Genomic DNA, 57,671 nt, shown 5'->3' on the forward strand with positions numbered 1-57,671 from the left:
TCGCATTAATTCTGCTGGGTTGTAGAGACGCAAAATTTCGCGTCTCTATAGGGTTTTGGTAACAAACTAATCAATCAGAACTTATGAGACAAACCACTAGTAGTAATATGTCTTATTAATTTTGATGAGTTCATAGTAATCGTGGAACAGCTTACCCATCAATTGAAATTTGACAAATTATTAGGGTGTATGTTTTACTACACACCCTAATAATTAACCTGTATTTTTAGTCAATTACAAAGGACTGTAATCAATTTGTCGTGCTGGGTTGCGTTGGTACAATCGGTTGCGTTGGAATAACCGGTTGTGTTGGAACACTTGGTTGTATTGGAACACTCGGTTGTGTTGGAACACTCGGTTGCGTTGGAAATGGGGTAGTCTCTAAACTTGGACTTGAACCCGCAGGTATTATAGTTGACGGTGGAGAGGAAGATGAAGCACCGATAACACTATCATCAGCACTGATACAAGTATCTAACGCCTGTGTAACAGGAAAGTCGATTTGACTACGTAAGCCAACCACACACTGTCCAAAGCGCACAGGTAACAAACTACGTCCACAGTAATCTAGAACTGCCAGATTAGCTTCTTCCTTGGTACTTAAGCTGACGCCAACTACACAGGTAGCTAACTCCTCAGGACGCCGGGCCCTTCCACAAGTAGAAAGTGCATCTGTCGCGGCAATTTGGGTTTCCTTCTCAATTTTAACCACGCAAGCAGCCAAATCCCTTGGACGCAGTGCTGCTGAACAACCTTGTGATGCCGCTACTGCCGTTACACCCACTTTTAGGAGGCGACCCGCACAAACACTATAATCATTGTTGTACGAAGCAGCGATCGCTGTATTTGGTAAGATCGTTGCCAAACATCCAGCTATAGCCAAAATCGGTACTGTTAAAATCCTGGAGGTGGAACTGGCTTGTTTGTTCTTACCTCTATTAACCGCTTTATTGCTCATTGACGTTGCCATTCTCCAAACACCCAAAGTTATGCTAACTCAAATATCTTAAAAATCCTCTGTAATTAAAGAATTTCGGCGGTAGCAAGCTATAGACATAATTAATTATGCCGGAAATTATGTTAATATAGCTGTTTGAAAGATAAGTAGGCAACGTAAAAAGTATTTCAGAGTAAGAATACTGCGTAAACTAATCTGATGATTGAGTAGCCTACGAAACTAAATAAACACAAAAAACTTATTGGCACGAGTACGGCGGGGCACGTCGGAATTCAAGCTTGGAAGCTAGTCTGTCGGTACCGACTTAAAACAACTGGCGCAAAAGTTGATGCCTCTACTTTGGTAGGATACGTCATACCAAGGCAAGCAGCCTCACAAAACCAAGAATACCCTGATTTTTTATCAGGGGAATGTCAAAATGGAATGTTTGGGTAAAGTTTAAACAGGATTAGATTAAGGAAACTCATGTCCCGATATAGAGGGCCACGCCTCAGAATTGTACGCCGCTTGGGCGATTTACCAGGATTAACTCGTAAAAGCGCCAGACGCGCTTATCCGCCTGGTCAGCATGGTCAGAACCGTAAAAAACGCTCTGAGTATGCTATCCGTCTAGAAGAAAAGCAAAAGCTCCGCTTCAACTACGGTTTGACTGAAAAGCAATTGCTACGCTATGTACGGAAAGCCAGACGTGTTACTGGTTCTACCGGACAAGTGCTGTTGCAATTGCTAGAAATGCGCTTGGATAATACCGTTTTCCGCTTGGGTATAGCTCCGACTATCCCAGCAGCTCGTCAACTGGTAAATCACGGTCACGTAACTGTTAACGGTCGTGTGGTTAATATTGCCAGCTATCAATGCCGTCCTGGAGAAGAAATTGCCGTCAGGGATCGGGCACAATCACGGAAGTTGGTGGAAGCTAACTTGCAATATCCCGGTTTGGCAAACCTCCCCAGTCATTTGGAGTTTGACAAAAATAAGTTGGTTGGTAAAGTCAACGGCGTTGTTGAACGGGAATGGGTGGCACTACAAGTTAACGAACTACTTGTGGTGGAATACTACTCACGACAAGCGTAATAGTCATTTGTCCTTAGTTATTTGCAAAGGGCAAGTCCCAAAGTGTGAGCAGAAGAAACAAATCTCTGCTCACACTTTTTAATTGAGAATAATTAATATTAAATTTATTTAAACAATACTTCTGGCAATATTGCCAGAAATATCAATTGAAGAATTTTTCCTTCTTGTCCTGCTAAATATCCAATTATTTTCAATATTGAATCAAAACCACAGTTTTATGGAGAATTATCAGCTTCAGGAAGAACAATTGTAATTCCATATTCCGGAGCAGTTGCTAATATCCGGTCAATGACTTCTTGAGTTATGGGTAACGGTGGAACTGATGAATTTTCTACTTTAGTTCCGACTTGTGCAAAAAACTTTTCTATTCCACCTGGAGTAGCCCAAATCAGCATTTTGGCTGGTACAGAACCAATATTTTTAAAACTATGGAGTTGGCCTTTGGGAGAATGCAAGAATGTTCCCGGAGTTGCTACAACTGTTTGTTCATCAAGATGAAACTCAATCGAACCCTCTTGAATATAGAATGCTTCATCTTCTCTACTATGAATATGTGGCGGCGGGCCTAATTGAGGTGCAAGTACTACTTCAAACAGTGCATATTTGCCATCTGTTTGTTCGCTCGTAGCTTTAAAGGTGGCTACATCGCCTGCCACTGAATAACTATCACCTTCACCGGGTTGCGATAATATTCCATAATTAATTGTCATTTTCAATCATCTCCTGAGTTTTATGACAAACAGATTGCGCCGCTTGCACCAATCAACAAAACACAGCCTAGCTATGATTAAAAAGTCGAGTAATTAAGCTCCAATGGATTTCCTACGATTGTTGGTACCGAAAGGAAATAGGATACTTACTTTTAATGCTAAAAATGATTCAATTTAAAGCGTTCGTCGCAGACGTTGGCGTAGCCATCGCTCAACTTATTTCTTTATTTTTAATCTTTGCTGACTCAACGGCACTACAATATCTTGGGATAATAGATCGATAACACCATTAGTAGGCAGAGATTTAATAAAAGTTATTACCTCTTTTGTCCAAAGTCAAATTCTAACTGACGTTCGTTGAACTTTCAAGCTCAATTGCTTAGTGGAGCAAACGATTAATGACTTGGAAAACGGCATTCCTCTTTATGGTACTGGCAACTTTAGTAGTAATACTTGTGGGTTGGTTAACATCAATTGGAATATTACCAATTAGTCAAATGATTAACTATAGCGATGCTGGACTGAGATTTATTCGAGTCTGGATATTATTAGCGATCGCTATTGGGCTTATTGTTCCTACAATTACGTTTGTTATTTGGTTTAAGTATCCTGAAATTTGCAAAATTTTTGGCTTATACTTGCTAGTTCTTATTATCCAAATTGTCACTGAACAAATAGTCAGTAAAGTTTGGTTTCCAAGTTTAGTGGTAGTTATTGGTACACTTTACACTGCATTTCGAGTTTGGCAACTTTGGCATGAACAGCAATTCATCAAAAGTACTGATTTCGTCGTAGAGCGAGGGAACTTCAGGATAATTAGTAATGTCTTGTGGCTGCTGCTTTTGTTTTGGTCAAGTAATTTAATCATGCTACTGACTCTATCCTGGCCAAGTATTTTGTAGTTTTGCAGCAAATTGGAGATTTTTAACCTTTGATTCAGTATGACCAATAGCTATCCGCCAATTTGCGACATCGTGCGAGTGTATATACCCTTATTACCAGAATCGCGCCCTTTAAAGTTAATTTCTGCTTTGATTCCGAGTAAATGCCTCACCTGCTCTTGTAATTGAGCGGTGCTAGTGCCAGAACGCAAAGCAGTTTTTAAATCTATTTGACCAGTTTCATTTAATAAACAAGGACGCAGCCAGCCATCAGCACTCAGGCGCATCCGGTTACAACGATCGCAAAAACATTCTGACATCTGACTAATAAATCCCAGTGTCCCCTTCGCACCGGGAATTTGAAAAACATCAGCAGGCCCAGCACCACGAACTTGAGCTTCTGTCAAGCCCCAGCGATCGCGAATACGTTCTCGTAAATCGGCTGAAGATACCCAACCGCGATCGCCAAACAAATGCACATTACCAATGGGCATAAATTCAATAAATCGAACATGCCACTGTTTATCAATTGTCAGGGCGGCTAAATCGAGAACTTCGTGGTCATTGACACCAGGAATCACCACCACATTCAGCTTCAGGGGGTCGAATCCGACCTGATGGGCAGCTTGAATGCCCTGCCAAACTTGTTGCCAACGAGAACGCCCGTGATTACCAATAATTTGATCAAAAATGTCGGGATCAAGAGAATCCAGACTAATATTAATTCGTCGCAAACCAGCGTTGTAGAGGTTTTGTGCCATCGGAGCCAGCAAAAAACCGTTGGTGGTCATTGAGAGGTCTTGAGTTTGGGGGAGACTTGCGATCGCGCTGACTAAATCTACCACGCGCGGACGCAACAAGGGTTCACCCCCAGTCAACCGAAACTGCTTAAAGCCTACTGGAATAAATACTTCTTTAATTAAGGTGAGTAGTTCTTCATCAGTCAACAGCTGTTGCTTGAGAATATAGTCCAGTTCTACTCCCTCTGGCATACAGTATTGACAACGAAAATTGCAGCGATCGATTAAGCTTATGCGGAGGTAGTCTACCTGATTCATCGTTTTATTTTTATTGTCTCTAATTAATTAAAGACTTTACAAAGTTGGTTTACGGCTTTCTACTATATTTATTGGTTGTAACTCAAGATACCGTACTCCCCCTTAAGTGAGAGTCCACAGATTGTGGCATAATAAGCCGACCGCATCCACTAGTTAGTCATCAATCGTGCAAGACACCGACTCCATAAACGACCTTGCTGCTGCTTTACTACAGCCAGCAGATATCAGCTTTGAACTGCCCGATCCAGAAGATGAACAGATTCTAGAATCAGATTTTCAACAGCAGCTAGAAGTAGCGTGGCAGGTATGCGATCGCTTTGATTTGCAAACTGAAATTTGGCGGGGGCGAATTTTACGGGCTATCCGCGACAGAGAGAAAGTCGGTGGTGACGGACGCGGTACTGGCTTTCTGCGATGGCTAAAAGAACGGGAAATCAGCAAAAGTCAAGCATACTCATGGATTCAACTGGCGAATAGTGCCGATACTCTTATCGAAGACGGTAAACTCGATCCCGGAACTGTGAACAACTTTAGCAAACGAGCATTTGTTGAAACCTCCAAAGCAGTCCCAGAAGTTCAACAGATGGTGAGTGAAGCCGCCCAAAAAGGCGATCGGATCACCCGGCGAGAAGTGCGTCAACTCAGCGATGAATGGACAGCCATGTCCTCAGATTTATTACCCGAAGCAGTCAAAGAAAAAGCAGCAGATAACACCCTTCCCCCGCGCTACATTGCCCCACTGGTGAAGGAAATGGAAAAACTGCCAGAATCGCACCAAAAGTTTATCCAAAAGGAAATTGCTGCTAACCCTGATGTGGATACCCTGAAACAGGTAACTAACGAAGCGCGTAACTTGGCCAAGTATCTTAAAGGGGCGGCTCAAGTTCAGGCGCTGACGCAGGAAAATATTGATATTGAAACAGCCTTAGAAGAAGCGCAAAGAGTCGGCTGCTTGAGCATTGCTGCTGATTTGGTGAATCAAGCATCGCAAATTGAACAAACGATCGCTAAATTGTACATGACTTGGAAACGAATCAGTAATTTAGCAGATCGATTATATGTAGATACTGGTGCAAGTACACCCAACTTGCGATCACTCCTCACTTGCTTGGAACCTCTGGGTGGTGAAATCATGGAATTGCAACTTAGTGGTGCAACTGAACACACTATACGTCTGCAAATTCAAGAGACGAGTTAAAACAATTCGCGTGTGAAGATTACAGTGAAAAAGCGATCACACCACACCTGATTTGAATACAAAGGGCGATCGCTTACATCAAGGTTATATCAAATCAGCGATGTCTACGACGGGCTATGCCAACGCACCAACAGATGAGTTAAGTAGAAAGTGCGATCGCTTGCATCAAGGTAATTGCGAAATTAGCGATACTAATTCTTAATCCCCGTCGCAGCAATACCTTGAATAAACTGACGCTGACCGATGAGAAATAATACCATCACTGGAACAGTCGCTATTGTCACCGCCGCCATCATCAACGGCCAATTATTCGTAAATTGCTCTTGAAACTCAGCCAACGCCAATTGCACCGTCCTTAATTCTGGTCGTGTCGTAAATACTAAAGGCTTAAACACATCATTCCATTCACCGATGAAGGTGAACAAAAACAGCGTCACCAACGCCGGACGCGCTAAAGGTAACATCACCCGCCATAAAATTTGTAGTCGGTTCGCCCCATCTATGGCTGCGGCTTCCTCTAACTCCACGGGAATTGTCTGGAAATACTGACGTAACAAAAAAATTCCAAACCCGTTGACAGCAGTGGGTAAAATCAGCGCCCAGTATGTATTTATCAGGTGTCCCCACTTCAAAACCAAAAAGATGGGAATCACCAATAACTGAAAGGGAACCACCAAAGTTGCTAAAACGACCAAAAGCAGTGCTTGGCGTCCCCGAAACTTCAGCCGGGCTAGGGCGTAACCCGCTAAAGCAGAAGTGACAATCTGAAACGCCGTCACAGCGATCGCTACCAGGGTAGAATTAGCAAACGCCAGTAAAAATTTTCCCTGTTGCCATGCAACCCGGTAATTAGCTAAAGACCAGCTATTTTTGGCCAAATTTTCCGGGCTGGTGGCCGTCGGTGCAAAGGAGGTGAGAAAGACCACAAACAGAGGTAGTAGAACGATAAATGCCCCTAGCAGCAATACTAGTAGGCTCAAAAAATCACCAGATTTCACATTCGGGTTTGGTTTAGACATAACTTGAGCCGCAAAGCATTTATTTCGCTAGTACTAGAGCATTGCCCCCAGCAACCATTAATCTATAAAGATAGTCTACTTGTTAAGTTAAATTAAACCACAGTGATTATTACCCTCAGTTCATGGGGTAAATTGAATCCTGGTGTCAAATAATCAGGTTTACAGGAGTAAAGATACCATGCAGCAGCTTACAGACCAATCTAATTCCTTAGATTTCAAAAGCGAAACATACAAAGATGCTTATAGCCGGATTAATGCGATCGTGATTGAAGGGGAACAAGAAGCCCATGAAAATTACATCACACTAGCCCAATTGCTGCCAGAATCTCATGATGAATTGATTCGCCTATCCAAGATGGAAAGTCGGCACAAGAAAGGATTTGAAGCTTGCGGGCGCAATTTACAAGTAACCCCAGATTTGCAATTTGCTAAAGAATTTTTCTCTGGACTACACCAAAATTTCCAAACAGCTGCCGCAGAAGGAAAGGTTGTTACTTGCTTGTTGATTCAGTCTTTGATTATTGAATGTTTTGCGATCGCAGCATATAACATCTACATCCCCGTCGCCGACGATTTTGCCCGTAAAATTACTGAGGGAGTAGTAAAAGAGGAATATAGCCACCTCAACTTTGGAGAAGTTTGGTTAAAAGAACACTTTACAGAATCCAAGGCTGAACTTGAACTTGCAAATCGCCAAAACCTACCCATCGTCTGGAAAATGCTCAACCAAGTAGAAGGTGATGCCCACACAATGGCAATGGAAAAAGATGCTTTAGTAGAAGACTTTATGATTCAGTACGGTGAAGCATTAAGTAACATCGGTTTTACGACACGCGATATCATGCGCTTATCAGCCTACGGACTTATCGCCGCTTAAAAAAGTTAGGAGCAAAACCGGAGACGCTTTGCCCCCGGTGAGGAATGATCGCTAAAGAATTATGAGTTGTACTCCTAACTCCCAACTCCTGTACAGACGCGATTAATCGCGTCTCTCCCAACTTCCACCTCTACTAAATTCCACCCTTTCGAGACAGCATAAGCCTAATAATCACTACATGTTTGGTCTAATTGGACATCTGACTAGTTTGGAACACGCTCAATCGGTAGCCCAAGAATTGGGATACCCAGAATATGCCGATCAAGGGCTAGACTTTTGGTGTAGCGCCCCACCACAAATTGTTGATAGCATTATTGTCACCAGTGTAACTGGGCAACAAATTGAAGGACGGTATGTAGAATCTTGCTTTTTGCCAGAGATGCTAGCTAGTCGCCGCATCAAAGCCGCAACACGCAAAATCCTCAACGCTATGGCTCATGCACAAAAGCATGGCATTAACATCACAGCTTTAGGCGGATTTTCCTCAATTATTTTTGAAAACTTTAAGTTAGAGCAGTTTAGCCAGGTCCGCAACATTAAACTAGAGTTTGAACGCTTCACTACAGGAAACACTCATACTGCCTACATTATTTGTAAGCAGGTGGAAGAAGCCTCCAAACAACTGGGAATTGATTTATCAAAAGCAACTGTTGCTATATGTGGAGCAACTGGAGATATTGGTAGTGCAGTTACACGTTGGCTAGATGCAAAAACAGATGTTCAAGAACTTCTGCTCATAGCCCGCGATCAAGAACGTCTCAAAGAGTTGCAAGGCGAACTGGGACGGGGAAAAATTATGGGTTTGACAGAAGCACTACCCCTAGCTGATGTTGTAGTTTGGGTTGCCAGTATGCCCAAAGGCGTTGAAATTGAACCTACCACTTTGAAACAACCCTGTTTGTTGATTGATGGTGGTTATCCTAAAAACTTAGCAACAAAAATTCAGCATCCTGGTGTACATGTGTTAAATGGTGGAATTGTAGAGCATTCCCTGGATATTGACTGGAAAATTATGAAAATCGTCAATATGGACGTGCCAGCCCGCCAGTTGTTTGCTTGTTTTGCCGAATCAATGCTGTTGGAATTTGAGAAGTTATACACGAACTTTTCATGGGGACGGAATCAGATTACCGTAGAAAAAATGGAGCAGATTGGTCGAGTATCAGTAAAACATGGATTTAGACCACTGCTGGTTTAGTCATTAGTAGAGACGCGACGCCAGTCGCTACAACGGGGGGAACCCCCCTTCGGGTTCACCAGTCGCCTACGGCGGGAAACCCGCCTACAGCGCTGGATTCACCGCAACGCGCTGGCTCATTAATCGCGTCTGTACGATAGTCCTTAGTCATTAGTCATTTGTTATCTGCAAAGGATAAAGGACAAAGGACAAAAGATAAAAGACAAAGGATAGATAACTCATAACTCGTAATTGATAACCCCTACGATGGCAACTACCGAGCGTAAACCGCTACTGTTAGATTTTGAAAAGCCCCTAGCAGAACTAGCAACCCGAATCGATCAAATTCGGCAACTTGCAGAGGAAAATGGCGTCGATGTTTCTGGTCAAATTCGTCAGCTAGAAGCACGCGCCATGCAACTGCGTGAGGAAATTTTCAGTAGTCTATCCCCATCTCAACGGCTGCAAGTCGCTCGTCATCCGCGTCGCCCCAGTACTCTCGATTACATTCAGGCTATTAGTGATGAATGGATGGAATTACATGGCGATCGCTGTGGTGGTGACGATCCGGCTTTAGTTGGTGGTGTCGGTCGTCTGTGTGGGCAACCTGTGGTGATGTTGGGTCATCAAAAAGGCCGTGACACCAAAGACAATATTGCCCGTAACTTTGGAATGCCTTACCCTGGCGGCTACCGCAAAGCAATGCGGTTAATGGAACACGCCAACAAGTTTAGTATGCCAATACTAACTTTTATCGACACACCAGGAGCTTGGTCTGGAGTAGAAGCAGAACACCAAGGTCAAGGAGAAGCGATCGCCTACAACTTGCGAGAAATGTTCTGTTTAGATGTGCCAATTATCTGCACAGTAATTGGTGAAGGCGGTTCCGGTGGCGCACTTGGTATTGGTGTAGGCGATCGCCTACTCATGTTTGAACACTCAGTTTATACCGTCGCCACTCCCGAAGCCTGCGCCGCCATTCTCTGGAAAGATGCTGGTAAAGCTCCCCAAGCAGCTGTTGCTCTAAAAATTATTTCCCACGATCTGAAAAAGCTAGGAATTATTGACCAAATACTGCCTGAACCCACTGGCGGCGCTCATTCCGATCCTTTAAAAGCCGCTACCATCCTCAAGCAAGTGCTGTTGGAAAATTTGGACGAACTCAATCGTTTAACTGCTCCAGAACGCCGTCAACTGCGCTATGAAAAATTCCGCAAAATTGGCGTTTTTACAGAAGTTGCCCACTAAAAACCCTGCATAATAATTGATTAGCAGAGCATAAATGCTATAATTGCCTATGTGCTTAAAGATTTTTAACAATCTAGCCATAGGCATTTGCATGTTTGGTAAATCTACTCAATTTGATTGAGTAGCTTTTGTATTATCAAGTAATTTAATTTGAGTATACGGCGTGGTTTTCCAGGCGACGATTTGTTGTCTTCACTGGTAAAACCCACAATATACCTACTATTGCACTGCATCATAGCAGTTGCTTAATCGGAAATCATCAGATTTTTAGATTCCTTTAATCTATCTAGACCGAGAAGCGTGAATAATTGGGTGGTAATAGAGTTTGGGAACTGCCAAAAAATTGGGAGACACCATGAATGAGTGTTGAGCAAAAACGACGCGCCCTGATTACTGGGGCAAGCAGTGGAATTGGGAAAGCAACGGCTTTAGCTTTTGCAAAAGCAGGAATAGATGTCGCCTTAGTCAGCCGTTCTTCGGAGAAATTGGAGGCGGTAAAAGAAGCTGTACAGCATACTGGGGTAGAAGCGAAAGCTTACACTGTAGATTTAGCACGGATCTCCGAAGTAAAAGAAAAGATCCAAGCGATCGCCCTTGACTTTGGCGATATAGACATTCTGATAAACAATGCGGGCCTTGCCTACACAGGCACCTTAACCGAAACCCCCCTAGAGGACTGGCAGCAGGTAATTGACTTAAATCTTACCAGCGTGTTTCAGTGCATTGTAGGGATTTTGCCTTCAATGCGCGATCAAGGCACAGGCACAATTATCAACGTCGCCTCAATTGCCGCCAAGCAGCCGTTTCCCGGTTGGGGAGCATACAACGTCAGCAAAGCGGGTTTGATAGCCCTCTCTCAAACCCTGGCACAAGAAGAACGCACCCACGGCATTCGTGTCACTGCTATCTGTCCCGGCGCAGTCAATACCGAACTTTGGGATACAGAAACAGTTCGTGTCAACTTAGACCGTTCCAAAATGTTAACCCCGGAAATTGTTGCTCAGTCAATTCTCCACACAGTTTTGTTACCACAACAGGCAGTAATTGATGAATTGACCCTGATGCCCAGCGCCGGCGCACTCTAATTAGTCCTTCGTCCTTTGTCCTTTGTCCTTTGTATAAAGCAAATGACTAATGATTATTATACAGACGCGATTAATCGTGTCTCTACTGATGACAAAACCATAACCAAGACTTAATCATGACTATTGCTAGTTCCAACGGTTCCAATTCCTCTCAATTGCCTCTGATTCCCGATTTGTCTGAAGCCATAACTCCTAGACCCGATCGCAACACCCACAACGGGCAACAAGCGGATGTGTCCCCGCCAAAAGAGGAACATCTGGAGGAAATGAAGAACGCCGTGCGGACACTAATATTGGGAGTTGGGGAAGACCCCGAACGCGAAGGACTCCTCAAAACACCCAAGCGAGTGGCCGAAGCAATGCGGTTTCTTACCAGTGGCTACACCCAATCCCTTGAAGAACTCGTTAACGATGCCATCTTTGATGAAGGGCACAACGAGATGGTACTAGTTAGAGATATTAATTTCTTTAGTATGTGCGAACACCACATGCTGCCATTTATGGGTAGAGCACACGTTGCTTATATTCCCAACCAAAAAGTTGTGGGACTGAGTAAGCTAGCCCGCATTGTTGAGATGTATTCTCGGCGCTTACAAGTACAAGAGAGATTAACTCGCCAAATTGCCGAAGCAATCCAGACCATTCTAGAACCTCAAGGGGTAGCGGTTGTGATGGAAGCTAGCCACATGTGTATGGTGATGCGCGGTGTTCAAAAACCAGGCTCTTGGACTGTCACTAGCGCAATGGTTGGTGCGTTCCAAGAGGAACACAAAACCCGCGAAGAATTTTTTAATTTGATTCGCCATCAACCAGCGTTTATTTAAGGAATGGGGAATGGGGAATGGGGCATTGGGAAGAGGTAGAGTGGCAATAGATAGCTTTATATATTCTTCCCCTGCTTCCCCTGCTCCCTCATCCCCACTCCCTACTCCCTACTCCCCAATTTCCCAAACAACTTAGCTACTTTATCTAAATCTTTATCTCCAGGTGCGCGTTCTACACCACTAGATAAATCAACGCCGCTAGGATTAACCTGACTTAGGGCTTCCACAATATTATCTGCTGTTAGTCCCCCAGCTAAAAACCAAGGGCAATTGGGCTTAAATTGCTCTAGCATTGTCCAATCTAAGGTTTTGCCTGTACCACCAAGTTGTTCGGGATGGTAAGCATCAAGCAGTAAAGTATCTACGTAATTTGTGTAATCAGTCACTGTGTCAAGATGCTCAATACTCCGAACTCTCAGCGCCCTAATAATTTCGACATTGGGTAAAGCTTGACGTAATTGGTAGCAAAAATCTGGTAATTCATCTCCGTGTAACTGGACACCAGTCAACCCAGAATCAACAACTATCTGACTGATTTCGGGGATACTAGCGTTGGCAAAAACACCAATTGTGTCAATATTAGCCGGGAGTTCTGCTACTGCTGCCCGAATTTGGGATGTAGTCACGTAGCGAGGTGAGGTTGGCACACAAATAAATCCTAGTGCCGTTGCGCCCAGAGAGGCGATCGCTATAGACTGCTGTGGTTGAGTGATGCCGCAAATTTTAACGCGCATGAATATTTAACAAATTTACAATAATCATCAAGAAAGTCTAAACTATCCGAAAAATTTTTGTGCCTTGGTAATTTTATAATTTTGTAGGTCTACATTTTAGGAGACAAAAGCTTGATTTCATCTATTTTACTAGCAGCTCAGGCAACTGTTCCCGCAACACCTGCGTGGAATCCTACAGTCGGCATCATCATCAGCATCAGCAGCTTAGTAATTGTTTTACTAAGTACTAAAATTGAAAAACCCTTAGTTGGCCCCAAGTTCCCCATCCTGCCGATTAGTATTCCAACATTCGTTGCAGCAATGGCTTTTGGTCATATTATCGGCATTGGCATCGTTTTAGGACTGACTAACATCGGTCGTCTGTAGTTTTGCGATGATCGCGGCATTGCTTGTAACGCCGCGATCAATACAAAACTCCTAAAAGGGAGCAGGGGAAGAGGGGAAGAAGCAAGGGAGCAGGGGAGAAGAATTTTCCCTTCTGCACCCTGGTTCTCTTCCTCTTCATTGACCTCTGCTCCCTGCTCCCTGCCCCTCTGCCTCTTCCCAATGCCCCACTTCAGAGCTTTGCTCACACGCATTAATTGTCTATTCTAGAAATAAGAGCATTTCGTAACTCGGCACTATCGAATTGATGCTCAGAAATATATGTATAAGTATATACGCAAATATTGCAGTATAGAAACTGCTGGCGATATCTAGTTTTAGGACAATGTAATGCAAACAAATTGGAAAATTGGGTCTTTATTTGGAATTCCCCTGTTTTTAGATCCGTTATGGTTTGTGATTTTAGGGTTGGCAACTCTTAACTTTGGGGTAGCTTATCAGGAATGGGGGCCTGTTATAGCTTGGAGTGCTGGAATAGTGATGGCACTGTTGCTATTTGGTTCGGTCTTGCTACATGAATTGGGTCATAGCTTAGTAGCCCGATCGCAAGGCATTAAAGTTAATTCAATTACCCTATTTCTGTTTGGCGGGATTGCTGCTATTGAAGAAGAATCTAAAACTCCTTTCAAAGCCTTTCAAGTAGCGATCGCTGGCCCTTTGGTGAGTATCGGCCTATTTTTACTGCTCCGGGTGGGAGTTATTGTGATACCCGATACTAGTCCACTCAGTATTATGGTTGGAGATTTAGCGAGAATTAACTTGGTGGTGGCGCTATTTAACCTGATTCCCGGCTTACCTCTAGATGGAGGGCAAGTGTTAAAAGCGGCACTATGGCAAATGACAGGTAATCGTTTTCAAGCCGTACACTGGGCTGCAAGGGCTGGGCAAATTTTGGGTTACAGTGCGATCGCTTTAGGATTTGTTGTAGATTTTGTCACCAGAGAATTAGTACTTGGTTTGTGGATTGCACTGTTAGGTTGGTTTGCAGTCCGTAACGCCAGCAGTTATGACAATGTAACGACATTGCAAGAAAGCCTACTCAAAGTCGTGGCGGCTGATGCGATGACCCGTGACTTTCGGGTTGTCGATGCTGACCAGACATTGCGATCGTTTGCCGATTCATACCTGTTAGAAACCAATCCCTCACAGGTTTATTTTGCTGCTTCTGATGGACGTTACCGGGGTCTAGTTTCCATTGACGATTTTCGTTTAACCCAAAGGAGTGAATGGGAAACCCAAACCTTACATAGCATTGTGCATCCCTTGACAGAAATACCCACTGTTGCTGAAGCAACAACGATAGCTGAGGTAATTAACAAGCTAGAAAATGAGCAGTTACCTCGAATTACTGTGCTGTCTCCGGCTGGTGCTGTCGCTGGTGTAATTGACCGGGGAGATATTGTCCGGGCGTTGGGACAAAAATTAAATTTGCGGGTTACAGATGCTGAAATTAAACGGATCAAGGAAGAAGGAAGTTATTCGCCTGGATTGCAACTAGCAGCACTAGCGAAGTCAATTACAAATTAAATGTCATACCCTTGTCATAGTTTTGCAATAGATTCGCCAAAAGCTTGTGTGATATTTAATTTGGTATTTGGTTACAAAATGCTTTTTTTGGGTAAAAGGTAGGGTTTCCTACCTTTTTTATTATTTAAATTAATGTGAGTTTAATAAACCTCTCCCTGCCTTGAACTTTAGTTCAAGTCTTTCCCTCTCCGATTCGGAAAGGGACGGTTTTACGAAGTAAAACTAGGGAGAGGTTTCTTTGACATGGCTTCAGATTATTGGAAAATTATTAAAACTTCCAGTTTAAAGAAAGTAAAATGTAAGTACGTGATATACTACGTCTCTCACTTACCCTGGTTTTATGGCACTGCCAATTGTTGCAATTATCGGACGCCCAAATGTGGGCAAATCCACCCTGGTTAATCGACTCGCCGGGGAACAAACGGCGATTGTCCATGATGAACCGGGAGTGACACGCGATCGCACTTATCTACCAGCTTTCTGGAATGGTCGTGAGTTTTTAGTGGTAGATACTGGTGGTTTGGTTTTCAATGATGATACCGAATTTTTACCACTGATTCGTCAACAGGCAATGACAGCCCTTGCAGAAGCGTGTGCTGCTATTTTTGTAGTAGATGGTCAAACAGGCCCTACATCGGCAGATTTAGAAATTGCCGAATGGATGCGCCAACAAACTGTACCCGTTCTACTGGCTGTAAATAAATGTGAATCTCCAGAACAAGGCTTAATGCAAGCTGCTGAATTTTGGGAACTGGGATTAGGCGAACCTTACCCCATCTCCGCGATTCATGGAAGTGGCACAGGAGAATTACTCGACGAGTTAGTTAACCATATCCCTGATATTGAAGACATCCCAGAAACTAATGAAATCAAAGTAGCAATTGTGGGACGCCCGAATGTAGGCAAATCAAGCTTACTCAATGCTTTTGTTGGCGAAGAGAGGGCAATTGTCAGCCCAATTTCTGGCACAACCCGCGATGCTATTGATACTGTCATTGAACGAGAGGGGCAAACCTACCGTTTGATTGATACCGCCGGGATTCGTAAAAAGAAACACATCGAATACGGCACAGAATTCTTTAGTATTAACCGTGCTTTTAAAGCGATTCGCCGGGCTGACGTGGTTTTATTAGTAATAGATGCTGTTGATGGAGTTACTGAGCAAGACCAAAAATTAGCTGGGCGGATTATCGAAGAAGGTCGAGCTTGCATCATCGTCGTTAATAAATGGGATGCTGTCGAAAAAGACTCTTACACAATCTACGACTACGAAAAAACTCTGCAATCACGTTTACATTTTACCGAGTGGGCAGAAACAATTTTTGTAAGTGCCTTGTCAGGACAACGGGTAGAAAAGATTCTCGAATTGGTGAAAACTGCGGCTGAATCACACAAACGCCGTGTTAGCACATCAGTTATTAACGAAGTCTTAACAGACGCTGTTAGCTGGCATTCACCGCCAGCATCCCGTGGTGGGCGTCAGGGCAAGATTTATTATGGTACACAAGTAAGTAGCCAACCACCAACGATCGCACTATTTGTCAATGATTCCAAACGCTTCAACGACAACTACCGTCGCTACATTGAACGCCAATTCCGGCAACAGCTAGGATTTAAAGGCACGCCAATTATCTTACTGTGGCGGAGCAAAAGAGTCCGTGATGCTGAAATTGGTAATGTTAATCGAGCAACTCGCGTCAAAATAAGTTAGGAGATAAGAGAGACGCGATAAATCGCACATGTACAAGAGAGATGCGATGAATCTCGTCTGACAAGAGAGACGCGATGAATCGCGTCTGTACAAGAGAGATGCGATTCATCTCGTCTTTATAGGAGTTATGAGTTAAAGCTAAAATTGCTATTTTTAAGCCTATGTCAGCATAATAGGTTAACCCAGAAGTCAAAACTCCTAACTCCTAACTCGTAACTTTCAAATGGATTTATTACGATCGCTGCCACTTGGACTTTATTTAGAACAACCCCAAACTTGGCTGCATAAAATCGATCCGCGAGTCAAGTTCGCCTGGTTGATGAGCTTTTTAACAAGCTATGTTTTAGCTAACAACTTTTGGCGGGTGCTGCTGGTAGTAGTATTGATTCTTGCCACCTTAATTGCCAGAATTCCCCGCCGAGTATGGCAGCAGCAAATGGGTTGGCTGTTAATGCTATCGTTTTTTGTCTTAGTGATCGGAGCCATCAGCCCTGATGGAATGGGTGTAGATTATCAGCCACGCCTCCCAGCTAATGAACAAATATTAACCCAGCCAGTAAACTCCAAAAATATTGTTCAAGAGCCAGCAAGTAATAGCAAATACAGCTATGTACTATTTCACAAAGGCCCAGTTAAAGTAACTCGCCGCTCCTTGGATTTGGCTGTACGTCTGAGTACAATTATATTTACCGTAATTTACAGCACTAATCTGTATCTGCTGACAACCGCACCAGAAGAAATCACATCTGGCATAGAAAGCCTAATGCAACCCCTGCGACGCTTCAAGTGGCCTGTCACCGAAATTGCTTTAACTTTAACCTTATCCTTGCGCTTTATTCCCCTAGTTTTAGAAGAAGTGCAAAACTTATTTCGTTCCGTGATGACTAGAGCAATTAATTGGAAAAAGCTAGGATTGAAAGGAGGATTCAAAGTTTGGATGACAGTCGCAGAGAGACTGTTAGAAAATCTGCTCTTACGAGCCGATCAAATGGCGAATGCAATGATGGTACGGGGTTTTACTAGTCCCAACGAGCATCAAGTGCAGTGGCATGACTTACGATTTAAAGGGCGTGACTGGCTTGCGATCGCAACTTTAATTTTATTCTGGGGAATACGGCTAGCTATAGGAACTCAGGTCTAATTTTGCAACGCTTATAAACAGTATGATCAAGGCTTGGTATTGGCGATCGCTACCCTTAGAAAAGCGCACAGGTTCGGAAGTTTTTGCTGCTCTTTTTCACTCCACCTCCGCGCCGGGAATTGCTACCCTACTGGAAAGTCCCTACCCAACGCCAATCGATCATCCTCAACTTAGCCGATATTCTATCTGTGCAGGCGCTCCTCGCCTAGTCGATGGCATCCCCCAAATGTGGACACCAGAAGTAGGACAAATTTTTCCCTTCCTAGAAAAGTTGTTACAGCAAGGGATAGCAGGACATGAGAAGTATGAGAAGGATGATGTAGTATTTTCTTCCCCTGCTCCCTCTGCTTCCTCTGCCTCCCCTGCTTCTCCACCTCCCCATCTCCCCTTCACAGGCGGTTGGTTAGGTTGGCTAGGCTACGATGTAGCATGGGAAATTGAACAGTTACCATATCATAAAATTGATCCCCTACCATTTCCTATAGCGTTTTGGTATGAACCAGATTGTTTTGCCGTTTTAGATCACGCGCAACAAATTATTTGGCTAGCCGTTAGTGATGCAAGTAAACTCGATGAGTTTCAGCACAAATTAGAGAACAGAAAAGGGAAAATGGGGGAGGGGGAAAAAGTTCTACTTTGTTTCCCATCTCCCTCGGCTCCTCAGTTTTTGACATCGCAGGCAGATTATGAAACAGCTGTAAACCAGGCAAAAAAATATATTCAAGCTGGAGACATCTTTCAGGCAAATCTTTCATTGCGATTTCAAGCGTCTACATCGACTTCTGGTTGGGAAATTTACCAAGCCTTGCAAAAAATCAATCCTTCGCCTTTTGCCAGCTATTGGCAAACGCCTTGGGGAGAAGTGATCAGTTGTTCGCCGGAACGGTTAGTAATGTTGCAAAATCGGCAAGCCGAAACCAGACCGATCGCCGGGACGCGATCGCGTGGTGTCACTCCAGAACAAGATATACAATTGGCACAAGATTTACTCAGCAACACCAAAGAACGTGCAGAACACATCATGTTGGTGGACTTGGAACGCAATGATTTAGGGCGAGTTTGTGAATGGGGAACAGTTACAGTTGACGAATTGCTGACAATTGAGCGATATAGCCATGTGATGCATCTTGTTAGCAACATCAAAGGTACTTTAAAAGCCGAATACACTCCCATTGATTTGATTCGCGCTACGTTTCCAGGTGGCACAATCACAGGTTGTCCCAAAGTCCGTTGCATGGAAATTATCGAAGAACTAGAACCCGTGCGGCGCAGCTTGTTCTACGGTTCCTGTGGCTATTTAGATTGGCGTGGTCATTTAGATTTAAATATCTTAATCCGCACCCTGCTATTAGCCCCCGTGTCTCAAAAAGCAGGGGAGGCAGAGGAAGTAAATTCTTCTTTATTTCCGCACCCAAGACTCATCCCCCAGCACTCAGCACTCAACATTGTCTGGGGACAAGTTGGCGCCGGAATTGTTGCAGACAGCGATCCTGAAAAAGAATGGTATGAATCTCTGCACAAAGCCCAGGCACAACTGGCAGCGTTGAAAATGCTAAATAATCAATAGGGAATAGGGAGTAGGGAATAGGGAATAGGGAATAGGTTATTCTTTCTCCCCCCACTCCCTAATTTTGTGCCATTCAGCCATAGTTGTGGCAGTATGGAAAGAAGTTGAAAAGTTCGCTGTTGCCATTAGGAATTTCAAAGGGTGTTTTCCCTCGCCACGCTAAACTTTCAATAAGAGGGTCAGGACTGTTTTATGCCTTGTGCCGCCAGGTTGGTGTATTTGAGTCACCAAAGCATAGGGCGAAATCTATCGGCAAGCCTCTACTCTTCGAGTCTATGCTTCGCGTGTCATGTTGTACCATTTCGCTTCACTACCACTAGTACAGGTTGGCGGAAATCAACTTACCATTAAATTAGAACTAGAAAGCGCAAAATTAAAACCTTTTGACTTTTGATTTTTGACTTCCGCCTTGCGGTACTAGCTTCATCTGCCCATTAGAAACTAGATCAAGGTCTTCGCAACCACAGTTTTGCATTTTAAGGAAATATTCTGACGAATGTTGGTATTATCGTCTGAATGTTTGGAATTCACTGCGAAAAGATATACATACTCCACCTTGACTACACCTTGACTCTTAAATGAATCCAGAAAACGCAGAAACTTACATAAACCATCCAACTTGGGGTTTACTTTACAAAATCTGTATGGTTGATGAAAACCAGGATTTGTTCACCACACTTTATGCCCAGCGCTTGTTTTTTTTGGTCGCAAATGACGTTAAAGGTGTTAAATTCCAGTCTCTAGGACGCACTGAGGCTAGAATGATGTTGGAAAATCGCTTACGTACCCTGCGGCGCAGTGGACAATCTCAGGAGTACGATCAGCTTCAGAGTGTTTTCCAACGCACCTTCCAATGAATAGTTCGATTTCCGAACGTATTGTTTCTATTCGTTCTTCCCTGCCAACTTCAGTCAAATTGATTGCTGTTAGCAAGCAAGTTCCTGCCCAGTCCATTCGGTCTGCCTATGCCGCAGGAATTCGTGATTTTGCAGAGAGTCGTATCCAAGAAGCCGCCAGCAAACAAGCCGAGTTGCAAGACTTACCGGATATTACTTGGCACTTTATTGGACATTTGCAAAGCAATAAAGCCAAAAAAGCCATTGAACAATTCTCTTGGATTCACTCCGTCGATAATTTGAAGCTGGCACAGCGTTTAGACCAATTGGCACAACAGCTAGGAGTGAGTCCCCAGGTTTTCCTGCAAGTGAAAATTCTTCCCGATCCCAACAAGTCTGGTTGGAGTGTGCCAGAACTTTTGGCTGATTTACCCATACTCGATCAATACAAAAATTTACAAATTCAAGGTTTGATGACAATTCCACCTTCAGGATTAAATGATCCGGAAATTTTACATGTATTTAATCTCAATCGTGAGCTAGCAAAGAAAATCCAGGAGCAAAACTGGTCGCACATTAAAATGCAGCACTTATCTATGGGTATGTCAGGTGACTACAAACTGGCAGTGCAAGCAGGGGCAACGATGGTACGATTAGGAACAATATTGTTTGGCGATCGCTCTTAGCCTTTGTTCATCAGCCTTGCTCTTGGGTATTAATAGAGATCAGGATTTGATGACAAGAATTTTGTAACAAACTGGTGCAATTAGAAACAAAGGATATAGTATTGACAAGAGCAATCGCTAAGGAAAAATAGAGTAAAAAGAACTTTCCTTCGGACAAACCTTAGGATATAATCTTGACTCATTATTATGTTTAGGCGATGCACAGACCTTTGCAAGAAGTGTCAGTTCATCGCCAAAACAAGTAGTATAGGTTACAAATAGCAGTATACTTGCTGTAGTATCCACCGATGTAGCGATTGCTCCTACTCAATCAATCCTAAGCCAAGTCAATATAGGCTATTCGCACCAGGAGAGTACACAGACAATGAACAATATATTTTCCAAACTCAGAGACTTTGTGGGTCTAAATGAGCAAGTTGAATACGAGTATTACGAAGAGGAACCAGAAACAGATAATAATTACCAAAATCTGTATCAGCAAGAAAATCCCCAACCACCAGCACCACAGGAAAGCCCAGCCGCTCAAAATCGACGCTGGCGGGAACCAGTGCCTACAATGGGAGATGATATAACAGCAGGTTCAAAGCCAATGGGGAATGTGATTGGTATGCCAGGAGCAATTAACGGAATTTCGGAAGTTTTAGTACTCGAACCACGCACCTTTGAAGAAATGCCCCAGGCAATTCAAGCGTTGCGAGAACGCAAGTCAGTGGTATTAAATCTGACAATCATGGACCCAGACCAAGCTCAACGAGCAGTAGATTTTGTTGCGGGTGGTACTTACGCACTAGATGGACATCAAGAGCGCATCGGTGAGAGCATCTTCTTGTTTACGCCAAGCTGTGTCCAAGTTAGCACTCAAGGTGGCGTTCTTCATGAAGTACCACAACCGCCAGCACGTCCCTCTCGTCCTACAGGTACTCCAAATCAAACCTGGGGCAACGAAACTAACCGGATGGCACAATAAACTTAAATTAGTTGTTAGTCCTTTGTCCTTTGTGATTAGTCCTGGGTTTTGATAATAGTGACAAATGACAAAGGACAACCGATTAATGACAGATGACAAACAATCAATGACTATAAAATTTGGCTTAATTGGTGGTGGGGTAATGGGAGAAGCGCTCTTATCCCGCCTTATTGCGCGTGGAATTTATCACTCATCAGAAATTATAGTTAGCGAACCGCTATCTTCACGCCTAGATTTTTTAAAACAGCAATACGATGTTGCTGTGACTACAGATAATAGCCAAGTTTTCGCTCAAGTCAGAGAAGTTGTGTTTTTGGCAGTAAAACCGCAGGTGTTCAGTGCGATCGCTCAAGAATTAACAGATATTGATCTTCTTAATAAAGAACACTCACCCCTAATCATTTCCATATTAGCAGGTGTGCCTTTGAGTCAGCTAGAAGCTGCATTTGTGCAATTGCCAGTTATTAGAGCAATGCCCAACACCCCAGCAACAGTGGGAGCAGGAATTACCGCCATTTGTTTGGGTGCATATACTAATGCCAAACACCACCAAATAGCACAGCAGGTTTTTTCTGCTGTGGGGGAAGTCGTAGAAGTCTCAGAAGGGCTGATGGATGCAGTCACAGGGCTATCTGGTAGCGGCCCGGCTTACGTGGCGCTACTAGTAGAAGCACTTGCAGATGGCGGAGTATCCGCAGGTTTACCTAGAGCAATTGCTAATCAACTAGCACTGCAAACCGTACTAGGAACAGCGAAACTGTTATATGAAACCAAAATGCACCCAGCAGAACTCAAAGATCGCGTTACTAGTCCCGGTGGTACAACCATTGCGGGAATTGCCAAGCTAGAACAGGCAGGATTTCGTTCAGCTTTAATAGAAGCAGTCAAAGCTGCCACAGAGCGATCGCAAGAACTGGGAAAATAAAAGAGTAGGGAGTGGGGAATGGGGAATGGAGAGTGGGGAAAATTCAATAAAATTTATTATTCCTAGTCCCCTAATCCCTATTCCCTACTCCCCACTCCCCTCTACCCCTAACGAAGTTGACAAAAGACTCGTTAGTATAGTAAACAATCTGGTTGCAAATGTGATTGAGTGAATTATCCTGCACCGTCTCCAGAACTTGACTTAGGGTCTATATTTCCCTTTGATCTGGATCAGTTTCAAAAAGAAGCGATCGCGTCCCTAAACGCCGGACGCTCCGTAGTCGTATGTGCGCCCACAGGTTCGGGCAAAACATTAGTCGGGGAATACGCTATTTATCGCGCTCTGGCACGAGGAAAACGTGTATTTTATACTACTCCCCTAAAGGCGCTGTCGAATCAAAAATTGCGTGACTTTCGAGAAAAATTCGGGTTTGATCAAGTTGGACTTTTAACTGGAGATGCTTCCATTAACAGAGATGCACCAATTTTGGTAATGACCACAGAAATTTTCCGAAATATGCTCTATGGCACACCCATTGGGCAAGTCGGCATCTCATTAGTAGACGTTGAAGCGGTGATACTTGATGAGTGCCACTACATGAACGATCGCCAGCGCGGTACTGTTTGGGAAGAATCAATCATCTATTGTCCCCGGGAAGTCCAACTGGCAGCCCTCTCAGCAACGGTTGCCAACAGCGATCAACTCACCGATTGGCTAAATCGCGTTCACGGCCCAACTGACCTAATTTACTCCGATTTTCGCCCAGTCCCCTTGGAATTTTACTTTTGCAATCCCAAAGGGTTATTTCCTCTGCTGAATGATAGCAAAACCAAAATTAACCCCCGCCTTATTCAAAAGAAGAAAGGGAGAGGGGGAGAAAAGGAGAGGGGGAGAAATGGTAGACCAGAGGCTCCTGGAATTGTTTTTACCTTGAGCCAATTAGAGCAACGGGATATGCTACCAGCGATTTACTTTATCTTTAGCCGCCGGGGATGTGATAAAGCCGTGGCAGAAGTTGGTGATTTATGGCTGGTAAATAATGAAGAGTCCCAGATTTTACGGCAACAGATTGATGACTTCTTAGCCCGCAATCCAGAAGCAGGGCGTTCTGGGCAAATTGCACCCCTATACCGGGGAATTGCTGCCCACCACGCCGGAATTTTACCTGCTTGGAAAGCGCTGGTAGAAGAACTATTTCAGCAGGGACTAATTAAAGTAGTATTTGCTACTGAAACATTAGCGGCGGGAATTAATATGCCTGCCCGGACAACGGTAATTTCTACCCTTTCCAAGCGTACTGATACTGGACACCGCCTGTTGAACGCTTCCGAATTCTTGCAAATGGCGGGACGCGCAGGCCGCCGGGGGATGGATAAACAAGGTCATGTGGTGACAGTCCAAACTCCCTTTGAAGGAGCCAAAGAAGCGGCGTATTTGGGAACATCCAAGCCAGACCCCCTTGTCAGCCAGTTTACGCCCAGTTATGGCATGGTACTAAACTTGCTGCAAACACACACCCTAGAGCAAACCAGGGAACTCATAGAACGCAGCTTTGGGCAGTACATGGCAACCTTGCATCTAAGACCAGAATACGATGAGATTGCCGAACTGCAAAAACAATTAGCTCAACTTCATGAGCAAATCGCCGCAGTTGATGAAAATGAACTGGCTGTTTATGAGAAATTGCGGCAACGTCTGAAAGTAGAACGCCAGATATTGAAAACCTTGCAAGAGCAAGCGCAGGAAGATAGACAAGAAGAATTGGGGATGATGTTGGGCTTTGCAGTGTCAGGAACTCTGTTGAGTCTCAAAGGTAAAAACATTACAGTGTCTACACCCGTAACCGCAGTGTTAGTGGGCAAATCGCCGGGTTCTGGTCAAGCTCCTTACTTGGTATGCTTGGGGCACGATAACCGTTGGTATGTGGCAACAACAGGGGATGTAGTCGATTTGTATGCCGAACTACCGCGAATTGAAGTGCCACCTGATTTACTACCACCGCCAGAGATGCCTTTGAAGCCAGGACAGTCACGCCGGGGTAATCAAGAAACCTTTGCGATCGCCACGCGTATTCCCAATCCGGTAGAATCTTTGAATCTGGCACCAGAAGTAGCAGAACAACTCAGTCGCACTGTTGCCATCCAAGAGCAATTAGAAGCTCATCCTCTACATCAATCAGGCAATGCTGCCACGCTTTTCAAGCGTCGGGCCCGCTATGTCGAACTAGAAGCCGAACTTGAACAGTTGCAAGAGCAAGTAGAGCAACAGTCACAACGTCATTGGGAAGAATTTCTCAATTTAATCGCAATTCTGCAACACTTTGGCGCTTTAGATAACTTAGTGCCCACAGTATTAGGGCGAATTGCTGCCGCCATTCGAGGCGAGAATGAATTGTGGCTTGGTTTAGTATTCGCTAGTGGTGAATTGGACAACTTAGATCCGCATCATTTAGCCGCCGCCGCCGCCGCTTTGGTGATGGAAACTCCCCGTCCAGATAGCAAGGTTAACTTTGAGCTTAGTAATGAAGTAGCAGAAGCCTTAGCAAAGTTGCGGGGAATTCGCCGCCAAATGTTCCAACTACAACGGCGGTATAATGTAGCGCTGCCTATATGGTTGGAGTTTGAGTTAATTGCAATCGTGGAACAATGGGCGCTAGGAATGGAGTGGATAGAACTCTGCGAGAACACCACTTTGGATGAAGGCGACGTAGTGAGAATTTTACGACGGACGTTGGATTTATTATCACAAATACCCCACGTTCCCCATTTACCAGACTCTTTCCAACGTAATGCTTATCGAGCGATGCAGTTGATTGATAGATTCCCTGTGAATGAGGTGGTTGAATAAACAAGACGCTGTTATATCATGTCCGCATCAATAGTTATGATTCCCACAGTTATTGCAACCCACCCCAACCCGGGAGACAAACCATAACTTTGGCGGTGTGAGGTTCTTCGGGTTTAATAAGTAATCAAGCGGACATGATATTACAGAATATTTGATAATTTCTGTGCGTCTTTTTGTTTCAGGACTTATGTAAAAATGACGCTGTAGGAGCAATTCATGAATTGCCCCTACAAACTGCCCCAAGAATGAATTTAGATTTGACCAAATATGTAGTACGATGTCCAAGCTAGTTTTGAAGGTTTGTAGTAAGGACTTTAGTGCTTACTACGAACTTCGTAACCTATTAATTTAAATTTGACAGACTAGTAGTGGTATTTAGTTAAAAATGCTTGTTTGGTTTCGTATATGTTCTATACGTGAATAATCACGTCTATCTAACAGAAGTTATAGTCACTATCAGCGCTTTTCAATCTTAATACACCAAGTTCCCAGTACCCTGCAACTGCCGCAAAGAATTTATACATAATGGACAGTCACAGCCAAATAACTGAATTGCGCGATCGCTTTCCGCGTCAGTAAAATTCAACATGGCAATATTTTGATTTGATACGGATGTGACAATAGTTGCGGAACGAGCAGAAGTATACGGATGTATTCTCTCTGAATCTCGAATGCACACAAAATCTTTTCCACCATGTGGGTTAGTGATACAGGTACGACCGTCTTCTGTGTGCAGTAATCGCTGTGTAATAGAAGTACTAGCATGGGCAGGATGAAATGCCACCAGTGTAGACATCATCGACATAAAGATTGAGGAAGTGGAAAGCAAATTCAGAAGAATTTTTTTGTTCATAGATTTACTAGAGAAAATTGTCTACTAGTTTAGGGTATTCGATTCACTTTCAAACTTCAAGTGGATTTTCCCTAAGAATAGCTAGCCTGACACTTGTTACCCAAGAATGTTCCTGTGCTACCTAGTTTGATTACAAATTCGTTGCTACAGCAGAACTTAGAAGTCAAACAGGCTTGATATCTGGTTTTAAAATCTTAGTCGTCTACTTCAGCGAATTTAAATCCGCTCCATATCTCCAAGATGGTGATTACTGGCTTGATGTCAGCAATTTCCTTTTGAAATCTTATACAGAGCGATAAATTGTTGACTACGAACAAAAGTCATTTCGTACATTATTCTATACAATTAAGAATCAGTATAGCTATCTTTAGAAGCTTAAAAAGCTTAATTTCGGCTAAAAAATAGGATAAATATTGAACAATAAATTTGATATAGATTCTCGTTCTTAAATTATCAACTTGTAAAAAGTTCTTTTTTTTATTACATTTGGAAAAAGGCTGAGATATCAATTAATTTACTTGCCTCAATAGAAAAAATGAAGCATAAAGTACATTCAGAATCTTCAGGTTGTTGCAGCTGTGAACATGATCATCACGAGAATCATAACCATGATCATAATCATGATGAGAATCATAACCATGATCACAATCATGATCACGGTGGAGAATTCAATCTGAAAGATGAGCTATTGCCTTTGGTAGGGATTTTAAGTTTATATGCGCCTGGTATAATTTTTGAGAATCAATTACACAATACATTCTACTCAATAGGTGAATATTTGCTTTTTATCCCTGCTTATTTATTAAGTGGATGGAGTGTTCTAAAAACTGCTGGGCGCAATATCCTCAAAGGTAGAATATTCGATGAAACGTTTTTAATGGCAGTAGCGACACTAGGGGCGATCGCAATTCATAAGTTACCCGAAGCTGTCGGAGTGATGTTATTTTATAAAATTGGGGAATTGTTTCAAGATATTGCCGTTAGCCGTTCTCGTAATTCCATCAAAGCTTTATTAGAAGTGCGTCCAGACTATGCCAATCTTCAAACAGAGGGAGAATTAAAAAAAGTATCCCCAAATACAGTAAATATTGGAGATATTATCGTCGTCAAACCTGGGGAAAAGATTCCCTTAGATGGTGAGATTATAGATGGGAATTCACAAGTCGATACATCTGCATTAACTGGAGAGTCTGTACCGCGATCGGTGAGGCTATCCGAGACAGTTTTGGCTGGGATGATTAATAAAATGGGTGTTCTCAGCATTAGAGTAACAAAACTCTTTGATGACTCTTCCATTGCCAAGATTTTAGACTTGGTGCAAAATGCCAAAAGTAAAAAAGCAGAAACAGAAAAATTTATTACTAAATTTGCCCGATATTACACACCAATAGTAGTTTTTCTATCTCTAGCAGTTGCAATATTACCTCCTTTATTCATTGCTGGCGCAACTTCTTCAGAATGGGTTTATCGCGCCCTAATTTTACTAGTTATTTCCTGCCCTTGTGGACTAGTTATCAGTATTCCCTTAGGTTATTTTGGAGGCGTAGGAGGTGCAGCTAAACGCGGTATTTTAGTTAAAGGCTCTACTTTTTTAGATGCTTTAAATGCAGTGAATACAGTTGTTTTTGATAAAACTGGAACGCTAACTCAGGGTGTATTTAAAGTAGCAAAAATAGTACCGTCAAATGGCTACGTTGAACAAGAATTGCTGCAATTAGCTGCCAAAGTAGAATTGCACTCAAATCATCCCATCGCTCAATCTATCCGCAAAGCTTATGGTGGAAAAATCGATGAATTTGAGGTAAGAGATTATGAAGAGATAGCAGGCTATGGAATTAGAGCCAAGATTGAAAATAGGGTAGTGATAGCGGGAAGCGATCGCTTATTACATAAACAGAGTATTACTCACGATAATTGCCAATTAGAAGGAACAGTTATTCATCTAGCAGTAGATAATATTTACGCTGGGTATATTGTCATTGCTGATGAACTTAAAGAAGATGCAAGACTTGCTATTCAAGTACTCAAGGGAATGGGTGTAAAGAGAACAGTAATGTTAACAGGAGATAATCAAGCGATCGCCTCCCGGATTGCCCAACAGCTAAGTATAGATGCTTATGAAGCAGAGTTATTACCAGAAGAAAAAGTCAATGCCATTGAGAAGTTACTTAGCACTGCTGGCAAGCATGGTAAAGTTGCCTTTGTTGGGGATGGCATTAATGATGCGCCAGTGATTGCTAGAGCAGATGTTGGTATAGCAATGGGTGGGTTAGGCTCAGATGCGGCGATCGAAACTGCCGACATTGTGATTATGACAGATGCACCCTCAAAAGTAGCAGAAGCAATCCAAATCGCCAGAAAAACAAGGCAGATTATTTGGCAAAATATTGGTTTTGCTTTATTCATTAAGGGTGTATTTATTGGATTGGGTATTTTAGGCGTAGCAACAATGTGGGAAGCAGTATTCGCTGATGTGGGAGTAGCAATACTAGCAATTTTTAACGCGACTAGAGTGATGAAATAAAATTATTGGGAAATCGGGAATCCGTAATTGGGAAATTGTATAAGTTAAAACCCAAAAGCAATAACTAAATCAAATTCCCGCAGAGGTAGACTATGAACCAATCTATTAAAGGTATCGCTATAGCTGCATTAGCTTTACTATTAACTAACCCAGTAGTTGCATTACCCCATAAAACCAATCAACCGCCAACTAATGCACGCTCGCAACCGTTAAAAGACACTTTAATCGTTCCTGGGGAAAGAATTGGGCCGATAACACGCACAACCACCAAGCAAGATTTAGCCAAGCTATTTGGTGCATCTCATCTCGTTGATAAAACCATTTCTGGTGCTGAAGGAATTGGTAGTTTTGCAGCTACTCAGGTAAATCTAAATCAGGGACGCTCTCTGCTAGTAGTTTGGAGTGATAATACTCGTACTAAACCTCTAGATGTGCGTAACTTGGGTTGGGCTTGGAAAACCCGCGAAGGTATCGGAGTGGGAACCCCATTGAGTGAGTTACGTAAGAAATTAGGTGATTTTAAACTCTATGGATTGGCGTGGGACTACGGCGGTACTATTTTGTTAGATAGTAGCCGATTATCTAGCTATCAGGGCAAACTCATCCTGCGAGTAGATACTGCTCCTAATGCTGCTCAGAAATATCCCAATGACTACCAAGCGGTATCTGGGGATAGTACTTTTTCTTCTAGTAATCTCCATTGGAAACCTCTGGGAATCAGGTTAGAAGAAATTATTCTTCTATTGAATCCAAGTCAGTGATAACCGTTTCACATTTACACGGCACTCATAAGTCTATAGATCATAAAAGGCGATCGCAACAAAAACTAGACGCACTTCAGGCAGAATTTGACATCCGCAGCGAGAAGTTTAAGCAGATGACGAAAGCTGTAACTATTGAGGCTGATACAGCAGTTAAGTTTCAATTAGAACAGCAACTTCTTGATGAAGAGGCAAAACTAGCACATCTTAGCAATGAACTGGATAAAATTGAGTCTGCATTGCAATTATGAGGCTATGTAAATATACAGTTATTTAGCTGATGAGAATCAGGATTTCCTAACCCAGAAAATAAGGAAAACATAGATATTAAGTTAATTGGTGTTGATTTATACTATTTCAAATTTTTGTAGTGGTTATACTCATAACTTAGGTTCTACCTGGGAATTAGGAAGTGGCTTTGCCACTTCTTTTTATTTATTCTTGTAGCCCAGTAAAAAATAAATTAAAAGTTAAAACTAATTTAGTTGAACTTTTATTAATTGTTATACAATTTGACGAAATACCTGATATACCTACATTTTTAGGGACGTACAGATATACGCCCCTAGAGCCGATTCATTTGTTGCAAAAATTGTTGACAATGCTATGATTTCGCGTGCATTTAATTGATTGAGCAGCCTGACAGAATTCTGGGCATATAGACATCATATTAGTCATTACTCATTTTATCTTGCCATCTCTCACGTTTGGGCTTGCTTTCCACATCGCGCGATCGCGCTTCTTGCCAAGTCCCCCACATTAGGGATTGCTGTTTTTCAACATAGTTAATAAACTGCATGATTGACTGATCTGCTTTTATTGGAGTTTTCAAATCAAACTGAATTGTTTGAAGAATCTTGATGTCACCCATGAGAAAGTACCTAGCCACAATCTTAGTCAGCCATAGCACAACTCGATTGCATAACCAACCAAAAATTCCTTTACGTTTTTTAGTCATCAACAGAACTTGGCCTTCAGTTTTTCCCCCTTCGTAGAGACGAACTGCAACCATCATGTGGACATGGAAGAAATCAGGGCCAAGTGTCACAATGCCAATGCTACCGTACCAATAGCAAATACTGTAAGTTATGACATTTTTATAGAAAAGACGGATGAGCTTAATCAAAAAGAAATTGTCTTTGATAGGTGTAGTATTACTGAAGATAATTGCATTTTCGTTCAGTTCGTGTCTTTCAAAAATAATTTCTAGTGGCAATTGGTGAACTGTATTGAGGTGTTGAGCATCAATCGCATTAATCATCACCACATTGGGGTGACAGTTCATCACAAAGTGAGAATGGATGGCTACATCACACTCTTTTTGTTCTAACTCTGGAACAAAAGGTAAAGGTTGTTGTGGTATTTCTCCAGTCCAAACCCAAATCATGCCGTATTTCTCAGCAGTAGGCCAAGTTTGTAATTTCAAAGAAGGCGGTGTATCTAAACATGGAATATCAATACACATCCCCTCAGCATCAAACTTCCAATGGTGGAAAAAACAACGTAGTGCATTACCCTCAACTTTACCTTCAGCAAGGTGAGCGCCCATGTGTGGGCAGTAGGCATCAAAGGTAGTTACTCTTTTGTCTTTACCCCGGTAAATCACTAGTTCTCTGCCCAAAATCGTGACAGGTTTTACTTCACCCACCCGCAGATTTCGAGAGGGTATTACCCAATACCATCCCTCAATAAAATGTTCTGGATTATTGAAGTTTTTAGGTTTACGGTTTGAGCTAAAAGTCTGCGAGTTGAGATTCATTTTTATGGTTTCACTTGAGGTGAAGCTGTTGATCTAGAAGTAACATGACAACTAGAAAAAAACAGTTACTTTCAGTACCATGAGAAACAGCTACCCAATCAATGGAGAAAACTAGAAAAACGAAATATTGGGCTAAGTTTATTGAAAATGTTAAAATTATGCTAGCTAAATATCAGTCTATATAATCTAATATCTATTTTTAATGGATATTTGAAAACTCAGAACTTACTAATATCTCTAAGAGGATGTTTGAAAAGTCATGATTCATGTATCACATATTTTTTACCCCACCCTAACCCTCCCCTTATAAAGGGGAGGGAACCAGATTTTTCTTGTTTCCCCCCAATATATCGGGGGGATTAAGGGGGGTAAAAATGTGATTAAAAGCACAAGATACCACTTTTCAAACATTCTCTAACTAGATCAAAATTTAAACTACTGACGCTAACATTTTGCTAAATCAAATGAGTTAACAAGAAAAATATGTAATAATAGTTACAGTAGCTGGGAAAATCTGCCGTGTTAACTCAGGAGACAAAACTGCTTTTAATTGGTCAGGTAAAAGATATAAGCAAAATCCCCATTAGGACAATTCGCTATTACGAAAGTTTAGGCTTAATTAAATCATCAAAACGAACAGAGGGAGGCTTCCGTCAGTTTTCATTGGATGTGCTGACTCGTCTAGCATTTATTAAAAGGGCACAAAATCTTGGTCTTAGCTTAGAGGAGATCGGAAATATTCTTCAGGTTTATGACCAAGGACAAGCTCCTTGTGGTGAAATTCAAGAAAAGCTTGAAGAGAAACTCTTGCAAATTGATCACCAAATTGATCAGTTGGTAACTTTACGGTCTGAAATAAAGGGATTACTTTCAGGCTGGAAGAATATGGGCAGACAGCATGAGGATACAATTTGTCCGATTATTCAAAACAGTAGTACCGCAGGGCGGAATTAAAAATTAAAAAATAAAGCAATTTTTTTGTTCCTCATCTATGACTCAGGACTTTTATAGAGAAGAAACCACCATAACTCTAGTCCAATTAAGGCTAAACCAGCGATCGCAACCCCAACTTTCAAGCCCAAAGGTTGCTCGATCTGGTGAAATTGGCTGTTTTGCTCTGGTGAGTGGGCTGTCATTTCTGCTAATGCTACGCCCGATGTTCCAGTGAGAAGCACTAAAGCTGTTAGGCTTCCCCAAAGCATTTTTTTACTGAACATTTCCAAAATTATCCTGAAATTATGAGATAGTTTTTGGTTGAAAATTACGCAATCTGAGGGCATTACTAACAACAGAGAGCGAAGAAAGAGCCATCGCAGCGCCGGCAATAATTGGATTGAGTAACCAACCAAAGATGGGGAACAAAATTCCGGCCGCAATGGGAATACCAATAACGTTGTAAATAAAGGCAAAGAAGAGATTTTGCCTGATATTGTTGATGGTGGCGCGACTAAGTTGAATAGCTGTTACAATTCCTTGCAAATCGCCAGAAATCAGAGTGATATCGCTAGCTGCGATCGCTACATCTGTTCCCGTGCCAATAGCGATTCCTACATCAGCTTGTGCTAGGGCTGGGGCATCATTTATACCATCGCCTACCATTGCAACAAGGGATTGGGGAGTGGGGAGTGGGGAGTGGGGGGATGAGGAAGAATAATAATTGTTTGCTTGCTTCCTCTGCTCTCTTTGAAGGGATTGAATAATCGCTGCTTTTTGATCTGGACGGACTTCGGCAAAGATTCGTTGGATGCCAACTTGGTTTGCGATCGCATCAGCAGTTTTACGATTATCCCCGGTAAGCATTACTACTTCTAAACCTAACTTTTGTAAGGCTTTCACTACTGCTGTTGAGGAAGGTTTGAGGGCATCGGCAATACCCATTACCCCTTGCAGTTCACCATCTACAGCAATCAAAATTACTGTTTTACCAGCCGCTTCCCAGTCATCTTTATACTGCTGGAGACTTACGGTGTTAATTCCAAGTTCTGTTAACCAGCGTTGTGTACCAATTTGCACAAGCTGATTTGAAACAACTCCTTGAACACCACTACCTGCATTAGCCTGAAAGTTTTTTGCTTGTGTTAAACTCACCTCTTGAGACTGGGCATATTTCACCACTGCTGCTGCTAAAGGATGCTCAGAATTGTGTTCTACCGTTGCTGCTAACTGTAAAAGCTTGATTTCATGACCATTAGCTGTGCCGTTGACAGTTACAAAGTCTGTAACAGTGGGTTTACCCTCAGTCAAAGTACCAGTTTTATCTAGAACGATAGTTTGAATTTTGTGTGCTAGTTCTAAGCTGTCTGCACCCTTAATTAAAATGCCATTTTCTGCACCTTTGCCAGTCCCCACCATTACAGAAGTGGGGGTAGCTAAACCCAAAGCACAAGGACAAGCAATAATTAGTACACCTACCGTTGTCATTGTTGCTAAGGTGAGGTTGCCTGTGAAATTAAACCAAATGACGAAAGTAGCGATCGCGATCGCAATCACAGCTGGTACAAACCATCCTGTAACTTGATCTGCCAAACGCTGAATTGGTGCTTTAGAACCCTGTGCTTGTTGCACTAGTTTGACAATTTGAGCCAAAAACGTATCATTTCCGACTCGTGTCACCCGAAACTGAAAAGCACCTGCACCGTTAATCGTCGCCCCAATCACCTCATCTCCTGGCTGCTTTTTGACTGGCAAACTTTCACCCGTCACCATCGCTTCATCTACCGTCGAAGCACCTGTAATCACTTCACCATCTACAGGAATCTTTTCACCAGGACGCACCAAAATCACATCATTAATTCTGACTTCGGCGATGGGAAGATCAATTTCTATTCCATCACGGATGACTCTGGCATCTTTAGCTTGCAATCCGATGAGTTTGCGGATAGCTTCAGAAGTTTGTCCCCTAGCACGATTTTCTAGTAACCGTCCTAATAATATTAAGGTAATTACAATGGCGGCAACTTCATAATAAACATGAGGTATCAAGCCCTGAACAATAAAAAATTTCGGGAAAACAGTAACAAATAAAGAATATAGATAGGCTGCACTTGTACCCAAAGCAATCAGTGTGTCCATCGTTGCCGTATGACGCTTGAGAGATTTCCAGCCATTGCGGTAAAAAGATCCACCACACCAGAAGACGACGGGGGTTGTTAGCACTAACTGTATCCAAGGATTTTGTAAGAAGCTTGGAATTAAGGGCAAGTTCAACCCAGTCATCATGGGCAACGACCCCAAAAATAAGAAAATGCTGATAATACCTCCCACTGTTACCTTGAGGGATTGGCGTTGTAAAGCTTGCCTAATAGCTTTCTCTGCATCATCTTCTTCGGTAAGCAATTCTTCCTGGAGTGAGTAAGAAGAGTATCCCGCAGATGCGATCGCACTTTGGATTTTCTCTAAATTGGCTAGAGAGCGATCGTACTTGATGGCGGCTTGTTCTGCTCCAAAGTTAACGTTGCAGTCCCTTACCCCAGGAACAGAGCGAATTGCCTTTTCGATGTTGTTGGCGCAAGCGGCGCAACTCATGCCTCGAAGTTTGAGTGTGAGAGTATCCATGCTGGAAATTGGGAATTAAGGATTGGGAATTAGGGATTGGGGATTAGGGATTGGATATAGAGAAGAATCTCACCACCCAGTCCCTAGTAGTTCGCCAAGGAAATTTGGCGGGGTAAAGGGCAAGGGGGAAAGGGAAAAGATGTTTACTCCTTTAACCTTTAACCTTTCCCCAATTCCTGCGCCCTCACAAGCGCATTTTTGGGTTGGCAGACTACTAGTCGCCAGTCCCCAATCTCCTTTCTTTAAACAACTGGATAGCCAGCAGCAGCTAACGCTTCCTTGATTGCTGTTTCTGATGCTTGAGTTTCTACACTGACAAGCTTGGTTGTAGGATCAGCCTGAACGCTAGCATTGGCATCGACTGCCTGAAGTGCTTTGGTGATGGTACTTGCACAAGCAGAACAAGCCATGTCGGGAACTGTGAGTTGGAGATTCATAGATTTACGGGATAGAGTGGAACAGCTAGCTAAAACAAAGTGGATGACTGTGGGAAACCAGTCAACACTCAGAAATAACTGGAAACAGAGTCGCCTTAAATTTATCCTAGACTCTCTAGTCGGCTAGAGAGTCTAGAGATTTTTAAAAGTTTTTCGCTAAACTTCAAATTTCTTTACAGGCGTAGTACATAAACTGCAAAAAATACAAATGCTAACTATGCCCCAATACGCTTGAGTTAAGGCTAAAAAATAAAACTAGTGTAGGTTGGGTTGAGGAACGTAGCAAGATCCCGTAGGGTAACCCCAATACTTTTCGGTTAAGGGGGAAAGTGGAAAGGGAAAGGGTTTGAATTTACCTTTCCCCTTTGCCCTTTAACCTTTCCCCAGACCAAAAGAGAGATTATTGGGTTTATCCGAAAAGTATTGGTAGGGTAACCCAACATTATCAAGGCTTTGTTGGGTTTCACTAAAGTTCAACCCAATCTACGATTCTGCTACGTCTGCGTTTGCCGGAAGTTTAAACCTAAATTTAGCAACGCCAATTTAAAACCATAAAAAAGACAGGCAACATGCCTGTCCTACAAAGAATGATTTAGCAAAGAATTTAGAAATTCATCTCAGCAGCTTGAACTTTCTCAACCTGCTTCTTCTTCAGCACCAGCATAACTTGAGCTAACATTACAAGAGCGATGAACGCAATCATCCATTGGACTCTAGAGGCATCTTGCAATACGATTTCTGCATCTTGTTGACCGAATCCACCGACATTAGGGTTGCTGGTTAAAGCTTCACCAGTCTTAACTGCTTGTCCTTCGGAAACAATCAATTCTGGCCCTAAAGGAATCGTATCAACGACAACATTACCAGATTCAGGTTGGATGTTGACTAGATATTTAACGTTACCGTCTCCATCTTCCTCTTTGGCAATCTTGGTAATTGTGCCAGTAGCGGAAGCGTTGTAAACATTGTTGTTGCTCTTTTCGCCAGTAGGATAAACTTGTCCGCGTCCCCGGTTAGCACCCAGGTGGACTGAATATTTACCGAAGTGGATCTTTTTGTCAGTTGCGGGGTTGGGAGAAAGAACTGGAAAGACGATTTCCTGATACTGTTCACCTGGTAAGGGACCAACGATGACGACGTTTTCTTTGTCTTCGCTGTAGGATTGGAAAGGAGTCTCACCAATTTCTTCTTTAAGTTCCTCGGAAAGACGGTCTTCAGGAGCAATCTTAAAGCCTTCGGGTAGCATCAGTACAGCACCGACATTCAAGCCAACCTTAGAACCATCGGCACCAACTTGCTGGGCGCTAAGATCGTAAGGAATTTTCACCACAGCTTTGAATACAGTGTCAGGTAGCACCGATTGGGGAACTTCCACTTCTGCCGGCTTGGCTGCTAAGTGACAGTTGGCACAAACAATCCGCCCGGTTGGTTCGCGGGGGGTTTCGGGATAGGTTTCCTGTGCCCAAAAGGGATAGGCGGCAGCTGATTGAGGAAGGGCTAGATCGCTGGTGAAGTAAAATGTCACAGTAGCGATCGCTATGAGCAATGTTTTAACAATCGCTCTAGCGCTGCGAGTTAACCTCGCTTTTAAGAAAACATTTCTCATCTCTAATAAGGGCAACGATTGAATTAGGCATTAGTCATTGGTCATTGGTCATTAGTCATTAGTCATTAGTCATTAAGCCCTAAACAAAGCGCAAAGTCTGAGCGGAGGTTTCCTCCGAACAGAACTTTGTAAGAGAGGACTAAGGACAAAATGATTAAGCCCACCAAGCTGGATCACCGGTGCGGAAGTCGGTTTCAGTCCAAGGGGTCAAAACGATTTTGTCGTCTTTTACATTGGTATGGGCCAAAGGTAAAGACAACGGTGCTGGGCCCCGAATAACTTTACCAGTTTCGTCATACTGGGAACCATGACAAGGACACTTAAACTTGTTCTCTGCAACGTTCCAGGGGACTACACAACCTAAGTGAGTGCAGATGGCGTTAATGCCATAATCTTTGATCGCCTCTTTGCTGTCTACCACAATATAGGTAGGATCTCCCTTTAGCCCTTGGACTAGGTTGCGATCGCCTGCATTCCGGTTTTCTAGAAATTTAGAGACACTAACATCGTTACCTAGCTCGTCTTTTGCCGTTGTCCCGCCACCAGCACCACCGGTTGCGGGTGGAATAAAGTAGTTGACAACGGGATACAATGCACCCAGAGCCACTCCAGTGACAGTCCCAAAAGTGAGCAGATTCATGAACTGACGACGCCCCATATCGGGCACGTCTGCTGATTCAGAAAATTGAGCCATAATCTACGCGCTCTTTGTGTATTTTGTTAAGCATTTTGACAAAAGTACTGTACTTGAGGAACTCTTGTCTAAGTCGAAATGCTAGCGCTCACAAAGATGCCATACTTCTTTATTCCAAGATATAAAAAGCATCTTTTCTGTTAGCATTACATTTCTTTATATCCTTATCATACTGGAGTCACGGAACTTAACATCATAACTAAATGTAAAATCTGATTGAGAAAAGCTATGACAGGACAGGAATTACGTCAGATGTTGCTTGATAAGTGGGGATATTCCTATGATGTCCAGTTTCGACGGACACAGGGAAAGATATTTTTGCAAGTCATGTGGAAATACTTGGAGCAAGCTTCTTTTCCCTTAACCGAGGCGGAGTACCAAGAGCATCTTGACACCATTGCTAATTATCTTCATGCCTTGGGTGGGTCAACGCAGGTACAAACATATATTACCCAAACACGCGATCGCCCCCGCCTTGGCAAAGCTGTCAGCATTCCTCTAGATTTGGGCGAACGTTCTTCGGAATGGATATTATGACCAAGTTTTTCTTCCTTAATTTAGAATTATCCTAATCCGTGATTTCAGGATAGTAAAACTATGAATTCTCCATTTCCCGGAATGAATCCTTATTTAGAAAATCCTGTGTTTTGGTCAGAATTATATCATCGATTCATTACAGCTATAGCAGATACTATTGAAGAAAATATTCCCCCACAGTATCGAGTTGCAATTGAACAACGTACTTATTTAAGTGATGACTCAGATTCTGTATTATTTGGTATACCTGATGTTTCTATTTTTTCTCAACACAAATCATCGCAGCAATATTCATCAACTACTACCCAAACAGAAACGTCAGAAGGCATTACGGTAATGATACCGTTACCTGAACATATCACGGAAAATTACTTAGAAATTCGAGAAGTTTCTACAGGTTTTGTGGTAACTTCTATCGAAGTTTTATCTCCTAAAAATAAACGCCCAGGCGAAGGCAGAAAAGCATATCAACTGAAACGCAAACAAGTTTTAGCTAGTCTTTCTCACTTAATCGAAATTGATTTACTTAGAAGTGGAAAAGCCATGTCAATTTTAGGGGAAGTGCCTGTAACAGATTATCAAATTATTGTTAGCAGAAGTGAAACACGTCCTCAAGCTAAATTATATGGATTTAACGTCAGAGAAACGATTCCCGTATTTCTATTACCGTTACAGTCAGAAGATACAGAACCGATTGTAGATTTGCAATCTTTATTGCATGGTATATATAATCGTGCCAGATATTACTTAGCAATTGATTATAATAAAGAACCAGTACCACCCTTAAAATCTGAAGACGCTGTATGGTCTGATACCTTCTTACGCGAACAAGGTTTAAGGAATAATTAGTAATTAGTTAATAATTTTACCTATTCCCTGTCACTTATCACTTATTCCCTATTTTATTTACCTGTAAGCTTCACCAGTCCAACACCACCGAAATAAAGCCCTAAAACTGCTCCCGCTAAAAGACTTTGAGTTAAAGGGTCAGTAGAAGGTGTCAGCACGGCTCCTAAAACGACTGCTCCCATAATCACATAACGCCAACCAGCAACCATTCGTTCAGACGAGACAATATTCAAATTACCGAGCAACAGTTGGATAATCGGAATTTGAAATGCTAAACCAGTGCTGAATAACAGTAGCAGCACAAATTCAAAATATTTATCAATTGACCAAAGTTGTTCAACAACATCTGCTCCGTAGCTGATAAAAAATTTCAACGCTGCGGGGATAAGGAGTAAATAGGCAAATACTAACCCTGCTCCAAATAACAGACTCGAACCTAAAACCACAGGCCCCAGTATCCGGCGCTCACGGCGGGTTAGTCCTGGAAGCACGAACTGGATAATCTGGTAAAGAATAAAAGGACTAGTAAGTATGAGGCCAGTGTATGCTGCAACTTTCACGGAGACAAAGAAATATTCTCCGGGTGCAAGTTGAAGAAATTTTACTCCTTGTGCGGGAACCTCAAGTAGTTGGACAATCGGCTTAACGGCAAAGAAACAGCCAATAATACCCACCGCTACAGCAATCAGCGAATAGAAAATGCGCTGTCGCAACTCTTCTAGATGGTCAAAAAGGGACATTTCAACTTCACCTGGCAACTCATCGAGAGGATCGGTGTCTGAGTTGTCATATTCTTCTGGGTCGATGTTGGGAACGTTTATAGTATCTACGTCTTGTGAAGGCGTCACGTCACTTCGCTCCGAGTTTAAAATTCAAAATTTAAAATTAACAATCCCCTAAATTTAATTTATTTAGGACTTACGCACACTCTACCAATTCTTGGCGTTCTTGGCGTCTTGGCGGTTCGATAAATTAAGCTTTTTGGCAATTTTTGCGTAAGTCCTGTTATTTATGGGCTTGTATGTTTTTTTGTTGGTCATCGGCCATTGCGGTGACTCAGCACTCTTCATATTTTATCTGGGGAATGCGGCTAGCAAGATATGTTTTTCAATGCTGTGGGTTTTTTGTCCTGTTTTTTCGGATTGCATCTGCATAAATTAGTAGTAAGCCATCTTGTAGGCAATGTTTAACCTAAAAAAAGAGTGGAACCGATAATTTAGAAATTACGTCTCTGCGGCTAGCGCTGAGTAAATTGACACAACATCATAACAATACTCAGTTTGGAAATCCGGTTCATCAAGGTGGTATCTATACATACATAGCGTAATCGGAAATTTTTTGCTGAGGTGTTATGAATCGGACAATTTGCATTGGACTGATGGCATTGCCTGTGTATTTATACAATGCTCAACTAGGCAATACTTGTAGTGGTGACATGTCAATTGTCGAAAACCAGCTTCCCGTAGTAACTGCTCTAGTTGTTTACAGCACAAATTCTCAGTTAGATAAATTCCCGTGGCAAATATCAGCTAGAGATGACCAAACCGAAGATTGTCTTCGTGCTGGTACTTGCAGAGATTAATACTAATGCGTAATTCGTAATTTCAGTAATTTCATCATCATACGGAGAGAGTTAATGGTTGCAGGAAATCAGCGCACAGTAGTGGTTACAGGAGCATCAACAGGAATTGGTCAGGCGTGTGCTTTGCTTTTAGACCAGTTGGGCTTCTCTGTTTTTGCTGGGGTGCGTCAAGATATTGATGCTCAAACACTTAAACAGAAAGGATCACAAAGGCTGATTCCGATTTTTTTAGACGTTACTGACGCTGAATCGATCGCAGCTGCTGTTGATCGAGTAACAAATGCAGTCGGTGGTGCGGGGATTTTAGGTTTAGTGAATAATGCCGGAATTGCTGTCCCAGGCCCGTTGGAATTATTAGCGATCGCAGAATTTCAACACCAGATGCAAGTTAATGTCACTGGACAATTAGCAGTGACACAAGCATTTCTTGGTCTATTACGCCAGAGCCGGGGCCGAATTGTCAATATGGGTTCCATTTCTGGTAGAAGCCCGACGCCATTCCTGGGCGCTTACAATGCTTCCAAATTTGCCCTCGTTGCACTCAATGATGTAATGCGGATGGAGTTACGCCCTTGGGGAATCTCGGTTTCAATTATTGAGCCTGGTTCCATCGCTACCCCAATCTGGGAAAAGTCGTTAAGTCAATCTGAAATAGCACAGCACGATCTATCCCAAACAGCACAAAGTCTCTACGGTCAGGCGATGAATATTGTCCGTGAGAAAATGCAAATTATCGCAGCTAGGGGAATTTCTGCGGATATTGTCGCTCAGGCTGTTGTTCATGCGCTGACTGCAAAAAAACCCAAAACACGCTATCTTGTTGGACAAGATGCCAAAATTGGAGCTGTGCTAAAGCATATTTTGCCCGATAAGCTGCACGATCGCGTTATTTTATACTCAATGGGTTTGTAGATTACTTCCCGTTTTTCAGAGGCTGTTACCCTGAATGCAATAGCTGTTGTAGCTAAAATCATGGTTTTCGTTAACAAAATCATGGTTTTCGTTGACAAAAGGATGTGTTTCGTTGACAAAAAGATGTGTTTCGTTAGCAAAAAGATGTGTTTCGTTGACAAAAGGATCTTTTTCGTTGACAAAATCATGATTTAGCAACGAGATTAAGCTCAAAATTGCTGTAACAAAACTCTTTATTCAAAAACACTAGAAAATTGTACTTAACAGTACCTTTTTTTGTGTTAGATATTTTTAATATTCATAAGAGTACCTTATTTAAGATAAGGTCTTTTTGCTATTTGTACTTATAGTAGTATTTCTGCTTACTTAAAACCAAATATCAGCATTACGATGTGCTACACATAACTTATATAGGACTAATGTTTGATTTCTGAAAAAGCTCGGTACAGATCGAAAAGCCTAATTCCCTACTCCCTACTCCCTACTCCCCGCCCACATAGATAATTTCAAAAATCAAATACGATTCCTATATATGAACAATTATTCTGAATGCTGCTAGTTTAGTTAGTAGTTTAGGTGAGATGTACTTAGTGTACTTACAATCAAGGGTTCAATTCCCTAAAACCAATATATTTAATCAGTAGATTTTGTCATCCCTATTCCTGAGTGAACTCGATTAGTTATGCTCCTAGATTTAGAAAGATTTTATCAGGCTTGCAATCCGAGCAGACCTCTAATTATAGGAAATGCCAGCGATCGCAGGTACTATATCGATTTTGCTGCGGTGCGGGGTGGCAAAATTATCGAAGCTTTACAGCGCACGATCGCTAGAATATCGCCAGATGTTCCAACCTGTCAACTATTTACAGGACATCTCGGTTGTGGAAAATCAACAGAGTTGTTGCGGCTCAAAGCTGAGTTAGAAGTGCAGCAATTTCATGTTGTTTACTTTGAGTCTACCCATGTCTTAGAAATGGCAGATGTGGATGTGACTGATATTTTGTTGGCGATCGCCGGTCAAGTGAGTCAAAGCCTAGAAGCAATGAAAATTAGGCTCAAACCTACCTACTTTACCAAATTGTTTGGTGAAGTTGTGGATTTTTTGCAAACACCAATTGACCTTGGCGTAGAAGCAGAATTATCTGTAGGGATTGCCAAAATTACCGCTAAAACGAAAGAAAGTCCCCAATTGCGGCGGCGCTTAAGAGATTATTTAGAACCGCGAACAGCAAATATTTTACAGTCAATTAATCAAGAATTGTTAGAACGTGCCAACAAAGAACTGAAAAGCAGGGGTAAAAAAGGACTGGTAGTTATTGTTGATAACTTGGATAGAGTCGCAATTCGACCTTTACCATCGGGGCGATCGCTACCAGAATACTTATTTATTGAACGGGGTGAACAGTTACGCAAATTAAATTGTCATGTAGTCTACACTATTCCCTTAGCCCTGACTTTCTCCAACGATAGCGCCGAACTTCAGCATCGTTTAGGGGGAGGAGTCGCACCAAAGATGTTACCGATGATACCTGTACGTTTGCGCTCTGGGGAGATTTTCACCCAAGGGCTAGGAATGATGCAGCAAATGGTGCTAGCTAGAGCTTTTCCAGACATTTTACCTAGCGATCGGTTACGCTTAATTACAGAGGTGTTTGATAGTCGGGAAACCTTAGATCGATTGTGCCTGATTAGTGGTGGTCATGTACGCGACTTGCTAGGGTTACTGTTTGACTGTCTGCGAGAACAAGATCCACCCTTTGAGCGGGAATGTGTTGAATTGGTAATTCAAAGACAACGGGATTACCGAGCCAACGCCATCGATCCTCATGAGTGGGAATTAATCTTTCAGGTGGTGCAACAGCAGAGAGTTAGAGGTGATATACAATACCATGCTCTCTTGCGAAGTTTATTTGTATTTGAATACCGTGATCATCAGGGAGCTTGGTTTGCCGTCAACCCAGTTTTAGCAGAGACGGAAAAATTTAAATCATGGTTGAACGACACCCACAAGCAGATATAAGAGCAGCAAACGAGCGTGCTTTACGAAGTTTGGGGAGAGCAATTACCCTTTCTAGCGGTCAATTCTCTCTGGTTTTGGTGTGCTGCAATTATCGGGTTTTGCAAGAGCGAATGCTGCAACGACTCGAAGAACTCTCTTCAGGAGTACACCGAATTCAAAAGGTAGTTCTGTCGCATAATGCTAGAAGCCTTTACACAAGTATTCATTTACAACTGCTAAACCAAGATAATCCGCCCTCGGCGTTGATGATTTTGGGTTTAGAGTCAGTAGATGGACTTGACGATCTACTTAGCTCTATTAATCATATTCGTGATGAATTTCGTAAACGCCACCCATTCCCGATGATTGTGTGGATGAATGAGGAAGTATTGCAAAAGGTAGTGCGTTTAGCGCCAGATTTTGCAAGTTGGGCGGCGACACCGATTCGGTTTGAGATGACAACTGAATCATTGCTGGAATTTTTGCAACAGGAAACTGACTCTTTATTTGCGACGGTGTTATCAAGCGATGCTACACAACACCAACCTCCTCAAATTGCAAAGCATTATTCCACTGTGGAGCAAGTCTGGGAACATAGCTATGAACTCCACTTTGCCATTAGAGAGTTGCACAATCGTGGTATTACCTTAGAGCCAGAATTACACGCGAGTTTAGAATTTGTTTTTGGTCTAGATGATTATATTAGCGATCGCATTAATCCAGCTTTAAACCATTTTCAGCAAAGCTTGCAAGTTTGGCAGCAGTTGGCGAAGAAAGGGGATGAGGGAGTAGGGGGAGTAGGGGGAGCAGGGGAGGCAGGGGAGGCAGGGGAGGCAGGGGGAGTTTTTTCTTCGCCTACGCCTCCTAATCGGCCATCTCCATTGCTTCTGCGACAAGGAATCTTGTTGTTTTATATTGGGCTATGTTATTGCCGTCTAGCAGAGCAAAATCAAACAGAAAACCGCCGTCATTGGTACACTGCTAAATCTTATTTTCAGCAGTGCTTGACTATCTTACAGGTGGCTGGTCGTCCAGACATAGTTGCTGGATTTATTAGTCAACTCGCGGAAGTTTTGCAATATCTGCAAGAGTGGCAAGAATTGCAGACGGTTGCCCAAAAGTCTCTGGAGTTGCATCAAACTTATGGTAGTCAAATCCAATTAGCTTGTGACTACGGTTTTCTCGCGCAAGTGGCTGTGCAGCAATCGCGGTGGGTACAGGCGAGTATATTAGCACACGTATCACTGCTGAAATTAGGTGAGGCGCAAAAACATAATGACCCTTATAACTGCTTATTTCCGTTACTGTTGGGGCAAATTTACTATTTAGTTTTAGCGAAAGCACAGCGAAATATAGGTGAGTTAGAAGTAGCCCGTGAATACTTAGACAAAGCGACAAAAGAACTACCAGGAGCCTTAGAAAGCAGCGCCCATCAATACGATGCCCATCGTTATATTCGCTTATTGCGGACACTGCGATCGCTCTACTTTGAAGAAGGGCGATATTTGGAAGCCTATTATATTCGCCAGAAACGGCGTTCTGTTGAGCAGCAGTACGGTTTTCGGGCTTTCATCGGTGCTGGACGTTTGCAACCCCAAAGACAGGCGACAAACCCAGCATTGATGTCACCTTCTGGGAGTAGCAGCGTTGCTTTAGAAATTGCAGCTTCTGGGCGAGAGCGTGATATTAATAACTTAATTGGGAGAATTAGCCGTGCTGATCGAAAATTGACGGTGATTCACGGTCAATCAGGGGTAGGTAAGAGTTCCATTGTAACTGCGGGCTTAGTTCCAGCACTGCAAAATCGAGCTATTGGCGATCAAATAGCTGTACCTGTAGTACTGCAAGTTTACACCGATTGGGCACGGGAATTAGGAAAATCTTTAAGTGAGGCGATGTCTAATGACGCATCCCTAGCCATCTATGCTGACATCATCCCAGAAGCAGAAGCCGCTATGGAAGCGGAAACTTTGCCCTACTCTGACACACCCATCACCATCTTAGAAATTTTACAACAACTAAAAGAAAATGCTGATAACCATCTAATCACAGTTTTAATTTTTGACCAGTTTGAAGAATTTTTCTTTGGTTATAGCGATCGCAATCAAAAGCAAGAATTTGATAAATTTATTAGCGACTGCCTGAATATACCCTTTGTTAAAGTTATCCTTTCTTTGCGAGAAGATTATTTACATCGTTTATTAGACTTTAAACATGTTTCAGCACTGGAAGCGATTAATAATAATATTCTTGACAAACATATTCGCTACCAATTAAATAATTTTTCGCCAGAATATGCTAAAGCAATTATCCGAAAATTAACAGAGCGATCGCAGTTGAATTTAGAGCCTGCTTTAATTGATGCCTTAATCGAAGATTTATCAACAGGATTTGGAGAAGTCCGCCCCATTGAATTGCAAGTTGTAGGAGCGCAAATTCAAGATGAGCGAATTACTACACTAGAAGAATATCAGCCATATAGACCGAACAAACTCATCGAGCGATATCTTAAGGAACTGATTAAAGACTGCGGGCCAGAAAATGAACGAGCCGCGTTACTCGTCTTATACTTATTAACAGATGAAAGTAACAACCGACCTTTTAAAACTCGTGCTGAGTTAGCCACGCAGCTAGCAGAATTAGAAGATGCTAGTAAATTAGAGTTAGTATTAGAGATTTTAGTTAGCTCCGGTTTAGTGGTACTATTCCCTGATGTACCAGAACGCTATCAACTGATTCACGATTATTTAGTAGACTTGATTCGCTACCTGCAACAACAAGAATCGAGCTTACAGGTACAACTTAACCAGCTGCGCTACAAAGTAGAACAGAGTCAAGCTGAGATTGAGCGACTTAAGAGTGAACTTAGCCAAAATGAGCAGCGATCGCAATTAGTAGATCCTTATCCTCAACAGGGTTTGGATTTATTAACAGAATTGCGGGAGTTACACAAGCGCGAAGAATTGAGTCAGTTAGAAATTGAGCAATTACGAGCTGAACTAAAAGAAAAAGAATTAACAGCTAAACTCGCAGAAAGTCAAAAGAAACAAAGGTTAAGTGAAGCTCAATTAAATCGTTCATTAAAAATTGCGCTGACTGCTTCTGTTCTCGCCATATTGGGATTAAGTGTTTCCATCGTCACAGCAGTAGATAGCGAAATTAAAACCCTCAGTGCATCTAGTGAAGCCTTATTTGCATCCCAAAAAGGTATTGATGCTTTAAAAGAAAGCTTAAAAGCAGGGAGAAAATTACAACAGACAGTTTGGGTAGATTCCAATACTAGAGAACAAGTACAGACGGCACTATATCAAGCAGTTTCTGGGTTAAGAGAATATAACCGTTTCGACGGGCATCTATCTGGGATAAATAGTGTTACATTTAGCCTTGATCGCACCTTAATTGCCTCAGCCAGTGCGGATACTACAATCAAACTTTGGCATCCCGATGGTAGCTTGGTCAAAACGTTATCGGGACATGAAGATGTAGTCAATAGCGTCAGTTTCAGCCCAGATAGCCAAATCGTTGCTTCCGCCAGTCAAGATAAGACGGTGAAACTTTGGAGTCGAGAGGGTGAACTGCTTGCTACTTTAGTAGGGCATCAAGGTGTGGTAAATAGTGCCAGTTTTAGCCCAGATGGTCAGATTATTGCTTCAGCGAGTAGCGACAAGACAGTGAAACTGTGGAGTCGGGATGGTAAATTGCTCAAAACTTTGCAGGGACATAATGGTGCAGTTTTAAGCGTCGCTTGGTCAACCGATGGACAAACCATTGCTTCCGGGAGTGCTGACAAGACGGTGAAATTGTGGAATCGGGATGGTAAGCTGCTAAAAACCTTTCAGGGACATGATGATGCAGTCTTGAGTGTAGCTTGGTCGCCCGATGCCCAAACTATTGCTTCTGCTAGTTTAGACCAGACAATCAAACTGTGGAATTTAGACGGTAAGTTACTGCGAACCTTATCAGGGCATAGTGCTGGAGTTACCAGCGTCAGTTTTAGCCGTGATGGGAAAGCGGTAAGCATTCGCAAAGCATCTCGTAGAGAAGCCATGCCCTACGGGCTTATCGCTTCTGCAAGTACCGATGAGACAATTAAACTCTGGAGTTCTGAAGGTATGTTGCTGGGAACCCTGAAAGGACATAATAATTGGGTAAATAGCGTCAGTTTCAGCCCAGACGGTCGCACCTTGGCTTCTGCAAGTCGTGACAAAACTATTAAACTCTGGCATTTGGACGATGTGTTACAGCGAAAGCCCAAAGCCGATAACAATGACTGGGTAACTAGCATCAGTTTTAGCCCAGACGATCGCACCTTAGCAGCAGCAAGTCGAGACAAAACTATTAAACTTTTCAGTCGAGACGGTAAACTACTACATACATTAACTGGGCATGAAGGTCAAGTTTGGGGCGTTAGTTTCAGCCACGATGGTCAAGTAATTGCTTCAGCTAGTAAAGATAAAACAGTAAAGCTTTGGAATCGTGACGGTAAACTGCTTAACACTTTACATGGTCATGATGATACCGTCTTGAGTGTTGCTTGGTCGCCTAATAGTCAAGTAATTGCTTCAGCTAGTAAAGATAAAACAGTAAAGCTTTGGAATCGTGACGGTAAACTGCTTAACACCTTGCAGGGACATCAAGATGCAGTGAATTGGGTAAGCTTTAGCCCTGATGGCAAGTTGCTAGCCTCAGCCAGCGATGACAAAACCGTGAAAATCTGGAATTTAGATGGTAAATTGCTATACAGCTTAACTGGTCATAGTCGCCGGGTAAATGGGGTTGCTTGGTCGCCAGATGGAAAAGCGATCGCTTCGGCTAGTATTGATAACACGGTGAAGATTTGGAGCCGCGACGGTCATCTGCTAAATAATCTTACAGGCGATGGCGATAGTTTCATCAGTGTGAGTTTTAGCCCCGATAGTAAAACTTTAGCCGCTAGCAGTGATGACAAAGTGAGAATTTGGAGCCGAGAAGGGACGTTGCTGATTGCTTTAAAGGGTGATAAGCAAGAGTTAACCAGCGTCAGTTTCAGTAATGACGGCAAGACTCTGGCTGCGGGTAGTGGCAATGGTACAGTAATTTTCCAGAATTTGGCAGATATCGAACTAGAAAAATTGCTGGCACGGGGTTGCAATTTGCTACATGATTATTTGCAGACTAATCAGAAGGTAATGAAGAGCGATCGCGACTTATGTCCTAGTAGGTGACGCAGAATAATTATGAAAGGCAATGTCGAGCAATAATCACAGGGAAAACCAAAATAACAATACACTTAAGACTAAAGGTTATCACTTAGAACACAACTTTGGACATTGTAAAAACATACCAGCATAGCCGAAATATTTAAAAGTAACAATTCGAGCTAACTATTATTAGCAGAAATGCTTGAGGCTGAATATTGGGATATGTATCAGAGTAGTATTCAAGGAATAGCAGGAGCAAAGCATAAGTATCAAATTGTAATCTATCCTGTTTAAAATTAATGTCCTTATTAGCTATCAGTTATAAAAAATACTTCTTAATTAATTATTTATTACTTATTATACTTTGGCTTACTTCTATTTATAATTCTATTTGCCTTCTCCTGTGCTTCTTGAATAGTACTCATTCGCTCAATTTTGACCTTTGATCCTGGAACATAATTTTTACCAAGTTGTAAATGTTTTTGAAGAGTTATATAAACTTCTCCTTTTTTTGCCACTCCTGTATAATTATTCTTTCCTCCTTGAGTTAAAACTTTATAAACTATCGGTTTATCATTAGATAATTGACTAATTCCCTCAAAAGTAAAATTTACGGTTTGAGTTATTTGTTTTGATTTTTTAGCATTATTCAATGATTGATTACGTCGAATAATAATCTTTTTGCCATATTTCTGTTGATTAATATTTTTTAATTTTATAATAGGCTTTTGATTCTCCTTAGTAATAATTGAGGTATTTATATTTGTATTATTAAGCTTTTGAATAACAATCTTCGCAAAGTCTTCAGGCAAAATATTTCGTAAATCAATATAACTAATTGTTGGAATAAGACCTGGAATTTCTGTATTATCAAAACGCGCAGGAAGAATATACTCTTCTTTTTTTTGGAATGCACGAGCCTGAACACTTTCTCTTTCATGATTAGTCCAAGTCTTTTTTAAATAATGTTTAGAAATAAACATTACACAAAAGTGTGCTTCATTGCGATAAATTTCATCTAAATGAACATACAAGTTCTTGCCCCAAAGATTAGCCTGTTCAAATTCGTCATAAAAAACTTTGATACCAGCAGCTTGGAGAGTAACTGCAACTGCTCGAACATATTCTCGATTTTCACTTGCAAAAGATAATACAATATCGTATTTTTTAGCCATATTAGTGATTCACAATACCACAGAGGGAAGAAACATATTTTTTACTGTCGTATAAAAAATACGCTATCACACTAAAATTATACTGAATTAAAAGAGAGAGTATCAGCATTAGAGGTTGAGAAAAAAGGCAAGTAAAAAGTATTAACTTATCTACAGCCAGGACTCATAGCCAAATCTGTACATCTTGGTAGCATTGAGTAAAGTACCCGTCAGCAAGGGAGCGAGGGCGATGTACGCAAGCGTCACACAACCACTGACTTTTGAAGAGTTTCTTGCCTGGGACGATGGTTCAGGCAGAGAGTTTGAGCTATTGGATGGGATTCCCGTGCCATTATCAGAACCAAATGCAAATCATGAGGATTTGATCGAGCGACTGTGTGCCTACTTAGAAAATCACTGCCAAGAAAATGACCTGCCTTACGTGTCACGCCAGTCCAAGCAGGTTCGGCTCAAAACAGCACCACCAGAAAAGGAAAAAAGCCGGAAAGCAGATATTGTCATATTTGCAAGAGTTGAATGGCAGAGGATGAAAACTAGCTCTAGTTCTGCTGCTGCATATATTCCACCACCCGGAATCATTGAAGTCGTTAGCAATAACTGGAAGGACGACTATCTGACAAAACTTGCTGAATATGTTCGCGTAGCGTCTCGAAGAGAGGATTTAGGCGTTTTCGAGTACATCATCGTGGACTATGCTGCTTTTGGTGGCATTCGGTTTATTGGCTCTCCCAAGCAGCCAACCATTACAATCTACCAACTTGAAGATGGAGAGTATTTACCCCCAAAGGTTTTTCGAGGGCAGGATCGAATTGATTCTAGATTATTTCCGAACATTCTCTTAACGGCTGAACAGATTTTTGCAATGAGTCGGTGATTAGCATCGCTAAACTACCTACCGCCAAGCATTTGGTCGGAGCGGTGCTAAGATCAATAAACCGATTCACTCGCGCCAAAGTTCAATGACTATTGCCAACTTGTCCGAACTAGGCATTACTCACCTTCCCGACCATACTGAGTTACCTGAGTCGGATGGAACTTTTGTGAAAAATTTTCAAGAACATCCGCAAAGTATACTTCTAACTGACTCAGTTCAAGGTACATTACAGCAAATTCACTCAGATAATCAGTATTGTATTGGTCAAGATTGTGGTATTTACTGGCGTTTAACCGAACCACCTGAACGCGGTGCTGAAGCACCCGATTGGTTTTACGTCCCGAATGTTGCACCTATGTTAAATGGTCAGTTTCGACGTTCGTATGTGTTGTGGCAAGAATATGTCGCTCCCTTAATTGTACTGGAATTCGCTTCTGGGAATAGTTCAGAAGAAAGAGATAATACTCCAATGACTGGTAAATTCTGGGTATACGAGCAAGCAATCCGCGTACCTTTTTATGGCATTTACGAATTTAGCAAAGCTGCGATTGAGGTTTATCACTTAGTTGATGGTAGGTATCAGCAACTCACAGCTAACGAACGTGGACACTATGAGATTTCCTTGATGGGTGTCGAATTGGGTATTTGGCAAGGACAGTATGGAAATACTACAGCGCCTTGGTTGCGTTGGTGGGATACACAAGGAAATTTATTACTAACTGGTGAGGAAAAATCGCAGTTATTAACATCTCAATTAGAACAAGAACAGCAAAAAGCCCAGCGTTTAGCAGAACGCTTGAGACAGCTTGGAATAAACCCTGATGAAGTTTAATACAGGAGAATTCAGAATTTAGAAGTTAGTAATTTTGAAGTCAAACACGCTTTATTAATGGGACTTAGACAAAAAGTAGCCTGAAAAAACTCTCAAACGTATATACAAAAAGACTTTGACATCGTTTTACCTAGTTTCCTGATATATCTGGGTTTCAAGCATTTTTGAGCCTTTGGTGTATTTTCCTTGCCCTGTATAGGTTTGAGCCTTGTTTCTGTCTCAAAAATGTTTAAGTTCCGTTAATGGCTTTGAGACGAATCGTTGTGTACTTGACTTTCTTTGAAAGCTGCTGTAGTGATTAAAGATGGATTCAACAATCACAGAATGCGATGTCTGGACGGGCTACGCCTACGCACTTATTACATCTGAGTATTTTTTAATGCAGTTTACCCCCTATTAGTCAAGGTCATAGGGATTTCTTTGCTTACGGGACTGGTGCGATTCGAACGCACGACCTGACGCTTAGGAGGCGTCCGCTCTATCCAACTGAGCTACAACCCCAAATATGAAGCATATATAATTATAGCAGTACTTTTACCGAGACTGCCAACAATCATCCCAAGGACCGCCGCCTACTTCTAAACCACAAAGAAAACTTTCTGCTTTCAAGATTATTTTAGATTTTCTCCCACTTACTTCTCGTAACTCTAAATTTAACTTTCCTTGCATGGTGTCTTTGCAACAGTATCTTAAACCATCCTCTGTAGGCGCACGCAGAGGTGTACCAGGAAAATCTGTGGTTCCTGTCAATTCAATTTCATAATTAGAGTTGGTAGCTTTCATTTGCCATCTACCCCAAGGCTGAATTTCCCAATCTACTTGAGAATTCCAGGGAACAAATTCATAAAACTTGCCTTGATAGTGCAACCCAATCATCGCTACAGATTCCATCCACCACAGCACACCCCGCCTTCCACCGCCAGCAGTTAATGCTAAATCGGGTTCGCCTTCAAAGCAGTTACAATTTAGCCAAAACCATTTTTGCGGGAAAGCACCACCCCAATTTTTCTCGCCGTAGGCTGGGGCGTTGGTGAATTCGTAGATTTTACCATTCCAGTCAATCTTCCCAGTGGCTAAACCGTGAGCCATCAAAATTTGCCATCCAGGTTCAAAAATCTGCAAAAATGACACCCAGCCTGCGGTTGATTGCTGAATGCTATTTCGATTACCCCAACCGTACACAGGTTGAATTTCATACTGCCAACGGCAATAATTATTGGTTGCACGATCGCAGATAATCCCCTGATTCAAGGTAGCTGTAGCTTGATAACCCTCTTGAACATGATGCTCAAACTCTGCTGGGAGCAAATATAAAGGAGAAATTTGCAAGTCTGTTTTACCCCAATGACCTAAACCCAGGACATCTCGACTACCCCAAAATTTATTCACATCAGGAAAAGTACGCCATAAATACTCGTCATCCGGGCCGAGGATTTGGGCTGCACCGCCACTGTGGGGTTTACCGCCAATGGGATCTTCGATGGAGTACATAAAGGCGAATGTTTGCCCAATTTCCGGTAAAGTGATGCGATAATACCAGCCTTCAAAAAAGCGGCGACTACTACCATCCCAGTGATAACCAGAATGGGGCGTTTGAGTTGATTGGAGAAGATTTAGGGGAATAGTTAACATATATCTATATAGTTATAGTTGCCGATTTTTTCAGTATGCGCGATGACCTCGATCTCAATCATGCTTATGAAATTCTTGGGTTGGAACCGGGTGCATCACAAGCACAACTAAAGCGAGCTTACCGTCAACTGGTGAAAATTTGGCATCCTGATCGCTTTCTTGAGCAAAAGCAAAAACAGGAAGCTGAGGAAAAAATCAAATCAATCAACTCAGCTTACAACAAGCTCAAATCAGAAAGTCCATCTGAGCCTCCTATTCCTGAAAATCCATCTTCATCTTCGCCTAAAAATCCCACCAAAATATCTGTGAATCGTTGGGATGCTGAAACTTTTTATAGTTTAGGAGTAGAGAATGCTACACAAGGAAGGTATGAGGATGCGATCGCAGATTTTACCCATGCAATTCGTCTCAATCCTCAATATGTTGAGGCGTATAAATATCGTGGGCTAGTTTGCTCACAACTGGGATACGAATATAGAGCCGCTTCCGATTTAAATAAAGCTGCACAAATAGAAGAAGAGTTAACAAATCCGGGTGCTGCACGGAGAGTGCGATCGCCTAGATATGTATCCAAACCTAGACCTCTGCTAGAAAGATTTTGTCAGAGGATTAAAAACATATTGCGGCTAAATCGGCGTTGGAGATAAGAAGCGAATATAGTTTAAGACGTTTCAGACGGCGACACCATATCTTGAGTTAGATAATACTTATATTAGGGAATACTAAGTAGAGTTGGATTTGCTGCTGATTTTCTAGTATGAGCGATCGCATCGATATAAATCATGTTTACAATATCTTGGGGTTAAAACCAGGTGCATCTGTTGATGAGGTCAAGCAAGCTTACCGCCAGATGGCTAAGACTTGGCATCCAGATTCTTTTCTTGAACCGCAGCAAAAGCAAGAAGCAGAAGAAAAAATCAAAGAAATCAATCAAGCTTATGCAAGGTTAAAGTCTTATCAGCCAGATCAGATAAATCAATCTGCTTCCACATCTATCAAAATTGATTTTACTCCATCTAATGCTGAAAGTTTCTATAAACTGGGCATGGAGAACGCTCAAAAGGGAAAATATAGTGAAGCAATTGAAGACTTTAGTCAAGCAATTCGTCTCAACCCCAACTACTTTGAAGCCTACAAATACCGAGGGCTTGCTTGCTCGAAACTAGGATACGAAAATAGAGCCAAGTCAGATTTCAAAAATGCCAGAGAACTGGAACTGAAACAGAAAAAAGCAGCACCCAAACCAACATCGCCGCCGCCAACGCCATCAACGCCGCCACCACCCAAATCCCAGTCTCAACCTTCACCCTGGAAATGTGTACACACCCTGACTCATCTGAACTGGGTTTTTACAACTGCAATCAGTCCAGATGGGCAAACTTTAGCTAGTGGAAGTAGTGATAATACTATCAAGATTTGGCATCTCGATACAGGGAAACTACTACATACTCTCACTAGTCATACAAAATGGGTAAGATGCCTAACGTTTAGCCCAGATAGCCAAACTTTGGTTAGTGGCAGTGATGACAGCAGCATAATGATTTGGCAAGTGTCTACAGGTAAATTACTCAAGACACTCAAAGTACATTCAACCCCAGTTTTTTCTGTAATCATTAGTCCAGATGGTCAAACTATCCTGAGTGGCGGTACAGACACTACTATCAAGGTTTCTCATATAGAGATGGGACAATTACTGCAAGTCCTCAAAGGTCATTCTGGCTTGGTTTACTCCCTTGCTATTTGCCCAAAGCAGCAGATTTTTATCAGTGGCAGTGCGGATAATACCATTAAGCTATGGAATTTGAAAAGTAACAAACTGCTGCAAACTCTCAACGAGCATTCAGGCTGGGTGACTTGTGTCGCCATTAGCCCTGATGGACAAATTTTAGCTAGTAGCAGTTATGACCAGACTATCAAGTTATGGAATATCAATACAGGTAAGCTAATTAACACACTTGCTGGACATCGCAGCTATGTTAGTGCGATCGCTTTTAGTCCCAATCGTCAGCATCTTGTTAGTGGTAGTGCAGATCGTACTGTAAAGGTATGGAATGTTAACACGGGACAAGAACTTTACACTTTGGATAACCATTCAGATTGGGTTAATTCCGTCGCTTTCAGTCCCGATGGTAAAACTTTAGTTAGTGGTAGTCGAGACATGACAATCAAGCTTTGGCGATGCGATGTCTAACGACAAACCGAACGACGTTTCAGACAGCGATACATACCTACAGTAGATCGAAAACTTTTGGAAGTTAAGGAAAAAATAAGGGTTTCAGCCGTCGGTTTTGGGACTGGCAATCATGGCCAGTTGCGATCACTCTAAAGTCCACCCAGAACAAAAGTTCTTGAAACGCTCCTTAGAAGCTGATTTCGACTCTTTGTATTCCTAAGTGGAAATGAAGGACTGGTAAGGCTTTTGGAAAACTTTTCGATCTACTGACCTAGAGTTAGAGAATCTTGTACTAGCGTCGAAAGTGGTGAAGAAGTATGCATACTAACTGGGCATTCTGATCGTGTTTGTTCTGTCGCTTCTAGCCCCAATGGCAAAATTATAGCTAGTAGCAGTAAAGACAAAACGCTCAAGCTATGGCAAGTAGATACAGGCAATGAACTCTGTACTTTTTCAGGAGCTGAAGATGCGGTTTATTCCGTTGCCTTTAGCCCCGACGGTAAGACGCTGGCTAGTGGCAGTGGGGATAAAACTATTACCCTGTTCCCCATCGGTAAGGCTGTCAGTTTTTTATAAATCACCTATAAGCATAATCTATTCAAGTTGATTAAAAATTGAGAAAACTGAAGCAAATTACTAGATTTTTTATCAATGCATCACCTAACTGTTTAATAACATCTATCTTTAGGAGAATCTTTCTTTCGATTAAATATTAACTCTCTGGAGATAGAGCCACTTGTCTAATCTCAGGGGTTATTCTGATAAGTACCAACAGTTGAGTAACAAATAAAACTCAATATTTAATCAGCAACATAAATTTTTAAGCTCATTAAAACCTCTTGTTCTTACAAAACTTTAGTTTGTCAAAATCATATTGAGGAGTGAAATCAACAGCTATGTCTATTGAACGCGAAAGCAAAAACAGTGAAATCAAGCAAGAATCTTACACAGATATTAATGGTAATACTCACACTGACTTGACACGAACCACTGAAACAGTCAAGAACAGCGCAGCTAATCCTAGCTCTTACACTAACGGTTACGTACATGGTCGAAATGTTGAGCGTAGCTACCAGCAAGCAGATTTAGCCCAGCGTGATGAAAACAATGCTAGTGGTGGTTTGCTGTTGGGTATTATCGTTACTTCCGTACTTGGTTTGATTGTAGGTGGAGTTTGGTACTTCAACCAGCAGAATAACGCAGCCGTTGACAATATTGTGCCGGTCGCGGTTCCTGTACCAAGTAGTAGTCCAACTCCTAGTGCTTCTCCACAAACAAAAACAACGATAATTGAAAGAACCAAGGAAGTACCTGTTCCTGTTACTATTCCTGTTCCACAACAGCAGGTTACACCTCCCTCTGCACCTCGCCAACCGGATATTAACATTACTATTCCACCCCAGCAGCCTGCGGCAGAAAAAGCGCCTTCTGTAGTCCAGCCAACGCCTAAAGCTACACAAAGTTCAACTACTAATACTGTTGCGCCAGGTACGAAAAGTGATGCCTCTAAAACCACTCCACCTCAAGGAGTAGACCAGTCAAACAGTACATCTAATAGCGGTTCTTCTACCGCAGATGATACTACTACAGGCGGTTCTGCTCAATAACAACTTCTAAACTTTCAGCCCACTTGATAATGCTGGCATTAACACCAACATCTAACAAGTGGGAATATTTTTAAGAAAGATTTCTGAATTGTTGCGAAAAGTAAATGGTACTCAAGTTTAGTAAAGGTGTCTTGTAGCTAAACAAACACGATGTTAGATTAAGAGCAAGGTACAAAAAGGTTAAGAGTTAAACAAAAACTTTCCACTTAGAGCCTGTACCTCCTGCTCTAATGTTCTTGCGTAGGCATAGCCCGTCGTAGACATCGCTCTTTTAGTTGTGGCATCCATTGAATGTGTTTTCGCCTTAAGTTCAATGAGTTGTTTTGGAGGTATTAAAACGCACAGCCAGAAAATGCCTGCCTAGTTGGAATGTAAGGATGTGCAATTCTGAGTAGAGCGATCGCGAATGTTGTCCACCTTAGTTTGAGTTAGTTATTTCTGAATTCTCCAATCTTCAAGAAACCGCCCCAAGCTGCTGAGACTTATCCACCGTAGCTTCAGGCGGTTTCTGCTTTGAGTGTTATGCATTTTTGTCCTTTGTCATTTGTCCTTTGTTATTTAAACTAATGACCAATGACTAATGACTAATGACTAGTGACTAACTAACGTAATTACAGTCACTTCTGGAGGACAAAATAAACGTCCTGGTTTATAAGTTCCTAAACCACGATTGACATATAGTTGATTTTCTTCGAC

At 42.2% G+C, this 57,671-nt stretch carries 51 protein-coding genes and 1 tRNA gene (1 of these 52 running past the window's edge); 35 read left to right on the forward strand and 17 right to left on the reverse strand.

Annotated features, from left to right (window positions below; all coding sequences use genetic code 11):
- Positions 1-250: 250 nt before the first annotated feature.
- Entirely contained in the window at positions 251-970 is a 720-nt protein-coding gene (locus tag RMZ43_RS02605) for a hypothetical protein (protein ID WP_322652310.1), read from the reverse strand.
- A 453-nt stretch (positions 971-1,423) separates the two neighbouring features.
- On the opposite strand from RMZ43_RS02605, the gene rpsD reads away from it, so the two are divergent.
- On the forward strand, positions 1,424-2,032 hold the full coding sequence (rpsD, locus tag RMZ43_RS02610) for a 30S ribosomal protein S4 (protein WP_109010946.1): 609 nt from the start codon (positions 1,424-1,426) through the stop codon (positions 2,030-2,032).
- A 215-nt stretch (positions 2,033-2,247) separates the two neighbouring features.
- On the opposite strand, the gene RMZ43_RS02615 is transcribed toward rpsD, so the two are convergent.
- The gene (locus RMZ43_RS02615) at positions 2,248-2,742 is read right to left on the reverse strand and encodes a quercetin 2,3-dioxygenase (RefSeq protein WP_322646923.1); all 495 of its coding nucleotides are present in this window, start codon (positions 2,740-2,742) and stop codon (positions 2,248-2,250) included.
- A 398-nt stretch (positions 2,743-3,140) separates the two neighbouring features.
- On the opposite strand from RMZ43_RS02615, the gene RMZ43_RS02620 reads away from it, so the two are divergent.
- Positions 3,141-3,644, forward strand: a complete 504-nt coding sequence (locus RMZ43_RS02620) for a hypothetical protein (RefSeq protein ID WP_322652309.1) — start codon at positions 3,141-3,143, stop codon at positions 3,642-3,644.
- 50 nt (positions 3,645-3,694) lie between these two features.
- Here RMZ43_RS02620 and moaA read toward each other — a convergent pair whose 3' ends face one another.
- On the reverse strand, positions 3,695-4,681 hold the full coding sequence (moaA, locus tag RMZ43_RS02625; protein WP_322646921.1) for a GTP 3',8-cyclase MoaA: 987 nt from the start codon (positions 4,679-4,681) through the stop codon (positions 3,695-3,697).
- Positions 4,682-4,847: 166 nt separating this feature from the next.
- On the opposite strand from moaA, the gene RMZ43_RS02630 reads away from it, so the two are divergent.
- Together RMZ43_RS02630 and RMZ43_RS02635 are read left to right on the forward strand one after the other, a co-directional pair.
- A complete protein-coding gene (locus RMZ43_RS02630) occupies positions 4,848-5,879 on the forward strand; it encodes a hypothetical protein (RefSeq protein WP_322646920.1) in 1,032 nt (343 codons plus the stop codon).
- 52 nt (positions 5,880-5,931) lie between these two features.
- Positions 5,932-6,081, forward strand: a complete 150-nt coding sequence (locus RMZ43_RS02635) for a hypothetical protein (protein ID WP_322646919.1) — start codon at positions 5,932-5,934, stop codon at positions 6,079-6,081.
- Here the strand turns inward: RMZ43_RS02635 and RMZ43_RS02640 are convergent.
- Positions 6,071-6,898: a carbohydrate ABC transporter permease gene (locus tag RMZ43_RS02640; protein WP_322646918.1), complete on the reverse strand. Its 828-nt coding sequence runs from the start codon at positions 6,896-6,898 to the stop codon at positions 6,071-6,073. The genes RMZ43_RS02635 and RMZ43_RS02640 overlap by 11 nt on opposite strands.
- A 178-nt stretch (positions 6,899-7,076) precedes the next feature.
- Here RMZ43_RS02640 and RMZ43_RS02645 point away from each other — a divergent pair, with 178 nt between their 5' ends.
- The 5 genes from RMZ43_RS02645 to folE all read left to right on the forward strand — a co-directional run bounded on the left by RMZ43_RS02645 (position 7,077) and on the right by folE (position 12,109).
- On the forward strand, positions 7,077-7,775 hold the full coding sequence (locus RMZ43_RS02645) for an aldehyde oxygenase (deformylating) (RefSeq protein ID WP_322652308.1): 699 nt from the start codon (positions 7,077-7,079) through the stop codon (positions 7,773-7,775).
- Positions 7,776-7,953: 178 nt separating this feature from the next.
- The gene (locus RMZ43_RS02650) at positions 7,954-8,973 is read left to right on the forward strand and encodes a long-chain acyl-[acyl-carrier-protein] reductase (protein WP_322652307.1); all 1,020 of its coding nucleotides are present in this window, start codon (positions 7,954-7,956) and stop codon (positions 8,971-8,973) included.
- Between the two features lie 246 nt (positions 8,974-9,219).
- Positions 9,220-10,200, forward strand: coding sequence for an acetyl-CoA carboxylase carboxyltransferase subunit alpha (locus RMZ43_RS02655; protein ID WP_229494780.1), 981 nt, complete (start codon positions 9,220-9,222; stop codon positions 10,198-10,200).
- A 359-nt stretch (positions 10,201-10,559) separates the two neighbouring features.
- On the forward strand, positions 10,560-11,285 hold the full coding sequence (locus tag RMZ43_RS02660) for an SDR family oxidoreductase (protein ID WP_322652306.1): 726 nt from the start codon (positions 10,560-10,562) through the stop codon (positions 11,283-11,285).
- 116 nt (positions 11,286-11,401) lie between these two features.
- A complete protein-coding gene (gene folE, locus RMZ43_RS02665; RefSeq protein ID WP_322646913.1) occupies positions 11,402-12,109 on the forward strand; it encodes a GTP cyclohydrolase I FolE in 708 nt (235 codons plus the stop codon).
- 101 nt (positions 12,110-12,210) lie between these two features.
- On the opposite strand, the gene RMZ43_RS02670 is transcribed toward folE, so the two are convergent.
- Positions 12,211-12,843, reverse strand: coding sequence for a phosphoribosylanthranilate isomerase (locus RMZ43_RS02670; protein WP_322646912.1), 633 nt, complete (start codon positions 12,841-12,843; stop codon positions 12,211-12,213).
- Between the two features lie 111 nt (positions 12,844-12,954).
- Between RMZ43_RS02670 and psaK the strand changes: the two genes are divergently transcribed.
- The 10 genes from psaK (at position 12,955) to RMZ43_RS02720 (ending at position 25,434) form a co-directional block, all read left to right on the forward strand.
- Complete coding sequence (psaK, locus tag RMZ43_RS02675; protein ID WP_322646911.1) at positions 12,955-13,209, forward strand: photosystem I reaction center subunit PsaK; 255 nt, start codon at positions 12,955-12,957, stop codon at positions 13,207-13,209.
- A 348-nt stretch (positions 13,210-13,557) separates the two neighbouring features.
- On the forward strand, positions 13,558-14,754 hold the full coding sequence (locus tag RMZ43_RS02680; protein ID WP_322646910.1) for a site-2 protease family protein: 1,197 nt from the start codon (positions 13,558-13,560) through the stop codon (positions 14,752-14,754).
- Between the two features lie 340 nt (positions 14,755-15,094).
- Positions 15,095-16,465: a ribosome biogenesis GTPase Der gene (der, locus tag RMZ43_RS02685; protein WP_322652305.1), complete on the forward strand. Its 1,371-nt coding sequence runs from the start codon at positions 15,095-15,097 to the stop codon at positions 16,463-16,465.
- Positions 16,466-16,688: 223 nt separating this feature from the next.
- Positions 16,689-17,606, forward strand: a complete 918-nt coding sequence (locus RMZ43_RS02690) for an energy-coupling factor transporter transmembrane component T family protein (protein ID WP_322652304.1) — start codon at positions 16,689-16,691, stop codon at positions 17,604-17,606.
- A gap of 22 nt (positions 17,607-17,628) precedes the next feature.
- The gene (locus RMZ43_RS02695) at positions 17,629-19,173 is read left to right on the forward strand and encodes an anthranilate synthase component I (protein WP_322652303.1); all 1,545 of its coding nucleotides are present in this window, start codon (positions 17,629-17,631) and stop codon (positions 19,171-19,173) included.
- Between the two features lie 578 nt (positions 19,174-19,751).
- Positions 19,752-20,030: a transcriptional coactivator PipX gene (gene pipX / locus RMZ43_RS02700; protein ID WP_109010971.1), complete on the forward strand. Its 279-nt coding sequence runs from the start codon at positions 19,752-19,754 to the stop codon at positions 20,028-20,030.
- Positions 20,027-20,695, forward strand: coding sequence for a YggS family pyridoxal phosphate-dependent enzyme (locus RMZ43_RS02705; protein ID WP_322652302.1), 669 nt, complete (start codon positions 20,027-20,029; stop codon positions 20,693-20,695). Before pipX ends, RMZ43_RS02705 begins: the two co-directional genes overlap by 4 nt.
- Positions 20,696-21,059: 364 nt before the next feature.
- Positions 21,060-21,662, forward strand: coding sequence for a cell division protein SepF (locus RMZ43_RS02710; protein ID WP_322646904.1), 603 nt, complete (start codon positions 21,060-21,062; stop codon positions 21,660-21,662).
- A gap of 106 nt (positions 21,663-21,768) precedes the next feature.
- Complete coding sequence (proC, locus tag RMZ43_RS02715; protein ID WP_322652311.1) at positions 21,769-22,587, forward strand: pyrroline-5-carboxylate reductase; 819 nt, start codon at positions 21,769-21,771, stop codon at positions 22,585-22,587.
- Between the two features lie 168 nt (positions 22,588-22,755).
- Complete coding sequence (locus tag RMZ43_RS02720) at positions 22,756-25,434, forward strand: DEAD/DEAH box helicase (RefSeq protein WP_322652301.1); 2,679 nt, start codon at positions 22,756-22,758, stop codon at positions 25,432-25,434.
- 472 nt (positions 25,435-25,906) lie between these two features.
- Here the strand turns inward: RMZ43_RS02720 and RMZ43_RS02725 are convergent, their stop codons facing one another.
- On the reverse strand, positions 25,907-26,287 hold the full coding sequence (locus RMZ43_RS02725; RefSeq protein ID WP_322646902.1) for a hypothetical protein: 381 nt from the start codon (positions 26,285-26,287) through the stop codon (positions 25,907-25,909).
- A gap of 535 nt (positions 26,288-26,822) precedes the next feature.
- On the opposite strand from RMZ43_RS02725, the gene RMZ43_RS02730 reads away from it, so the two are divergent.
- The 3 genes from RMZ43_RS02730 to RMZ43_RS02740 all read left to right on the forward strand — a co-directional run bounded on the left by RMZ43_RS02730 (position 26,823) and on the right by RMZ43_RS02740 (position 29,823).
- A complete protein-coding gene (locus RMZ43_RS02730) occupies positions 26,823-28,811 on the forward strand; it encodes a heavy metal translocating P-type ATPase (RefSeq protein WP_322652300.1) in 1,989 nt (662 codons plus the stop codon).
- Between the two features lie 92 nt (positions 28,812-28,903).
- Positions 28,904-29,572, forward strand: a complete 669-nt coding sequence (locus tag RMZ43_RS02735) for a hypothetical protein (protein WP_322652299.1) — start codon at positions 28,904-28,906, stop codon at positions 29,570-29,572.
- Positions 29,569-29,823 carry a hypothetical protein gene (locus RMZ43_RS02740; protein ID WP_322652298.1) on the forward strand — a complete coding sequence of 85 codons (255 nt, stop codon included), beginning with the start codon at positions 29,569-29,571 and terminating at the stop codon, positions 29,821-29,823. The genes RMZ43_RS02735 and RMZ43_RS02740 overlap by 4 nt, the downstream gene beginning before the upstream one ends.
- Positions 29,824-30,242: 419 nt before the next feature.
- Here RMZ43_RS02740 and RMZ43_RS02745 read toward each other — a convergent pair whose 3' ends face one another.
- Positions 30,243-31,331 carry an aromatic ring-hydroxylating dioxygenase subunit alpha gene (locus RMZ43_RS02745; RefSeq protein WP_322652297.1) on the reverse strand — a complete coding sequence of 363 codons (1,089 nt, stop codon included), beginning with the start codon at positions 31,329-31,331 and terminating at the stop codon, positions 30,243-30,245.
- Positions 31,332-31,850: 519 nt separating this feature from the next.
- On the opposite strand from RMZ43_RS02745, the gene RMZ43_RS02750 reads away from it, so the two are divergent.
- Entirely contained in the window at positions 31,851-32,285 is a 435-nt protein-coding gene (locus tag RMZ43_RS02750; protein ID WP_322654736.1) for a heavy metal-responsive transcriptional regulator, read from the forward strand.
- Positions 32,286-32,320: 35 nt separating this feature from the next.
- Here RMZ43_RS02750 and RMZ43_RS02755 read toward each other — a convergent pair whose 3' ends face one another.
- The 5 genes from RMZ43_RS02755 to petC all read right to left on the reverse strand — a co-directional run bounded on the left by RMZ43_RS02755 (position 32,321) and on the right by petC (position 37,623).
- Positions 32,321-32,548: a hypothetical protein gene (locus RMZ43_RS02755; protein WP_322654735.1), complete on the reverse strand. Its 228-nt coding sequence runs from the start codon at positions 32,546-32,548 to the stop codon at positions 32,321-32,323.
- 19 nt (positions 32,549-32,567) lie between these two features.
- A complete protein-coding gene (locus RMZ43_RS02760; RefSeq protein WP_322654734.1) occupies positions 32,568-34,886 on the reverse strand; it encodes a heavy metal translocating P-type ATPase in 2,319 nt (772 codons plus the stop codon).
- Positions 34,887-35,128: 242 nt separating this feature from the next.
- Positions 35,129-35,323, reverse strand: coding sequence for a heavy-metal-associated domain-containing protein (locus tag RMZ43_RS02765; RefSeq protein WP_322654733.1), 195 nt, complete (start codon positions 35,321-35,323; stop codon positions 35,129-35,131).
- A gap of 604 nt (positions 35,324-35,927) precedes the next feature.
- A complete protein-coding gene (gene petA, locus RMZ43_RS02770; RefSeq protein ID WP_322654732.1) occupies positions 35,928-36,929 on the reverse strand; it encodes a cytochrome f in 1,002 nt (333 codons plus the stop codon).
- Between the two features lie 154 nt (positions 36,930-37,083).
- Complete coding sequence (petC, locus tag RMZ43_RS02775; RefSeq protein ID WP_322646888.1) at positions 37,084-37,623, reverse strand: cytochrome b6-f complex iron-sulfur subunit; 540 nt, start codon at positions 37,621-37,623, stop codon at positions 37,084-37,086.
- A 228-nt stretch (positions 37,624-37,851) separates the two neighbouring features.
- Here petC and RMZ43_RS02780 point away from each other — a divergent pair, with 228 nt between their 5' ends.
- A complete protein-coding gene (locus RMZ43_RS02780) occupies positions 37,852-38,160 on the forward strand; it encodes a DUF3067 family protein (protein WP_322646887.1) in 309 nt (102 codons plus the stop codon).
- A 60-nt stretch (positions 38,161-38,220) separates the two neighbouring features.
- A complete protein-coding gene (locus tag RMZ43_RS02785; RefSeq protein WP_322654731.1) occupies positions 38,221-39,009 on the forward strand; it encodes a DUF4058 family protein in 789 nt (262 codons plus the stop codon).
- Between the two features lie 53 nt (positions 39,010-39,062).
- Here the strand turns inward: RMZ43_RS02785 and tatC are convergent, their stop codons facing one another.
- Positions 39,063-39,857 (reverse strand): twin-arginine translocase subunit TatC, encoded by a 795-nt coding sequence (gene tatC / locus RMZ43_RS02790; protein ID WP_109011576.1) that lies wholly within the window; start codon positions 39,855-39,857, stop codon positions 39,063-39,065.
- 503 nt (positions 39,858-40,360) lie between these two features.
- Here tatC and RMZ43_RS02795 point away from each other — a divergent pair.
- From RMZ43_RS02795 to RMZ43_RS02810, 4 genes are all read left to right on the forward strand, one after another.
- Positions 40,361-40,591 carry a hypothetical protein gene (locus RMZ43_RS02795; RefSeq protein ID WP_322654730.1) on the forward strand — a complete coding sequence of 77 codons (231 nt, stop codon included), beginning with the start codon at positions 40,361-40,363 and terminating at the stop codon, positions 40,589-40,591.
- 54 nt (positions 40,592-40,645) lie between these two features.
- Entirely contained in the window at positions 40,646-41,503 is an 858-nt protein-coding gene (locus RMZ43_RS02800; RefSeq protein ID WP_322654729.1) for an SDR family NAD(P)-dependent oxidoreductase, read from the forward strand.
- A gap of 682 nt (positions 41,504-42,185) precedes the next feature.
- On the forward strand, positions 42,186-43,523 hold the full coding sequence (locus tag RMZ43_RS02805) for a P-loop NTPase fold protein (RefSeq protein ID WP_322654728.1): 1,338 nt from the start codon (positions 42,186-42,188) through the stop codon (positions 43,521-43,523).
- On the forward strand, positions 43,493-48,706 hold the full coding sequence (locus RMZ43_RS02810; RefSeq protein WP_322654727.1) for an eIF2A-related protein: 5,214 nt from the start codon (positions 43,493-43,495) through the stop codon (positions 48,704-48,706). The genes RMZ43_RS02805 and RMZ43_RS02810 overlap by 31 nt, the downstream gene beginning before the upstream one ends.
- Before the next feature lie 326 nt (positions 48,707-49,032).
- Here the strand turns inward: RMZ43_RS02810 and RMZ43_RS02815 are convergent, their stop codons facing one another.
- Positions 49,033-49,857 carry a toll/interleukin-1 receptor domain-containing protein gene (locus RMZ43_RS02815; RefSeq protein ID WP_322654726.1) on the reverse strand — a complete coding sequence of 275 codons (825 nt, stop codon included), beginning with the start codon at positions 49,855-49,857 and terminating at the stop codon, positions 49,033-49,035.
- Between the two features lie 229 nt (positions 49,858-50,086).
- Between RMZ43_RS02815 and RMZ43_RS02820 the strand changes: the two genes are divergently transcribed.
- Together RMZ43_RS02820 and RMZ43_RS02825 are read left to right on the forward strand one after the other, a co-directional pair.
- A complete protein-coding gene (locus RMZ43_RS02820) occupies positions 50,087-50,731 on the forward strand; it encodes a Uma2 family endonuclease (RefSeq protein ID WP_322654725.1) in 645 nt (214 codons plus the stop codon).
- Between the two features lie 85 nt (positions 50,732-50,816).
- Complete coding sequence (locus tag RMZ43_RS02825; protein WP_322654724.1) at positions 50,817-51,563, forward strand: Uma2 family endonuclease; 747 nt, start codon at positions 50,817-50,819, stop codon at positions 51,561-51,563.
- 427 nt (positions 51,564-51,990) lie between these two features.
- Here RMZ43_RS02825 and RMZ43_RS02830 read toward each other — a convergent pair.
- Both RMZ43_RS02830 and RMZ43_RS02835 read right to left on the reverse strand, forming a co-directional pair.
- Positions 51,991-52,064: transfer RNA gene (locus RMZ43_RS02830), tRNA-Arg, on the reverse strand.
- 33 nt (positions 52,065-52,097) lie between these two features.
- On the reverse strand, positions 52,098-53,195 hold the full coding sequence (locus RMZ43_RS02835) for a tocopherol cyclase family protein (RefSeq protein ID WP_322654723.1): 1,098 nt from the start codon (positions 53,193-53,195) through the stop codon (positions 52,098-52,100).
- Positions 53,196-53,230: 35 nt separating this feature from the next.
- Between RMZ43_RS02835 and RMZ43_RS02840 the strand changes: the two genes are divergently transcribed.
- The 4 genes from RMZ43_RS02840 (at position 53,231) to RMZ43_RS02855 (ending at position 56,975) form a co-directional block, all read left to right on the forward strand.
- The gene (locus RMZ43_RS02840; RefSeq protein WP_322654722.1) at positions 53,231-53,842 is read left to right on the forward strand and encodes a J domain-containing protein; all 612 of its coding nucleotides are present in this window, start codon (positions 53,231-53,233) and stop codon (positions 53,840-53,842) included.
- A gap of 110 nt (positions 53,843-53,952) precedes the next feature.
- Positions 53,953-55,386, forward strand: a complete 1,434-nt coding sequence (locus tag RMZ43_RS02845; RefSeq protein WP_322654721.1) for a DnaJ domain-containing protein — start codon at positions 53,953-53,955, stop codon at positions 55,384-55,386.
- Between the two features lie 303 nt (positions 55,387-55,689).
- A complete protein-coding gene (locus tag RMZ43_RS02850) occupies positions 55,690-55,944 on the forward strand; it encodes a WD40 repeat domain-containing protein (RefSeq protein WP_322654745.1) in 255 nt (84 codons plus the stop codon).
- A gap of 320 nt (positions 55,945-56,264) precedes the next feature.
- Entirely contained in the window at positions 56,265-56,975 is a 711-nt protein-coding gene (locus RMZ43_RS02855) for a hypothetical protein (RefSeq protein ID WP_322654720.1), read from the forward strand.
- 591 nt (positions 56,976-57,566) lie between these two features.
- On the opposite strand, the gene RMZ43_RS02860 is transcribed toward RMZ43_RS02855, so the two are convergent.
- Positions 57,567-57,671, reverse strand: partial view of a metallophosphoesterase gene (locus RMZ43_RS02860; RefSeq protein ID WP_322646872.1) — the 3' end only. 729 nt of this gene lie beyond the right edge of the window; only the last 105 of its 834 coding nucleotides appear in the window; its start codon lies beyond the right edge, outside the window; the stop codon is at positions 57,567-57,569.

The organism is Nostoc sp. CmiVER01, assembly GCF_034531135.2.
Lineage (GTDB): Bacteria > Cyanobacteriota > Cyanobacteriia > Cyanobacteriales > Nostocaceae > Nostoc.

Bases quoted from the DNA above. Each gene is read 5' to 3' on its own strand.
- RMZ43_RS02640 (WP_322646918.1), bottom strand. From the start codon at position 6,898: ATGTCTAAACCAAACCCGAATGTGAAATCTGGTGATTTTTTGAGCCTA.
- RMZ43_RS02755 (WP_322654735.1), bottom strand. From the start codon at position 32,548: ATGTTCAGTAAAAAAATGCTTTGGGGAAGCCTAACAGCTTTAGTGCTT.
- petC (WP_322646888.1), bottom strand. From the start codon at position 37,623: ATGGCTCAATTTTCTGAATCAGCAGACGTGCCCGATATGGGGCGTCGT.
- RMZ43_RS02655 (WP_229494780.1), top strand. From the start codon at position 9,220: ATGGCAACTACCGAGCGTAAACCGCTACTGTTAGATTTTGAAAAGCCC.
- RMZ43_RS02765 (WP_322654733.1), bottom strand. From the start codon at position 35,323: ATGAATCTCCAACTCACAGTTCCCGACATGGCTTGTTCTGCTTGTGCA.
- RMZ43_RS02680 (WP_322646910.1), top strand. From the start codon at position 13,558: ATGCAAACAAATTGGAAAATTGGGTCTTTATTTGGAATTCCCCTGTTT.
- RMZ43_RS02795 (WP_322654730.1), top strand. From the start codon at position 40,361: ATGAATCGGACAATTTGCATTGGACTGATGGCATTGCCTGTGTATTTA.
- RMZ43_RS02845 (WP_322654721.1), top strand. From the start codon at position 53,953: ATGAGCGATCGCATCGATATAAATCATGTTTACAATATCTTGGGGTTA.
- RMZ43_RS02785 (WP_322654731.1), top strand. From the start codon at position 38,221: ATGAATTCTCCATTTCCCGGAATGAATCCTTATTTAGAAAATCCTGTG.
- RMZ43_RS02710 (WP_322646904.1), top strand. From the start codon at position 21,060: ATGAACAATATATTTTCCAAACTCAGAGACTTTGTGGGTCTAAATGAG.
- RMZ43_RS02620 (WP_322652309.1), top strand. From the start codon at position 3,141: ATGACTTGGAAAACGGCATTCCTCTTTATGGTACTGGCAACTTTAGTA.
- petA (WP_322654732.1), bottom strand. From the start codon at position 36,929: ATGAGAAATGTTTTCTTAAAAGCGAGGTTAACTCGCAGCGCTAGAGCG.
- RMZ43_RS02855 (WP_322654720.1), top strand. From the start codon at position 56,265: ATGTCTATTGAACGCGAAAGCAAAAACAGTGAAATCAAGCAAGAATCT.
- RMZ43_RS02780 (WP_322646887.1), top strand. From the start codon at position 37,852: ATGACAGGACAGGAATTACGTCAGATGTTGCTTGATAAGTGGGGATAT.
- RMZ43_RS02820 (WP_322654725.1), top strand. From the start codon at position 50,087: ATGTACGCAAGCGTCACACAACCACTGACTTTTGAAGAGTTTCTTGCC.
- RMZ43_RS02810 (WP_322654727.1), top strand. From the start codon at position 43,493: ATGGTTGAACGACACCCACAAGCAGATATAAGAGCAGCAAACGAGCGT.
- rpsD (WP_109010946.1), top strand. From the start codon at position 1,424: ATGTCCCGATATAGAGGGCCACGCCTCAGAATTGTACGCCGCTTGGGC.
- RMZ43_RS02670 (WP_322646912.1), bottom strand. From the start codon at position 12,843: ATGCGCGTTAAAATTTGCGGCATCACTCAACCACAGCAGTCTATAGCG.
- moaA (WP_322646921.1), bottom strand. From the start codon at position 4,681: ATGAATCAGGTAGACTACCTCCGCATAAGCTTAATCGATCGCTGCAAT.
- RMZ43_RS02705 (WP_322652302.1), top strand. From the start codon at position 20,027: ATGAATAGTTCGATTTCCGAACGTATTGTTTCTATTCGTTCTTCCCTG.
- RMZ43_RS02835 (WP_322654723.1), bottom strand. From the start codon at position 53,195: ATGTTAACTATTCCCCTAAATCTTCTCCAATCAACTCAAACGCCCCAT.
- RMZ43_RS02690 (WP_322652304.1), top strand. From the start codon at position 16,689: ATGGATTTATTACGATCGCTGCCACTTGGACTTTATTTAGAACAACCC.
- RMZ43_RS02725 (WP_322646902.1), bottom strand. From the start codon at position 26,287: ATGAACAAAAAAATTCTTCTGAATTTGCTTTCCACTTCCTCAATCTTT.
- RMZ43_RS02800 (WP_322654729.1), top strand. From the start codon at position 40,646: ATGGTTGCAGGAAATCAGCGCACAGTAGTGGTTACAGGAGCATCAACA.
- RMZ43_RS02745 (WP_322652297.1), bottom strand. From the start codon at position 31,331: ATGAATCTCAACTCGCAGACTTTTAGCTCAAACCGTAAACCTAAAAAC.
- der (WP_322652305.1), top strand. From the start codon at position 15,095: ATGGCACTGCCAATTGTTGCAATTATCGGACGCCCAAATGTGGGCAAA.
- RMZ43_RS02645 (WP_322652308.1), top strand. From the start codon at position 7,077: ATGCAGCAGCTTACAGACCAATCTAATTCCTTAGATTTCAAAAGCGAA.
- RMZ43_RS02760 (WP_322654734.1), bottom strand. From the start codon at position 34,886: ATGGATACTCTCACACTCAAACTTCGAGGCATGAGTTGCGCCGCTTGC.
- RMZ43_RS02735 (WP_322652299.1), top strand. From the start codon at position 28,904: ATGAACCAATCTATTAAAGGTATCGCTATAGCTGCATTAGCTTTACTA.
- RMZ43_RS02660 (WP_322652306.1), top strand. From the start codon at position 10,560: ATGAGTGTTGAGCAAAAACGACGCGCCCTGATTACTGGGGCAAGCAGT.
- RMZ43_RS02615 (WP_322646923.1), bottom strand. From the start codon at position 2,742: ATGACAATTAATTATGGAATATTATCGCAACCCGGTGAAGGTGATAGT.
- RMZ43_RS02840 (WP_322654722.1), top strand. From the start codon at position 53,231: ATGCGCGATGACCTCGATCTCAATCATGCTTATGAAATTCTTGGGTTG.
- RMZ43_RS02605 (WP_322652310.1), bottom strand. From the start codon at position 970: ATGGCAACGTCAATGAGCAATAAAGCGGTTAATAGAGGTAAGAACAAA.
- RMZ43_RS02730 (WP_322652300.1), top strand. From the start codon at position 26,823: ATGAAGCATAAAGTACATTCAGAATCTTCAGGTTGTTGCAGCTGTGAA.
- pipX (WP_109010971.1), top strand. From the start codon at position 19,752: ATGAATCCAGAAAACGCAGAAACTTACATAAACCATCCAACTTGGGGT.
- RMZ43_RS02815 (WP_322654726.1), bottom strand. From the start codon at position 49,857: ATGGCTAAAAAATACGATATTGTATTATCTTTTGCAAGTGAAAATCGA.
- RMZ43_RS02650 (WP_322652307.1), top strand. From the start codon at position 7,954: ATGTTTGGTCTAATTGGACATCTGACTAGTTTGGAACACGCTCAATCG.
- proC (WP_322652311.1), top strand. From the start codon at position 21,769: ATGACTATAAAATTTGGCTTAATTGGTGGTGGGGTAATGGGAGAAGCG.
- RMZ43_RS02805 (WP_322654728.1), top strand. From the start codon at position 42,186: ATGCTCCTAGATTTAGAAAGATTTTATCAGGCTTGCAATCCGAGCAGA.
- RMZ43_RS02695 (WP_322652303.1), top strand. From the start codon at position 17,629: ATGATCAAGGCTTGGTATTGGCGATCGCTACCCTTAGAAAAGCGCACA.
- RMZ43_RS02825 (WP_322654724.1), top strand. From the start codon at position 50,817: ATGACTATTGCCAACTTGTCCGAACTAGGCATTACTCACCTTCCCGAC.
- folE (WP_322646913.1), top strand. From the start codon at position 11,402: ATGACTATTGCTAGTTCCAACGGTTCCAATTCCTCTCAATTGCCTCTG.